The organism is Roseococcus sp. GW821-FHT12F05 (assembly GCF_058806835.1).
The window spans coordinates 223,165-270,302 of sequence record NZ_JBXAQB010000008.1 but is presented as its reverse complement, the minus strand read 5'-3'; the positions used below and the strand labels follow the sequence as shown (position 1 = coordinate 270,302).

Annotated in this window: 50 protein-coding genes (1 of these 50 running past the window's edge); 38 read left to right on the top strand and 12 right to left on the bottom strand. The window is 70.9% G+C overall.

Going from position 1 to position 47,138, the window contains the following annotated elements:
- A partial coding sequence (locus AC1ROY_RS20605; RefSeq protein WP_493150750.1) for a hypothetical protein occupies positions 1-1,249 on the bottom strand: 1,249 nt, incomplete at its 3' end.
- Between the two features lie 88 nt (positions 1,250-1,337).
- On the opposite strand from AC1ROY_RS20605, the gene AC1ROY_RS20600 reads away from it, so the two are divergent.
- The 30 genes from AC1ROY_RS20600 (at position 1,338) to AC1ROY_RS20455 (ending at position 25,817) form a co-directional block, all read left to right on the top strand.
- A complete protein-coding gene (locus AC1ROY_RS20600) occupies positions 1,338-2,873 on the top strand; it encodes an SGNH/GDSL hydrolase family protein (RefSeq protein WP_493150749.1) in 1,536 nt (511 codons plus the stop codon).
- Positions 2,874-2,882: 9 nt separating this feature from the next.
- Positions 2,883-3,785: a hypothetical protein gene (locus AC1ROY_RS20595; protein ID WP_493150748.1), complete on the top strand. Its 903-nt coding sequence runs from the start codon at positions 2,883-2,885 to the stop codon at positions 3,783-3,785.
- Between the two features lie 133 nt (positions 3,786-3,918).
- Positions 3,919-5,247, top strand: coding sequence for a terminase large subunit domain-containing protein (locus AC1ROY_RS20590; protein WP_493150747.1), 1,329 nt, complete (start codon positions 3,919-3,921; stop codon positions 5,245-5,247).
- Positions 5,244-5,468 (top strand): hypothetical protein, encoded by a 225-nt coding sequence (locus AC1ROY_RS20585; RefSeq protein WP_493150746.1) that lies wholly within the window; start codon positions 5,244-5,246, stop codon positions 5,466-5,468. Before AC1ROY_RS20590 ends, AC1ROY_RS20585 begins: the two co-directional genes overlap by 4 nt.
- Positions 5,469-5,489: 21 nt before the next feature.
- The gene (locus AC1ROY_RS20580; protein ID WP_493150745.1) at positions 5,490-5,831 is read left to right on the top strand and encodes a hypothetical protein; all 342 of its coding nucleotides are present in this window, start codon (positions 5,490-5,492) and stop codon (positions 5,829-5,831) included.
- Positions 5,832-5,833: 2 nt separating this feature from the next.
- The gene (locus AC1ROY_RS20575; protein ID WP_493150744.1) at positions 5,834-7,063 is read left to right on the top strand and encodes a phage head spike fiber domain-containing protein; all 1,230 of its coding nucleotides are present in this window, start codon (positions 5,834-5,836) and stop codon (positions 7,061-7,063) included.
- Between the two features lie 10 nt (positions 7,064-7,073).
- Complete coding sequence (locus AC1ROY_RS20570; RefSeq protein WP_493150743.1) at positions 7,074-7,346, top strand: hypothetical protein; 273 nt, start codon at positions 7,074-7,076, stop codon at positions 7,344-7,346.
- A 1-nt stretch (position 7,347) separates the two neighbouring features.
- Positions 7,348-8,871, top strand: coding sequence for a DUF935 domain-containing protein (locus AC1ROY_RS20565; protein WP_493150742.1), 1,524 nt, complete (start codon positions 7,348-7,350; stop codon positions 8,869-8,871).
- Between the two features lie 245 nt (positions 8,872-9,116).
- Positions 9,117-10,388 carry a phage minor head protein gene (locus tag AC1ROY_RS20560; RefSeq protein WP_493150741.1) on the top strand — a complete coding sequence of 424 codons (1,272 nt, stop codon included), beginning with the start codon at positions 9,117-9,119 and terminating at the stop codon, positions 10,386-10,388.
- Positions 10,389-10,474: 86 nt separating this feature from the next.
- Complete coding sequence (locus AC1ROY_RS20555; protein ID WP_493150740.1) at positions 10,475-10,684, top strand: hypothetical protein; 210 nt, start codon at positions 10,475-10,477, stop codon at positions 10,682-10,684.
- A 61-nt stretch (positions 10,685-10,745) separates the two neighbouring features.
- Positions 10,746-11,873, top strand: coding sequence for a hypothetical protein (locus tag AC1ROY_RS20550; RefSeq protein ID WP_493150739.1), 1,128 nt, complete (start codon positions 10,746-10,748; stop codon positions 11,871-11,873).
- Positions 11,870-12,250 carry a hypothetical protein gene (locus AC1ROY_RS20545; protein WP_493150738.1) on the top strand — a complete coding sequence of 127 codons (381 nt, stop codon included), beginning with the start codon at positions 11,870-11,872 and terminating at the stop codon, positions 12,248-12,250. The genes AC1ROY_RS20550 and AC1ROY_RS20545 overlap by 4 nt, the downstream gene beginning before the upstream one ends.
- 3 nt (positions 12,251-12,253) lie before the next feature.
- Positions 12,254-13,210, top strand: a complete 957-nt coding sequence (locus tag AC1ROY_RS20540; RefSeq protein ID WP_493150737.1) for a major capsid protein — start codon at positions 12,254-12,256, stop codon at positions 13,208-13,210.
- Position 13,211: 1 nt separating this feature from the next.
- Positions 13,212-13,634: a DUF7210 family protein gene (locus AC1ROY_RS20535; protein ID WP_493150736.1), complete on the top strand. Its 423-nt coding sequence runs from the start codon at positions 13,212-13,214 to the stop codon at positions 13,632-13,634.
- A gap of 8 nt (positions 13,635-13,642) precedes the next feature.
- A complete protein-coding gene (locus tag AC1ROY_RS20530) occupies positions 13,643-14,080 on the top strand; it encodes a gp436 family protein (protein ID WP_493150735.1) in 438 nt (145 codons plus the stop codon).
- The gene (locus tag AC1ROY_RS20525) at positions 14,077-14,589 is read left to right on the top strand and encodes a phage virion morphogenesis protein (RefSeq protein ID WP_493150734.1); all 513 of its coding nucleotides are present in this window, start codon (positions 14,077-14,079) and stop codon (positions 14,587-14,589) included. The genes AC1ROY_RS20530 and AC1ROY_RS20525 overlap by 4 nt, the downstream gene beginning before the upstream one ends.
- Entirely contained in the window at positions 14,586-15,017 is a 432-nt protein-coding gene (locus tag AC1ROY_RS20520; protein WP_493150733.1) for a phage tail terminator protein, read from the top strand. The genes AC1ROY_RS20525 and AC1ROY_RS20520 overlap by 4 nt, the downstream gene beginning before the upstream one ends.
- A gap of 14 nt (positions 15,018-15,031) precedes the next feature.
- A complete protein-coding gene (locus tag AC1ROY_RS20515; RefSeq protein WP_493150732.1) occupies positions 15,032-15,205 on the top strand; it encodes a hypothetical protein in 174 nt (57 codons plus the stop codon).
- A gap of 3 nt (positions 15,206-15,208) precedes the next feature.
- Positions 15,209-16,132 (top strand): phage tail tube protein, encoded by a 924-nt coding sequence (locus AC1ROY_RS20510; RefSeq protein ID WP_493150731.1) that lies wholly within the window; start codon positions 15,209-15,211, stop codon positions 16,130-16,132.
- On the top strand, positions 16,132-16,470 hold the full coding sequence (locus AC1ROY_RS20505) for a hypothetical protein (RefSeq protein ID WP_493150730.1): 339 nt from the start codon (positions 16,132-16,134) through the stop codon (positions 16,468-16,470). Before AC1ROY_RS20510 ends, AC1ROY_RS20505 begins: the two co-directional genes overlap by 1 nt.
- Before the next feature lie 50 nt (positions 16,471-16,520).
- Positions 16,521-16,841 (top strand): DUF1799 domain-containing protein, encoded by a 321-nt coding sequence (locus AC1ROY_RS20500; protein ID WP_493150729.1) that lies wholly within the window; start codon positions 16,521-16,523, stop codon positions 16,839-16,841.
- On the top strand, positions 16,831-19,821 hold the full coding sequence (locus AC1ROY_RS20495) for a phage tail length tape measure family protein (RefSeq protein ID WP_493150728.1): 2,991 nt from the start codon (positions 16,831-16,833) through the stop codon (positions 19,819-19,821). The genes AC1ROY_RS20500 and AC1ROY_RS20495 overlap by 11 nt, the downstream gene beginning before the upstream one ends.
- Entirely contained in the window at positions 19,818-20,453 is a 636-nt protein-coding gene (locus AC1ROY_RS20490) for a hypothetical protein (RefSeq protein ID WP_493150727.1), read from the top strand. The genes AC1ROY_RS20495 and AC1ROY_RS20490 overlap by 4 nt, the downstream gene beginning before the upstream one ends.
- Positions 20,450-21,055 (top strand): hypothetical protein, encoded by a 606-nt coding sequence (locus AC1ROY_RS20485; protein WP_493150726.1) that lies wholly within the window; start codon positions 20,450-20,452, stop codon positions 21,053-21,055. The genes AC1ROY_RS20490 and AC1ROY_RS20485 overlap by 4 nt, the downstream gene beginning before the upstream one ends.
- Positions 21,052-21,480, top strand: coding sequence for a DUF6950 family protein (locus AC1ROY_RS20480; protein WP_493150725.1), 429 nt, complete (start codon positions 21,052-21,054; stop codon positions 21,478-21,480). The genes AC1ROY_RS20485 and AC1ROY_RS20480 overlap by 4 nt, the downstream gene beginning before the upstream one ends.
- 3 nt (positions 21,481-21,483) lie before the next feature.
- The gene (locus AC1ROY_RS20475; protein WP_493150724.1) at positions 21,484-23,850 is read left to right on the top strand and encodes a phage tail protein; all 2,367 of its coding nucleotides are present in this window, start codon (positions 21,484-21,486) and stop codon (positions 23,848-23,850) included.
- Positions 23,850-24,092: a hypothetical protein gene (locus tag AC1ROY_RS20470; RefSeq protein WP_493150723.1), complete on the top strand. Its 243-nt coding sequence runs from the start codon at positions 23,850-23,852 to the stop codon at positions 24,090-24,092. Before AC1ROY_RS20475 ends, AC1ROY_RS20470 begins: the two co-directional genes overlap by 1 nt.
- 135 nt (positions 24,093-24,227) lie before the next feature.
- Positions 24,228-25,040 (top strand): DNA adenine methylase, encoded by an 813-nt coding sequence (locus AC1ROY_RS20465; protein WP_493150722.1) that lies wholly within the window; start codon positions 24,228-24,230, stop codon positions 25,038-25,040.
- The gene (locus tag AC1ROY_RS20460) at positions 25,009-25,434 is read left to right on the top strand and encodes a type II toxin-antitoxin system RelE family toxin (RefSeq protein ID WP_493150721.1); all 426 of its coding nucleotides are present in this window, start codon (positions 25,009-25,011) and stop codon (positions 25,432-25,434) included. The genes AC1ROY_RS20465 and AC1ROY_RS20460 overlap by 32 nt, the downstream gene beginning before the upstream one ends.
- The gene (locus AC1ROY_RS20455) at positions 25,431-25,817 is read left to right on the top strand and encodes a helix-turn-helix domain-containing protein (RefSeq protein ID WP_493150720.1); all 387 of its coding nucleotides are present in this window, start codon (positions 25,431-25,433) and stop codon (positions 25,815-25,817) included. The genes AC1ROY_RS20460 and AC1ROY_RS20455 overlap by 4 nt, the downstream gene beginning before the upstream one ends.
- A 152-nt stretch (positions 25,818-25,969) precedes the next feature.
- Here AC1ROY_RS20455 and AC1ROY_RS20450 read toward each other — a convergent pair whose 3' ends face one another.
- The 3 genes from AC1ROY_RS20450 to AC1ROY_RS20440 all read right to left on the bottom strand — a co-directional run bounded on the left by AC1ROY_RS20450 (position 25,970) and on the right by AC1ROY_RS20440 (position 29,510).
- Positions 25,970-27,052: a RelA/SpoT domain-containing protein gene (locus AC1ROY_RS20450; protein WP_493150719.1), complete on the bottom strand. Its 1,083-nt coding sequence runs from the start codon at positions 27,050-27,052 to the stop codon at positions 25,970-25,972.
- A gap of 201 nt (positions 27,053-27,253) precedes the next feature.
- On the bottom strand, positions 27,254-28,234 hold the full coding sequence (locus tag AC1ROY_RS20445; protein ID WP_493150718.1) for a Bug family tripartite tricarboxylate transporter substrate binding protein: 981 nt from the start codon (positions 28,232-28,234) through the stop codon (positions 27,254-27,256).
- 121 nt (positions 28,235-28,355) lie between these two features.
- A complete protein-coding gene (locus AC1ROY_RS20440) occupies positions 28,356-29,510 on the bottom strand; it encodes a helix-turn-helix transcriptional regulator (RefSeq protein ID WP_493150717.1) in 1,155 nt (384 codons plus the stop codon).
- Between the two features lie 245 nt (positions 29,511-29,755).
- Here AC1ROY_RS20440 and AC1ROY_RS20435 point away from each other — a divergent pair, with 245 nt between their 5' ends.
- The 7 genes from AC1ROY_RS20435 to AC1ROY_RS20405 all read left to right on the top strand — a co-directional run bounded on the left by AC1ROY_RS20435 (position 29,756) and on the right by AC1ROY_RS20405 (position 37,842).
- Positions 29,756-31,399: an alpha-keto acid decarboxylase family protein gene (locus AC1ROY_RS20435; RefSeq protein WP_493150716.1), complete on the top strand. Its 1,644-nt coding sequence runs from the start codon at positions 29,756-29,758 to the stop codon at positions 31,397-31,399.
- 270 nt (positions 31,400-31,669) lie between these two features.
- Positions 31,670-32,638 carry an ABC transporter ATP-binding protein gene (locus AC1ROY_RS20430; RefSeq protein WP_493150715.1) on the top strand — a complete coding sequence of 323 codons (969 nt, stop codon included), beginning with the start codon at positions 31,670-31,672 and terminating at the stop codon, positions 32,636-32,638.
- 18 nt (positions 32,639-32,656) lie between these two features.
- Entirely contained in the window at positions 32,657-33,946 is a 1,290-nt protein-coding gene (locus AC1ROY_RS20425; RefSeq protein ID WP_493150714.1) for an ABC transporter substrate-binding protein, read from the top strand.
- A 4-nt stretch (positions 33,947-33,950) separates the two neighbouring features.
- A complete protein-coding gene (locus AC1ROY_RS20420; RefSeq protein WP_493150713.1) occupies positions 33,951-34,796 on the top strand; it encodes an ABC transporter permease in 846 nt (281 codons plus the stop codon).
- A gap of 3 nt (positions 34,797-34,799) precedes the next feature.
- The gene (locus tag AC1ROY_RS20415; RefSeq protein ID WP_493150712.1) at positions 34,800-35,603 is read left to right on the top strand and encodes an ABC transporter permease; all 804 of its coding nucleotides are present in this window, start codon (positions 34,800-34,802) and stop codon (positions 35,601-35,603) included.
- Positions 35,603-36,424 carry an MBL fold metallo-hydrolase gene (locus tag AC1ROY_RS20410; RefSeq protein WP_493150711.1) on the top strand — a complete coding sequence of 274 codons (822 nt, stop codon included), beginning with the start codon at positions 35,603-35,605 and terminating at the stop codon, positions 36,422-36,424. The genes AC1ROY_RS20415 and AC1ROY_RS20410 overlap by 1 nt, the downstream gene beginning before the upstream one ends.
- 101 nt (positions 36,425-36,525) lie before the next feature.
- Positions 36,526-37,842, top strand: coding sequence for a DUF2254 domain-containing protein (locus AC1ROY_RS20405; protein WP_493150755.1), 1,317 nt, complete (start codon positions 36,526-36,528; stop codon positions 37,840-37,842).
- Between the two features lie 6 nt (positions 37,843-37,848).
- Here AC1ROY_RS20405 and AC1ROY_RS20400 read toward each other — a convergent pair whose 3' ends face one another.
- The 8 genes from AC1ROY_RS20400 to AC1ROY_RS20365 all read right to left on the bottom strand — a co-directional run bounded on the left by AC1ROY_RS20400 (position 37,849) and on the right by AC1ROY_RS20365 (position 46,331).
- A complete protein-coding gene (locus AC1ROY_RS20400; protein WP_493150710.1) occupies positions 37,849-38,835 on the bottom strand; it encodes a tripartite tricarboxylate transporter substrate binding protein in 987 nt (328 codons plus the stop codon).
- A 40-nt stretch (positions 38,836-38,875) separates the two neighbouring features.
- Positions 38,876-40,117 carry an NAD(P)/FAD-dependent oxidoreductase gene (locus tag AC1ROY_RS20395; RefSeq protein WP_493150709.1) on the bottom strand — a complete coding sequence of 414 codons (1,242 nt, stop codon included), beginning with the start codon at positions 40,115-40,117 and terminating at the stop codon, positions 38,876-38,878.
- A 10-nt stretch (positions 40,118-40,127) separates the two neighbouring features.
- Entirely contained in the window at positions 40,128-40,898 is a 771-nt protein-coding gene (locus tag AC1ROY_RS20390) for an ABC transporter permease (RefSeq protein ID WP_493150708.1), read from the bottom strand.
- Complete coding sequence (locus tag AC1ROY_RS20385) at positions 40,899-41,864, bottom strand: ABC transporter substrate-binding protein (RefSeq protein WP_493150707.1); 966 nt, start codon at positions 41,862-41,864, stop codon at positions 40,899-40,901.
- Between the two features lie 19 nt (positions 41,865-41,883).
- On the bottom strand, positions 41,884-42,672 hold the full coding sequence (locus AC1ROY_RS20380) for an ABC transporter permease (protein WP_493150706.1): 789 nt from the start codon (positions 42,670-42,672) through the stop codon (positions 41,884-41,886).
- Entirely contained in the window at positions 42,669-43,517 is an 849-nt protein-coding gene (locus AC1ROY_RS20375) for an ABC transporter ATP-binding protein (protein ID WP_493150705.1), read from the bottom strand. The genes AC1ROY_RS20380 and AC1ROY_RS20375 overlap by 4 nt, the downstream gene beginning before the upstream one ends.
- A gap of 70 nt (positions 43,518-43,587) precedes the next feature.
- Positions 43,588-44,961, bottom strand: a complete 1,374-nt coding sequence (locus tag AC1ROY_RS20370) for a glutamine synthetase family protein (RefSeq protein WP_493150704.1) — start codon at positions 44,959-44,961, stop codon at positions 43,588-43,590.
- A gap of 47 nt (positions 44,962-45,008) precedes the next feature.
- Entirely contained in the window at positions 45,009-46,331 is a 1,323-nt protein-coding gene (locus tag AC1ROY_RS20365) for a Rieske 2Fe-2S domain-containing protein (RefSeq protein ID WP_493150703.1), read from the bottom strand.
- Positions 46,332-46,418: 87 nt separating this feature from the next.
- Between AC1ROY_RS20365 and AC1ROY_RS20360 the strand changes: the two genes are divergently transcribed.
- Positions 46,419-47,138, top strand: partial view of an IclR family transcriptional regulator domain-containing protein gene (locus AC1ROY_RS20360; protein ID WP_493150702.1) — the 5' portion only. 75 nt of this gene lie beyond the right edge of the window; only the first 720 of its 795 coding nucleotides appear in the window; its start codon is at positions 46,419-46,421; its stop codon lies beyond the right edge, outside the window.

Here is a 47,138-nt window from a genome sequence, read left to right as displayed (position 1 = left end):
GCGCTGGCACGGCAGGCACGGCCGCGACGGCGGCGGGCAGCTCGGCGACGGCAGCCGCGGGCAGCGCCACGGCGGCCGCGGGCTCGGCCACGACGGCGGCGGGCAGCGCGACGGCCGCTGCAGGGTCGGCGACGGCAGCGGCGGGCAGCGCCACCACGGCCGGCACGGCGAAGGACCAGGCGGTCGCCGCGGCAGGCGAGGCCGCGACCTCAGAGACCAATGCCGGCGCCTCGGCGCTGGCGGCCGATGCCTCGGCCGATGCTGCTGCGGCGAGCGCGAGCGCTGCGGGCGGCTCGGCCACGGCCGCGGCCGGCAGCGCGGGCACGGCGGGCACGGCCGCGACGGCGGCGGGCAGCTCGGCAACGGCTGCAGCTGCCTCGGCCAGCACCGCCAGCACGGCGCGGACCGCCGCGGTCACCGCGAGCGAGGAGGCGGCCGGAAGCGCCGCGGACGCCGCGGCCAGCGCGACGACGGCCGGCACGGCGAAGGACCAGGCCGTCGCGGCCTCGGGCACCGCGAGCACGGCCGCGACGGCGGCGGGCACCTCCGCCACGGCGGCCGCGGGCAGCGCGACCAGCGCCGCAGGATCCGCGACCGCTGCCGGCACCTCGGCGACGGCGGCCGCCGGCAGCGCCGCGACCGCGAGCACCCAGGCGGGCCTTGCGGGAACCGCAGCATCGGGCGCCGCCACGGCCGCCGCAGCCGCCGCCACGGCGCGCGACGAGGCCGAGATCAGCCAGGATGCGGCCGCCACCTCGGCCAGCCAGGCCGCAGCCTCGGCGGACACGGCCACGGGCCAGGCGGGCGCCGCGGCGACAGCCGCGACCGCCGCCACCGCGGCCGCCGGCGCGGCCGGCACCGCCGCGGGGTGGGCGGCGGATTCGGCCGCCAGCGCCGAGGAATCGGCCTCCGCGGCCCTGAGCCACGCCGCCTCCGCCGACGCGGCCGCGGGCACGGCAACGACGCAGGCCGGCGCCGCGCTTGATGCGGCGTCCGATGCAGCGGCCTCGGCGACCGCGGCCGGCACGGCGCGCGACGGGGCCGAGATCAGCCAGGACGCCGCGGCGACCTCGGCCGGCCAGGCGGCGGCCTCGGCCAGCACGGCGATAGGCCAGGCTGGGGCGGCGACGAACAGCGCCGCATCCGCAGCGGCCGACGCGGCGCTGGCTGGCACCTCCGCCGAGCTGGCCTCCGCGGCGCGCACCGAGGCCGTCGCCGCCCGCGATGCGGCGAACAGCGCTGCGGTCACCGTCGGCGCCGCTCTCACGGGTGACACCGCGATCGTCGCCTCGCTGGGCGATCTGCCGGCCACGGGCGTCGACCGGCGCCTTTACAGCGTGCTGGATATCGGCCGGAACTACCGCTGGTGGACCGTGCGGCCGCCCGGCTCTCCCGGCGTCGGCACGGCCGGCTACGTCGACGAATCGCCGACCCTCGGCGCCGTCGATCAGCACGTGAACGATCTCGGCGCCAAGAGGAAGGCGCCCTCGAGCCAGCGCGACACGATCTGGGACGTCAAGGACGCGTCCAACCGGCAGGCCGTCCGCATCCGCAGCGACGGCGCGATGCTGGGCGATCATCGCACCCGCGACGGGACGCCCTACTCCTCGGCAGCGGACGTCCAAGAGGTCGTGGATGCCGTGGGCATCAGGACCAAGGCGCCGTCCGGCCAGCGCGACACGATCTGGGATGTCAGGGACGCTTCGGGCCGGCAGGCCGCCCGCATCCGCAGCGACGGCGCGCTGCTGGGCGATCATCGCACCCGGGATGGCACGCCCGTCACGGACGTCGGGCCCATCTACGGCGCCTGGCGGCTCCGCAACGTCACCGCGATCGGCCAGCAGATCCTCTCCCTGCGCGCCGGCGTGCCCAACAACGGCGGCGGCAAGCTGATCTGCGCGGCCCTGAGCAACAGCTGGAACTCGCTCGCCAACGGCTCGCTGGAGCTGCACAAGGCCCTGACGGACGCCTACGGCTCCGCGGGCCTCGGCCTCGTCCGGGCGCAGGTCCGCGCGTCCGCCTACAACTCCGCGGGGGCCAACCAGGAGTGCACGATCCAGACCTCGGCGGGCTGGGTCCAGAACCTCTATGCCTCGGCGTGGATGCTGGGCATCGAGACGTCGACGGCGGGCGAGTGGGCCGATCTGACCTTCCCGGCCGGCGCCACCAATATCCTCGCGTACCTGGGCGGCACCGGCGAGATCCGCAGGCAGTGGAACGGCGGCGCGTGGACGCCGCACACGATCGACGCGGCCCTGCCGACGCCGCTGGACCTGTCAGGGGTCCTCGCGGGAGGCGGGACGCTGCGGATCGAGGTCGTGTCGGGCCGCATCGAGCTGCACGGCTATGACCTGCAGAACACCAGCAGCGGCATCCGCTGGCACAACCTGGGCCAGGCGGGGACCGACACGGGCGACTGGGTCGCCATCCCGGAGGCAGGCTTCATCGCGGGCCTCCAGCACCTCGGCATCAACTACCTGCACATCGCGCACGGGGTGAACGATCAGTTCAACGACGGCGTCGTCGCGGTCAGCCCGAGCCAATACTACACGAAGCAGAACACCCTGATCGACCGGGCGCGCGAGGCCAATCCGGACATCGACATCCTGCTGATCACGCAGCCGGAGGTCCGCGTCGCCAGCAGCTCCTACGCGCCGATGCGGGACTACGCACTCGTCGACCGCACGGTCGCCCGCGAGCGCACCGTGGCGCACCTGGACCTGCAATACGCCTTCGGCGAGCGCTGGGAGGACTACGCCACGGGGACCACGCGGCCGTTCCTGACCCCGGACGGCATCCACCCGCTCGCGCCCCAGGGGCGGTCGCTGATCACGGCGTGGATCCGCCAGGTCTTCATGAACGCGGCCCGATAGGAGGCACCCATGCCCGACATGCTCAGCTACCGGTGCGGCACGATCACCAATCCGGACGTGCCCGTCGTCCTGGACGACCCGTACCTGGAGGACCACAACGGCGGCACGCTGTGCCTCTTCGACCTCTCCTACGACGGGTCGTATGACGGGGCGGTGGGGGGCGTCGCGCCTGTCGCGGGGTCGATCGTCCGCGATCTCTCCGGGCGCGGCAACCACGGCGTCGTGAACCGCATCGGCGCCGTGCCGACGGAAGGCAACGTCAAGCTGCCCGGCTATGCCAATGGCGGCTTCAACTTCTCGGCCCTGACGCAGTGCGGCAGCGAGATCGTCTTCCCGCCCGCGATCGCCGAGCACATCCAGGCCCAGGTCAACAGCTACTACCTCATGCTGCTGTACGCGATCCTGCCGGCGGATGCGGATTGGCCCACCGCCACCATCACCCATCCCCTGTGGACGTTCACCTCCGCCGCCGGCGGCTGGACCGCCGAGGAAGAGCTCGTCATGGTCAACATGACCGCGTCCGGCAGCCTCCGCCGCATCACCGCCCAGGTCGCGAGCGGCAGCTCCTACCAGACGCTCGGCGGGACCAACACCAACGCGAACGAGTACGGCAAGCTCACCCAGATCGCCGTCTATCGCACGGCCTCGGGCGCCACGCTGCGCTGGCGCAACGCGGGCCGCACGGAGATCGCCGGCGTCAACCCGGCCAACCTCAAGCCGGTCGACAACCTCTCCGGCAAGTCGTGGCACGTGGGCGTCGGCAACGCCTTCTGGTCCACCGCCTTCGATACGGCCGCGAAGTTCAAGGTCTGCCGCGGCGCCGTTGAGGACCTGGAGGCGTCGGGCCGCAATCCCGTGACCGTGCTCAATGCCGACTGGGATCGCGTCGTCGCGAGCGGCGTCTTCGCATGAGCAGGCCGCGAGGCTCTGGAACGGCCGTGCAGGCGGCTGGAGCCGGCGCGGCCACCTGTGTGCCCCCGGGAGGCGACAGGCACCTCTTGGCGGGCTCTTACGGCTCTTATCCGGCATCCTCGGCGGGTGGGTCATGACCGTCCTCGCCCCGGCGATCGAGCTCTACGGCTACCAGCGCCGGTGGCTGTCGGACAAGGCGCGATTCAAGATCGGGATGTTCGCGAGGCAGACCGGCAAGACCTTCACCACCACGCTGGAGATCGCCGATCGCGTCATGGAGGCGGAGGTCAGCGGCCGCCGCGAGCGCTGGGTCATCCTGAGCCGTGGCGCGCGCCAGGCGAAGGAGGCCATGGACGAGGGCGTGAAGCTCCACCTGAAGGCGTATCAGATGGGCTTCGAGGCCATCGAAACCGAGGAGCTCTTCGGCGAGACGAAGTACACCCAGATCGAGGTGACCCTCCCGGGCGGCAGCCGCATCACGGCCTTGCCCGCCAACCCGGACACCGCCCGTGGCTTCAGCGCCAATGTCTTTCTCGACGAGTTCGCCTTCCACCAGGACAGCCGAGCCATCTGGAAGGCCCTCTTTCCCGTCATCTCGAATGGGTTCGATCTGCGGATCACGAGCACGCCGAACGGCCTCGGCAACAAGTTCCACGAGCTGATCACCGGAAAGGGTGACGGCTGGAGCCGTCACGAGGTCAACATCGTCCAGGCCGTGGCGGATGGCCTGCCGCGGAACATCGAGGAGATGAAGGCGGCGCTGAACGACGAGGACGCCTGGGAGCAGGAGTTCATGATCCGCTTCCTGGACGAAGCGAGCGCCTGGCTCACCTACGAGCTCATCTCCTCCTGCGAGCACGAGGACGCCAGCCGGCCGGAGCTCTACCAGGGCGGCCCCGTCTATCTCGGCGTCGATATTGGGCGCCGGAAGGATCTCTATGTGCAGATTGCGCTCGAGCTGGTCGGCGATGTCCTCGTCGAACGCGAGCGCGTCGAGCTGAAGGCGGCGAAGTTCGCGGAGCAGGATGCGGCGCTGGCTGAGTTCTTCGAGCGGTACCGCGTGGTCCGATGCTGCATGGATCAAACGGGCATGGGCGAAAAGCCGGTCGAGGACGCGCAACGGCTCTATGGCATGTCGCGTGTCGAGGGCGTGCTGATGACCGCGCCCGCTCAGCTGCGCATGGCCACCCTCGCGAAGGAGACGTTCGAGGACCGCGGTGTGCGGATCCAGCAGGGGCACGCGCTCTACCGCTCCGACCTACACAAGGTGAAGAAGGTCGTCGGTCCCACCGGTATTCCGCGCTTCATGGCGGAGCGTGACGAGGGCGGCCATGCGGACCGGGCCTGGGCCCTGTTCCTCGCGATCGCCGCCGCCGACAAGCCGGCGCTGCCGATTGGCGGCCGCGGCAGCGGCGTGAAGCGGCAGTCCTCGGGCCTGCGCGACTTCCTGGGGGCGGCATGAGCACGGAGCAGGTCGAAAGGGCAGCGCAGCTCGAGGTCGCTTCCAGCGGGATCCTGGCTGCGCTCGAGGCCGCTGGCATCGGCGAGGATCCCGGAGCGATGGCGGCTGCGCTCGGCGTGGTGCTGGGAAGCCTCGCCCAGGCGACTGCGCAGGGCGAGACCTTCATTCAGACCGCGGCGTCCGTCGCACGCGCCGTCATGAACGGCGAAATGGACCGGTAGCAGGACAGGGGAAGAGGCATCATGGACATCAAGGTCACCATCCCTTCGGGCCAGTCGATCAGCGCGGCCGAGCCGCGGCTCAACGGCCTGGTCCCGATCGGGCTTCTCACGCCGCCGGGCTGGGACGCGGCCGCGCTCACCTTCCGCGGCACGATCGACGGCAGCACCTGGTTCGACCTCTACGACGAGTATGGGGGCGAACTGCAGATCGGCGTCATGCCGACGGCGGCGGTCCGGCGCATCGCGCTGCCGTATCGCAGCCTGCTCGGCCTGGCCACCCTGCGGCTGCGTTCCGGCCTTGCGGCGTCGGCGGTGAATCAGACGGCGCAGCGCGACTTCACCTTGCTCCTCTACCAGATCTGACGATGCGGCGGCTCCTGCTCGATGGCGACCAGCGCTTGCGGCACGTCGCGCCGAGGTATCTCGGTCCGCGCGTCGCCTACACGCGCACCGGGCCGGCGACGGGGTGGACGAACGGCGTCCCCAGGTTCGACGTCGCGACGGACGCCGCGAGGTTCGACATCTCGGGCTACCCGATCGGCGAGGGGCAACGGACCAACCTCAACCCAGCCCCTCGCACGCCCGCCGGCGCGGGCTGGACCAGTACCGCCCTCGCCTCTGTGGTGGCCGTCACCGGGCCTGACGGCGTGGCCGGGTCCGCCTTCGCCCTGGTGGAAGACACCGCGAACGCCTCGCACAACGCCATCTTGCCCTCCATCTCTTTCACTTCCGGATTGAGCTACGCGATCTCTGCAGTGTTGAAGGCAGATACCTGCCCCACCGCGCAGCTAGCGTTCCCGTCCAGCGCCTTCGGGGCAACTGCCTTCGCCAACTTCAACCTCAGCACAGGGGCGGTTGGGACACTGGGTGCCGCAATAACGAAGGCCTCCCTCAAGGACATCGGCGGGGGGTACTTCCTGGCGGAAGCTGTGGCTCCTGCTACTGCCACGGCCAGCACCACGGCTGCGGTCGTGATGACGCCATCTGCCAGCGCTACGCGTCTCCAGGCCTATGTCGGAACCGGCCGCCAACTTCTGGTCGGTCCTGTGCAGATGGAGCAGGCGGCCTTCGCCTCCACGCTCGCTCTCCCGGCCATTGGTTCGCCCTCCTCTGTCACCAGAGGCGCTGACACCATCGCGACCCCCCTCCTGCGGCCCGGCGGCCCCGGCACCATCGTCCTCGCGGCTCGCCCAGGGCAGGCGGCGCCGAGCAGCGTTCAACAGACATTCGTTGCTGTGCATGACGGGACGGATGCCAACAATCTTTGGCTGCGCACTTTAGCAGGCAGTAACACCATCCGTCTCACCCGCACCGTAGGCGGTAGCGGCTCCAGCCTCGATCTCGGCACTCAGACGCCAGGGAGCATTGCCGCCCTGGCGCTCACCTGGGACGGCCAAGGCAATGCCTGGGCCAAGATGCGCGGCGGCGTCTGGCAGACCGTAGCCGGTGCGGCAACGGCCCTGACCGGGATGAGGGCGATGAACAACGTCGCTGGAAATGCCTCAATGTTCGGGTCGGCCGCCTACCTGGACGAGTACCCCTTCGCCATGAGCGAGGCTCGCGTGGATGCGGCCCTCGCCACTCTGCCCGTCTGAGGAGGACGTCATGCCCGACTGGATCGAACTTCGCTGGTATGGCCCCGCCGAGCTGGTCGAGGCCGCGCGCCAAGCCCTGCCGCAGGACAGCGCCGTCGTGGGGGTCCTGATCCCGCCGATCGGCGAGCCGCTGCGCGTGCTGGATGGGCTGGCCGCGATCTCGTTCCTCTCCGCCGAGGCGCGCGAGCTGCCGGATGGCCTGCTGGACGATCGGCCGCAGACGATCACGGCCCTGCAGGGCGTGCTGACGGTGGACGCGCCGGAGCCGGAGATGGGCGGGTAGCATGAGCGACACCACACAGCCCCCGCAGCGCCTGGCCGGCCGCATCGGCCGCGTCGCGCTGAAGAGCGAGATCGCCACCCTCGCCAACGACCCGCTGAAGTTTCTCTTCGGCAAGCGGATCGCCAGCTCGGACGTCGTCATCGCCAGCCGCGGCCGCGGCCGCGGGCTCGACCTCTACGACGACCTCGAGCGCGACGACCAGGTCGGCACCGTGCTCGACAAGCGCAAGGCCGCCGTGGTGGGGCGGGAGTGGACGCTCGAGGCGGCCGACGAAAGCCCGGAGGCGCAGCAGGCGCTCGCCATCGTGCAGCAGGCGCTGGACGGCATCGCCTTCAACCAGGCCGTGCACGACCTGCTCGACGCGGTCATGAAGGGCTACTCCGTCCTCGAGGTCATCTGGAAGGTCGAGGGCAACCTGCTGCTGCCGGCCGCGCTGAACGCGAAGAACCCGAAGCGCTTCACCTTCCACGACGCGCCGGGCGCGCCGCAGCTGCGGCTGCTGACCAAGGCGGCCCCGATCGACGGCGAGGAGCTGCCGGACCGGAAGTTCGTCCTCCACCGCCACGGCGGCAAGTACGGCGACCCCTACGGCGCCGGCCTCGGCCAGCGGCTGTTCTGGCCCGTCTTCTTCAAGCGGCAGGGTGTGGCCTTCTGGCTCTCGGCGCTGGAGAAGTTCGGCCAGCCAACCGTGCTCGGGAAGTACCCGCAGGGGTCGTCGGACAAGCAGATCGACGACCTGCTGGACGTGCTCCGCGCCATCGCCTCGGAATCGGCCGTCGCAATTCCCGAAGGCATGGCGGCCGAGCTGCTGGAGGCGAAGCGCGCCGGCAGCTTCGACTCCTACGAGAAGCTGGCCCGCTACATGGACGAGGCCATCTCGAAGGTGGTTCTGGGCGAGACGCTGAGCACCGATTCCGGGGACAACGGCAGCCGCGCCCTGGGCGAGGTGCACAACGATGTCCGCCTCGAGCTCTCGCAGGGCGACGGAGACAAGCTCTCGGACACGCTGAACGAGGGCCTGATCAGCTGGATCACCGTCTTCAACGGCCTGCCGGAGAAGGCCGCGCCGCGCCTCTGGTGGGACATGACGCCGCCCGAGGATCTGACGAAGCGCGCGGAGCGCGACGGGAAGATCTTCGCCCTGGGGTACAAGCCGACGCCTGAGTACATCACCGCCACCTATGGCGAGGGGTGGGAGGCGAAGCCGGAGCCGGTGCAGCCGCCGTCAGGCCGGCCGCCGGCGGCCACACCCGAGGAGCTCGCCGCCTTCGCCGAGGCGGAGGACACGGACGCGCCCTCGCGCCTGGCCGCGCAGCTGGACCGCGCCGCCGGCGCCGCGCAGGACCGGAAGATCGAGATGCTGCGCGCCGAGCTCGGCGCCGCGAAGGATCTCCCCGATCTCGCGGACCGCCTGGCCCAACTCTACCCGCGCATGCATGACGTGGCCTTCGCCGAGCTGATGCAGCAGGCGCTCGGCCTCGCCTCGCTCGAGGGGCGCAACGCGATGCTTGATCTGGGGTCCTGAGGAGGTCATGTGTGGATAACCTTTCCATAAGGACGCATGAGCCCCCGACCCGCGCCCCAATCCGTGCTGGAGCTGCTGAGGGGCGGGCCACGGCGCCTGTCCGAGCTGCAGGCCTCGACACGTCGGGCGCTGGCCGAGCTGGCCGCGGCGGATTGCCCTCTTGTCGAAAGAGAGGGTGACTGGGTGTTCCTCTCCGGCGCCGGACTGGAAATATTCGCCCGCCGGCACGCCGCCGGACGCGGATCATGAGCGGAACGGCGCCCTCCGCGCTGGCTCTGCCCTTCGCGCCCGCGATCGACTTCTTCCGCCGCAAGCTCGACCTGCAGACCCCGGCCTGGGACGCGATCATGCGCGGCCAGCACGCGGTGGCCTTCACCATCGCCGGTGCGATGAACTCCGACCTGCTGTCCGACTTCCGCAAGGCGGTGGGCCAGGCCATCGCCGAGGGCCGCACGCTCGCCGACTTCCGGGGAGATTTCGACGCCATCGTGAAGCGGCACGGCTGGAGCTACCGCGGCTCCCCCGGCTGGCGATCGCGCGTCATCTTCGAGACCAACCTGCGCACCGCCTATGCCGCCGGCGCCTGGGAGCAGCTGCAGCGCACGAAGGCGACGCGGCCGTACCTGCGCTACTCGGCCGTCATGGATGGGCGCACGCGGCCGCTGCACCGCGCCTGGCACGGCACCATCCTGCCGATCGACCACGCCTGGTGGAAGACGCATTACCCGCCCAACGACTGGGGCTGCCGCTGCACCGTCATCACCGTCTCGGAGCGGGATCTCGCCCGGCGAGGCTGGAAGGTGACGGACCCCGCGCCCTCCTCGGGCACGGCGCCGCGGCGCGTCGAGCGCAGCGACGGCACCTCGGCGATCGTCGAGCTCCCGCCCGGCATCGGCTACGGCTGGGACTATAACGTGGGCCTGGCCGCCTATGGGCAGCAGCTCGACCGGCAGGCGATGGACGAGGCGGCGCGACAAGGTGCCCGCCCCTGGAAGAGCCTCACGCCCGGCGACTGGCAGTCGGCCGGCCGGCCGGAGCAGCTGCCGGCGCGCGAGGCGCAGGCGGCGATCGGGCCGGGCGTGGCGGATCTCGCCGGCATGGTGGCGGCGGTGGCGCGCGCGATCGGCGGCGACACGGCGGCGCTGCCCACGCCGATCGGGCACACGGTCCACGTCTCGGCCGAGGCGCTGGCGGCGCACCTGGCGCTCGACCGCGCGCCCTTCGTGCCGCTGCTGCCGGAGGTCATCTTCGATCCCGAGGAGGTGTGGCTGCAATTCGAGCAGCACGAGCGCACCGGCAAGGTGGTGCTGCGGCAGCGCTTCGTGACGCGGCTCGCGACGGGGCCGGCCCGTGGGTACCTGGCCGTCGTGCAGGCCATGAACGGGAGGCTGGAGGCGTGGACGTTCTTCCCGCTGAGGCGGCCGGGCGAGCTGAACCGCGTGCGGGTCGGCCAGCTCGTCTATGTCAGGGAGGAGGGCGTCAGTCCGCCGCCGGAAGCGCCACCGGGCGAGGGTTAACGGGGGCGGCCCCGACCTCTCGCCGTCGTGAGGTCGAACGTAGGGAGAGCTTCCCGTCGAAGCAAGCGTCGCGCTAGGGTCGACACATGGCCGAGTTCCATGACCGCGAGCTTTTCCTAGTGAAGAAGGCGCTGGCCATCGCCGTGCTCGTCATCGAGGGCAACGACACTCCCTTCCAGTCCTTTTCCGACATGACCGAGATGAAGGACATGCTCGACCGGCTGGTTGTCGGCGACGACGAGCTGGCGCATCTGCTGTTCGCGGCTCGCATCCAGATCACCGGCCGCGCCGATTGATCGCCGGCCCGGAAGCGCTTCCGGGCCGATGACGCGCTTCTGACCCGGCATAGGTGCGGCCATGGCCGCATCGCTACCCCCCTTCGAGGTCTTCCGCGCCGGCACCCATCTCGACATGGGTGGCCGCGAGCTGACCTTCTCCGCCGCGGACATCGCGGCGATGGCAAGTGCCTTCAATCCCGCACGGCGCGCCGCGCCGCTGGTCGTGGGCCACCCCAAGCATGACGCGCCGGCCTATGGCTGGGTCGAGCGGCTCGAGGCCCGCGACGGCTCGCTCTGGGCCCATCCGGTCGATGCCGAGCCCGCCTTCGCCGAGCTCGTGCGGACCAAGCGCTTCCCGAACCGCTCCGTCATGCTGCTGCCGCCGGGTGCGTCCGGGAACCCCAGCGCAGACGCCTACTACCTGAAGCACGTCGGCTTCCTCGGCGCCCAGCCGCCGGCGCTGCAGGGGCTGAAGACCATCGCCTTCAGCGCCGACGAAGAGGCCGTTCAGATCGCCTTCATGGAGCCCGGCGCCGCCTGGCGCTTCTCCTCCATCGGCCGCCTCTTCCGCGCCCTGCGCGAGCGGCTGATCGCGGACCGGGACCTGGAGACCGCGGACCAGGTGCTCCCCTCCTACGCGATCGAGGATCTCGAGGCCGCCGGCCGCGAGGCCGATGCCGCCGCGCTTCCCGCCTACTCCGAACCCAGCAAGGAACCCGACGTGACGGACACCACCGCGGAGCGCGCGGCCGCGCTCGATGCCAAGGAGCGCGAGCTCACGGCAAAGGAGCAGCAGCTCCAGGCCAAGGAGCACGGCTTCGCCGAGCGCGAGGCGCAGGACCGCCGGGCCGAGGACGTGGCCCTCGTGGACCGGCTCGTCGGCGAGGGGCGGCTGATCCCCGCCATGAAGCCCGACACGCTGGCCTTCATGGCCGGCCTGCAGCCCGACGAGGCGACGATCGCCTTCGCCGAAGGGGGCGCGAAGCACACGCCGCGCGCGGCCTTCCACGCGCTGCTCGGCCGCCTGCCGAAGATCGTGCCGCTGGGCGAGCTCGCGCCGGGCGAGGGCGAGGCGCGCGTCGACGCGAGCGACCCCGTCGCGATCAACCGCGAGGCCCTCGCCTACCAGGAGCGCGAGCGCGCCCAGGGCCGGGAGGTCACCATCATCGACGCCGTGGACCATGTCATGAAGGGGAAAGTCGCATGATCGGCTCCGGCACCATTCTCAACTACCGGGCGGGCGGCGCGATCGGCGCCAACCGCGTGGTCAAGGCGGGCGGCACCGCCGGCCAGGTCGTGCAGGGCACGGCCGGCACCTGGTTCGGCGTCTGCCGGCAGCCCGGCGGCGCCGCTTCCGGCGATCGCGTGGACGTCCAGCACGACGGCATCGCGCCCATCGTGGCCGGCGGCACGATCAGCGCCCCGGGGCCGGTCGCGGCGGACGCCAACGGCGCCGTTGTCGCAGCCGCGCCGGCCGCCGGCGTCAACCTGCTGGTGGTGGGCTTCATGCTCACGCCCTCGGCCGCCGCCGGCGACATCATCGACGTGCAGCTCGCGCCGCACACCATGCAGGGAGCCGCCTGAGCCATGCCCGACACCCCTTTCGTCGTCCAGCCGCGCCTGACCGCCATCTCGCTGGGCTACCGCAATGAGGAGCTGATCCAGGATCAGGCCCTGCCGCGCGTGCCCACCGGCGGTACTCAGACCTACCTCTGGCTCAAGTACACGCTGGCGGACGGTCTCACCATTCCGGACACCCGCGTCGGCCGCACCGGCCAGCCGCGGCAGTACGAGCCCTCGTCCACCGAGGAGACCAGCAAGACGGAGGACTATGGCATCGACATCCCGGTGCCGAATGCCGACGTGAGGAACAACCAGGGCCAGGCGGACGCGAACGCGCGCCGCGTGGCCGATCCGGAGGGCCGGGCCGCCCTCGTCTCCCGCGACATCGTCGCGCTGGACCGCGAGGTCCGCGTGGCGGGGAAGATCTTCGGCGCCGGCACCTATGGCGCGTCGAACAAGGTCACGCTGTCCGGCACGTCGCAATGGTCCGACTTCACCAACTCTGATCCGGTCGCCGCGATCCTGGCGGCGATGGACGGGCTGATCATGCGGCCCAACGTCATGGTGCTGGGGCAGTCGGTGTGGACCAAGCTGCGTCAGCATCCGAAGGTCGTCTCCGCCGTGCTCGGCAATGCCGGCACGCAGGGCATCGCCTCGCGCGAGGCGGTGCGCCAGCTGCTGGAGCTCAACCAGCTGCTGATCGGCCGGAGCTTCCTCAACACGGCGCGGCCGGGCCAGGCGGCCACCCTCTCGCGCGTCTGGGGCAAGCACGCGGCGATGTACTACCTCGATCCCGCCGGCGGGCCGAAGGACAAGATGAGCTTCGGCTGGACCGCGGTCTGGGACGAGGCCACCACCGGAACCATCGCGGATCCCAACATGGGCGTGCGCGGCGGCACGAAGGTGCGCTGCTACGAGAGCGTGGACGAGCAGGTCGCCGCGCCCGACCTCGGCTACCTCTTCACCAACGCGGTGGCCTGACGTGGCGAAGGCGCCGAAGGCGGCCGCGGCCGCCGGCACGCCGGCGCCCCAGCAGGCGCCGGCCGAATTCCAAGGGGCGGGCGACGCCGGCGGCGGGAGCGATCCGGCCGCCGGCGCCGAGGCCGGCAGCAATGCCGTCCAGACACCCACAACCCCAGCGACGGGGGAAGGCACGCCCAGCGTGCCGGAACCCGTCCCCCCCGCCGCCTCGGATGCGGCGGGGACCGATGCCCGCGATGACGCCTCCCAGGCGCCGCCCGCGGATGAGACGCCTGCGGCCGAGCCGCGCATGATCACCGTGAAGATCCTCTCGCCCGTCGAGCACGACGGCGAGGAGATCGCGATCGGCAAGGAGCTCACCCTGCCGGAGAAGCAGGCCGCGGCGCTCGTGCTCGCGGGCGCGGCCGGCCAGCCGGACGAATAGCGCGCGCCATGCCCTACGCCACCCAGGCGGATCTGACCCGGCGCTTTGGCGACGAGGAGCTGATCCAGCTCACCGACCGCCTGCAGGTCGGCCAGATCGCCGAGGTGGTGGTGGCGGCCGCGCTGGCCGACGCCGGCGGAATCATCGACAGCTACCTGGGCCCCCGATACGCGGTGCCCGTCTCGCCCGTGCCGGAGCTGCTGCTCCGCCTGGCCTGCGACATTGCGCGCTTCCTGCTGCGCGGAGAGACGGCCAGCGAGGCCGTCCGCAAGGCCTATGAGGACGCCATGAAGACGCTGCGCGACCTGTCCGAGGGGCGGGCCGTGCTCGTGGGCGCGGCGCCGGCGCCACCGGGGGGGACGCCGGCGATCGGGAGCGGCACGGCGCGCGTCTCGGCGCCGTGCCGCCGGCTCGATCGGCCCTCGCTCTCGGACTACCTGGGATGAGCGGCGCCCGCATCGAGATCTCGGCCAACGTCGCCGAGGCGCAGGCGACCTTCGCGCAGATCCTTGAGCTCGGTGGTGATCTCACCCCCGTCATGGAGGATATCGGCGGCGCTCTGGTGGCCAGCACGAAGCTGCGCTTCGAGACGGGCAGAGGGCCGGACGGCATCCCCTGGAAGAAGAGCCGCCGCGCCGAGGAGGAAGGCGGCAAGACGCTGGTGGACCGCGGCCTGCTGCGGGACAGCATCCATTTCGAGGTCTCGGCCAACCAGGTGCTGGTGGGCACCAACGACCGGCGCGCGCCGGCGCATCAGTTCGGCGCGATCATCCGCCCGAAAACGAAGAAGGCCCTGCGCTTCAAGACGGCGGGCGGCTGGGCCACCGTGCAGCGCGTCGTTCTGCCCCGGCGCGCCTTCCTCGGCCTGGATGCCGAGGACCGGGACGAGATCCGCGACATCGCGATCGACCACCTGCGCGCCGCCAGCACGCCGCCCGGGGGCAGCCCCGCATGATCCAGCTCGTCCGCGACCGCCTGCGCGCGCTGCTGGTGCCCGACACGCTCAAGATGGTGGAAGGCGCCGCCGAATGGGCCGCGCTCACCTCGCCGCCGCCCTCGGCGCGCCGCCCCTGCGCCTACGTTTTCCCGATGGTGCTCGATCCGGGCCCGAACCTGCTGGCCGCCGGCGGATTCCGCCAGCGCATCACGCAGACGATCGGCGTCGCGATCTGCACCGCCAACCTGCGCGATGCGCGCGGCGAGGCGGCGATGGGCGACATCGACGTGCTGCTGCCCGCCGTTTGCGGCGCGCTCTTCGGCTGGAAGCCCGAGGGGCAGGAAAGCCCCCTGCTGCTCGGCCCCGGCAAGCTGCTGGACGCCTCGGACGGCCTGGTCGTCTGGCAGCAGCTGTTCCGCTCCGACGCCCTCATCACCAAGCTCTAAGCGAGGCCTCAACGATGGCTAAGAAGCCCCTGACCACCCCTGAGCAGCCCGTGCCGACGGGCGAGATGCCCGCCCGCGGCGGCCTCTACGAGCGGCGGCCGGACGGCTCGCTCGCGCTGGTGGAGGCGACGGATGCGCCCGCGGATCCGGCGCCGCCGCCCGCGGCGCCGGCCGAGGGGGAGGGCTGAGCCATGGCGCAGTATGACCGCGTCGTCGTGCTGGCTCGCCAGGAGGCGAGCTACGGCGTCGATCCCATCCCGGCGGCCGCCACGCATGCGATCCTGATGCAGGACGTGACCTGGACCGTCGACGCCGAGGAGGCGGCGCGCCCCATGGTGCTGCCGCATCACGGCAACGACCCGTTCTCGCTGGTCGCGCACCGCTGCGGGCTCGCCGGTTCCATCGACCTCGCCGGCAGCGGCACGGCCGGCCTGGCGCCAGGCTGGAGCCCCTTCGCGCGGTCCTGCGGCCTCGCGGCGGTCGTGGTCGCATCGACCAGCGTGACCTACTCGCCCGTCTCGAGCGGCTTCGAGAGCGAGGCCTTCTACCACTTCCTCGACGGCTCCGTGCACAAGGGCCTCGGCGTGCGCGGGGACTTCTCGCTGGAGCTCCCGAACAAGGGTCATCCGCGGCTCACCTTCAACATGATGGGCCTCTATGTCGCGCCCACTGGCCTGGCCATGCCGGTGCCCACCCTCACCGCGTTCAAGGATCCGGTGCCGGTCGACTTCACCAACACGACCAAGCTCTCGATCGGCGCCACGGAGCTGCCCTTCACCAGCTTCCGCTACACCCACGGCAACCAGGTGACGCGGCGGGAGCTGCCGGGCGCCAGGAGCGTGATCATCAGCGGCCGCACGCCCTCGCTCGAGTTCACCGTCGAGGCGCCGGACGCGGTGAACCCCGATCTCTTCGCGCTGCGCGGCACCGTCCAGAACCTCGCCGTCCAGCACGGGCAGGTCGCGGGCAACATCATCCAGCTCGCGGTGCGCGCGCGCATCCAGGGCAACCCGCGCTACAGCCGCGGCGACGAGGGCCAGACCTATCTGACCTTCAGCGCGCGGCCGGAGCCCACGCTCGCCGGCAACGACGAATTCTCGATGGTGGTGCGCTGATGTTCAAGCTGGAGACCGAGGCGAAATGGACCTGGCCCGTCGTCGTGCGGGTGCCCAGCGAGGCCGGCTTCGAGGAGCGGCAGTTCCGCGCGCATTTCCGCCTCCTCCCGGAGGAGCGCCGGCGCGAGCTCGACGCCTCGCCGGACGGGGCCGACCAGCTGCTGCGCGAGTGCGTGGTGAAGGTGCTGGACATCACGGACGAGGCCGGCGAGCTGCAGCCGCATTCCGCCGAGCTCTTCGAGGCGATGATCGCCGTGCCGTGGATCCGCATCGGCCTGCTGAACAGCTACATGCGGGCCCTCACAGGCGCGCCGCCCGAGGCCGCGGCGGGAAACTGAGGGAGGCCGCGGCCGCCTGGGCCCGCGGCAGAGCCTCTTCCCCCGCCCAGGTGAATTCCCTCGCCGAGCAGGCACGCGGCCTCGGGCTGCCCCCGGACATGCTGGCCGCCATGGAGCGGACGGCCGCCCGCGGCGCGCCGGAGCATGTCGGGATCTGGAAGGAGAACTGGGGGGCGGTGCGGGTGTTTCTGGCCATGGGGACGCAGTGGCGGCGGGCGGGCATGAGCGGGGTGCCGGTCGGCCTCGACTACGCCGCCCTGCCGGCGATCGCCGGCGCGCTCGGCGTGCCGGCCGACGCCGACCTGCTGGCGCGCCTGCGCGTGATGGAGGCCGAGGCGGGGCAGCTGCTGCGGGCACGCCATGTCCGGTAGCATCCTCAACCTCGCGCTCCGCATCACGGGCGATGCCGGCCAGATGCGGGCGGAGGTGGCCGGCGCGAAGGCCGACATCGGCTCGCTCGGCGCGGCGGCGCAGCAGGCTGGTGGCGTCGCGACGCCGGCCTTCGCCGGCATTGAGGCGGGGGCCCGCCGCGCAGCCGCCGGCGCGCGGGACTTCGCCGCGGGCGCGGACCAGGTCACCCGCTCCACCGCCCTGACCTCCAACCAGATGCGGCAGCTGGCGCCGCAGATCAACGACGTCCTGACGCAGCTGGCCCTCGGCCAGTCGCCGCTCATGATCCTCGCGGCGCAGGGCGGCCAGATCACGCAGATCTTCGGCGGCGTGCGCGCCACGCTGGGCGCGGTGGCCGGCCTGCTGGGCGGGCCCGTGGGCATCGCGGCGCTCGGCGCGGCCGCGGGCCTCGGCGCGATCGCGCTGCAGGCCGAGCGGCAGGAGCGCGCGCTGATCGCCAATTCCGTGCAGCTGCGCCGCACGCGGGACGACTATGTGTCGCTCGCGTCGTCGGTGGAGCAGGCGGCGCGGCGGATCTCCGGCAGCACCTCGCTCTCCACCGGAGACGCGCGCGACGCCGGGCTGATCATCGCGGGCCAGCGCCGTTTCTCCGGCGATTCCGCCGAGATCGAGCGGCTGACGCGGCTCTCGGCGGACCTCGCTCGGGTCATGGGCGTGGACGTGCCCACGGCGGCCGAGAAATTCGTCGCGAAGGCGATCGCCGACCCGGCCCGGGCGGCACGCGAGGCGGCGGATGGCGGCCTGCGCGGCTTCGACGAGGCGCTGGTCCGCCAGGTGCAGCGCCTGCAGGCGAGCGGTGACGCCGGCCGCGCCACCACCACGGTGCTCGAGGCCTTCGGCCGTGCCGCCGGCGGGGCCGCGGGCGAGCTGACCCAGGTCCAGTCCGCCTGGACGACGCTGATGAACAGCATCACGTCCGGGCTGGAGGCGGTCGGGGAGGCGGTGGCCTCTGTGATCCTGCGCGCTGGCCGGGTGGCGCAGAGCCCCGAGGGTCAGTCCTATGCGGATCAGCAGCGGACCGGCGACCAGGATCCAGAGATCGTGCGCTCCGGCAGCCGGTCGCTCCTCACGTGGGAGGGCATGCGCGGCGCGCTCGGCCTGGACGGCCGCACGGGGCGGTATCGGGGCGGCCTGGGCGCGGCGCGCAGCGGCTCGGTTGCTGAATCGGAGGCGCTCTACAACAGCGTTCCGGGCCGCGATCCCGTGGGGTCGACCTTTCGCCGGCCGGAGCTCGGCCCAGAGATGGTGCCGGACGGAAATGGTGGCACGCGGCGTAATCTCTGGCGGGAAGTCGACCGGATGGGCCCGCCTTTGGCGGCCCCCAATGGCCGCCTATGGGTACCCCCCGGAGATCGGGGCGATGAGTTCCTGCCGCCCGAGGGCAGCACCGCCCGGGAGCGCCGGCTCCGCGTTCAGGGGGCGAGAAGCACCCGGTCTGACGATGCGCAGCTGCTACGCGGCCAGATCGACGTGCTGCAAGGCGATCTGGATAGCCGAACTCTCGATCCGGAGCAGACCCGCCGCACCGTCGAGCAGCTCCAGGAGCTCCGCCGCCAGTATGTGGCGCTGGAGAACCCGCTGGAGGACGTCAACCGCAGCCTGCGGGACCAGGCGCGGATCTCCGGCATCGCCGGCGAGGGCGCGCGGGCCCTGGCCCAGGCCGAGCTCACGGCCCGCGAGGCGGCACGGCGCGCCGGTGGCGATGCTGGGCAGCAGGACGCCGCGGCCACCGAGGCTCGCGCGGCTGCGCAGCAGCAGCTCAATGGCCAGCTCGACGAGGCTGTCCGCGGCTACGAGCGCCAGCGGCAGAGCATCCTCGCCGGCGTCGCCGTCCAGCGCGACGGCACCGCCGCGGCGCGCGAGGACCAGATCGCGACGCAGGCGCGCACCGAGGCGCTGAAGTACGGCGAGGAGGGCAGCGCGGCCTACCAGCGGGCGCTGGAGCGCCTGACCAGCGCGCTCCGTGGCGTGAAGGAGGCGCAGGACCAGGCGGCGCTCGGCCCGCTGCTCTCGGCGCAGCAGCGCGGCGCTGGCGAGGTGGAGCGCCAGCGCGGGCTGATCGGCGCCGGCTCCGTCCAGCGCGCCCTGTCCGACGCGGATGCGGCTGCGCGCGAGCGCCTGCGCGGCGCTGGCATCAGCGCCACCGGCTCCGTCGGTGAGGCCTATAGAGCCGAGGAGAGGCGGCGGGCGGAGAGCGTGCTCAGCCTCCAGCGGGAGCAGGCCGCCTACAACGAGTTCGGCCGGGAGGTCGACCAGATCTGGGACCGCATCGGCGAGGGCGCGACGCGCGCGGCCATGGACGGCAAGAACGCCATGGAGATCCTGCGAAACACGGGCACCGCCGTCGCATCGGAGCTTTACCAGTGGTTCCTCAAGCTTGCGCTGCTCAACCCGCTCAAGAATCTGCTGCTGGGCCAGAACAACGCGACGCTGCTGGATGTCGGCGCCCGGCTGTTCGGCACGGGGCTGGGGGGGCTGTTCGGGGGCTCTTCCGGCACGTCGACGATCTCGGGGGCGAGCTCGCTCGATAACATGAACTTCGCCATGGGGTACCAGCTTCACGGTGGCGGCAGAGCCAGCAGGGGCACGCCGCGCGCCGTCGATCCCACATGGTTTCTCGACGCTCCGCGCTTCCACGACGGGCGCGTTCCCGGTCTCGCCGCCGGCGAGATCCCGGCGGTTCTCCGCGACGACGAGTTCGTCTTCACGCCGGAGCAGATGGGTGCCCTCGGCGGCCGCGGCGACGCGAATTTCTACATCGACTTCTCCGGCGATGCCGGCTCGGAGCGCGATCGCGCGCGCCTGATCGAGGGGCTGCGCGGCGTCGTCCGCCAGGAGATCGGCGCCGCGGCGCCGGGCATCGTCAACACGGCCACCGGCCAGGTCGCGGATCTCGCGCGGCGCGGCGGCTCCTACAGCCGCGATGTGGGGCGCAGATGACCATCATCCCCTGGCCCACGGGCATCCTGCCCAGCGACTTCAACCTCGAGCTCGCCGGCAACACGCAGAGCGGCGGCAAGAGCCCCTTCGACGGCACCGAGCAGACGCTCGAGCTGCCGGGCAGCCCCTGGACGGCCGAGCTTGCCTTCGAGGGCCTGCCGGAGGAGGAGCATCGGCCGCTGCTCGCCTTCCTCAGCCGGCTCAACGGGCGCTCCGGCCGCTTCTCCTGGGCGCCGCCGCTGCCGCGCCGCGCGGCGGCCACGGGCACCGTGACGATCCTCGGCGCGGGCCAGACGGGCAAGGTGCTGGCCACCGCGGGCTGGCCGGCCACCGTGGTCTGCGCCCGCATCGGCGACTTCCTCTCCTGGGACGACGGCACCGGCCGCATGGCCCTGCACCAGGTCGTGGCCGACCCCGCGGGCAACGCGCTCGACGTCGCCTCCAACGGTGCGGGGCAATGCGCCTTCACCGTCTCGCCGGCGCTGCGGCGCAGCCCGCCCCATGGCGGCGCCGTGAACTATGCCGCGCCCTACGCGATCTGGCGGCTGTCCCAGGACCGCGGCAACGGCCTGCGGATCCGGCGCGGCCTGATCGCCGGCGGCACCCTGCAGATCGAGGAGGCCATCTGGTGAGGACCATGACAGCCGCCGTGCTGGCGGCCGTGCAGGCCGAGGTCGTGGTGCGGACCGCGGCCGTCGAGCTCGACTTCCCCGGCGGCGTGGTGCGGCTCAACGGCAGCCCGGCCGACATCGTCATCGCCGGCGAGACCTATCTGGGCATCGGCGGCCTGGGGGCGATCAGCGCCAGCGAGGAAAGCGCCGAGCTGCGCTCCTACGGGCTGACGCTGCAGCTCTCCGGCATCCCGCGCGATGCCGTGGCGCTGGCGCTGGCCGAGACCTATCAGGGCCGCCGCGCCACCGTCTGGGAGGTGCTCTTCCACCGGGACGCCTACACGGTCCTGGCCGATCCCGTGGTGGTCTTCCGGGGGCGGATGGACACCATGAAGGTGACGCTGGGCGCCACCGCCACCGTCGTCGTCGGCTGCGAGAACCGTCTCTCCGACTGGGAGCGGCCGCGCCTGCGCCGCTACACGGACGAGGACCAGCAGGACCAGCACCCCGGCGATCGCGGCTTCAGCTTCGTGAGCGCGACGGCCGACAAGGAGATCGTCTGGTCGCCGCGATCGGGCGGCGGATCGGGCCCCTCCTCGGGCGGCGGCTGGACGCAGACATGAGCCTGCGCGAGAGGCCCCTGAGAGCCCGCCTGCAGGACTGGCCGGAGCGCCTCGCCGAGCTGGTGGAGGCGCGCCGCGATGCCCCCTTCGCCTGGGGCAACAACGACTGCTGCCTCTTCGCGGCCGACGCCGTGCTGGCGATGACGGGGGCGGACCCCGCGGCCGCCTTCCGGGGCTATGCGAGCGAGGACCAGGCGGCCGTGCTGATTCGCGACGGCCTCGAGGAGCTGGTGGCCACCGCCCTGGCGGAGTTCGGCGCCGGCGCCTGCCACCCGGCCTTCGTGCAGCGCGGGGACCTGGCGCTCGTGCTCATGGGCAACCAGCCGACCGTCACCGTGGTGCTGGGCGACATCGTGGCCGGCCCCGGGCCGGCCGGCCTGGCCTTCCTGCCGGCGAGCGCGATCGTGCGCGCCTGGAGCATCTGAGCCGTGCCGCAGCTCATCCCGGTCATCATCGGCGCGGCAGCGACACTCGCCGCCGGCGCCTGGCTCCCGGCCACGGTGACCATCCTCGGTGTGTCGCTGTCGTCGTCGCTTGTCGCCGGGCTCATCGGCACGGTCGTCGCCACCGTGGCGTCCGTGGCGATGTCGAGCATCCTGAGCCCCAAGGCGGCCAAGACGCCGTCGCCCTCGGCCGAGAGCCAGCAGCGCCGCCAGTCCATCCGCGGCGGGATCGAGCCGCGCCAGGTGGTCTACGGCTGGGCGAGGGTCGGCGGCGTCATCGTCTATGCGGCCTCCTCGGGCAGCGACCAGAGCGTGCTGCACCTGGTCGTCGTGCTCGCCGGCCACCGCTGCCAGGCCGTCGAGACCATCATCCTCAACGACGTCTCGATCGACGTCGCGACGCAGATGACCGGCTCTGCCGTCACGGGCGGCAATTTCGCCGGCCTCGCGGACATCCGCATCTATCTCGGCGACCAGTCGGCCGCCGACGCCACGCTGATCTCCGAGAGCCCGGACGGCTGGTCGGCCGACCACAAGCTGCTGGGCTGCACCTATCTCGCGCTCCGCCTGGTCAACGACCAGGACAAGTTCCCCTCCGGCCTGCAGAACGTCTCGGCGATCGTGCGCGGCAAGAGCGACGTCTTCGATCCCCGCACCTCCACCTCCGGCTACACGGCGAATTGGGCCCTTTGCGTGCTGGATTACCTGCGCGGCGATCACGGCCTGGCCTGCAGCCCGGACGAGATCGACATGGCCAGCATGATCGTCGCGGCCAACCTCTCCGACGAGGCGGTGCAGCTCAACGAGGCGGCCACGGAGTTCCAGGCCCGCTACGGCATCGACGGGGCCTTCAGCCTGGACGCCGCCCCGCTGGACGTCATGGAGGGCCTGCTCGCCGCCGGCGCCGGCACCCTGGTCTACGTGCAGGGCCAGTACCGGCTCTATGGCGGCGCCTACAGCACGCCGACCGTCACGCTCACGCCCAGCGACTTTGCCGGCGACATCGAGCTGGAGACGCGGCCGCCGCGCCGATCGCTCTTCAACGCCGTGCGGGGCACCTACATCGACCCGGGCAGCGCCTGGCAGGCCCGCGAGTTCCCGCCCTTCCGGGTGCCGGAATTCGAGGCGCAGGACGGCGAGGAGATCTGGAGCGACCTCGCGCTCCGCTTCACGATCGACGGCACCCGGGCGCAGCGCCTGGCCAAGATCGCGCTCTTCACCTCGCGCGACAGCCTGCGGCTCAAGGCGCCCATGCGCTATGCCGGTCTGCGCCTGGCCGTCTGGCAGATGGTGGCGCTGAGCGTCGCCGACTTCGGCTGGTCGGCGAAGCCCTTCCGCGTGGAGAGCTGGCGCTTCGAGCCCGCCACCGGGCAGCTCTGGGTCACCTTCCGCGAGGAGAACGCGGCGAACTACGCCTGGTGGTGGGACGCCGGCGCCTTCATCCCCCCGGTGCCCGACACGACCCTGGTGAACCCGCTGGTCATCCCGCCGATCTCGGGCCTCACGGTCACACCGGGCACCGTCCTGCAGCCGGATGGCGGGATACTGCCCGTGCTCGACGTCAGCTGGGTGGCGGCCGCGCATCCCTTCGTGACCGGCCATGAGGTCCAGTGGCGCGTGCCCTTCGGCGATTGGGTTGGCCAGGAGGTCCGCATGCCGACGACGCTCCTCACCGTCCGCTCCGTCCTGGCCGGCCAGGACTATGAGGTCCGCGTGCGGCCGGTCGCGGGCCTGGTCCGCGGCCCCTGGGTCACCTCGAGCCTCGCCACCGGAGCTCCCGACACGACGCCGCCGGGGGTGCCGACCGGCCTCGCGGCGCAGGGCGTGGTGAACGGCATCGCGCTGCGCTGGACGAATCCGACCGCGGCCGACTTCGACCGGATCGAGGTCGAGGAGAGCGCGACGGGCGGAGGCGCCGGCTTCGCCAAGGTGGGCGAGAGCAAGAGCAACTTCTTCGTGCGGGACAACCTGGCGGCCGGGGTCACCGCCTGGTACCGCATCCGCGCGCTCGACCGGTCCGGCAACGCCTCCGGCTACACCGGCGAGGTCAGCGCGACGGCCAGCCATGTGGTGACGGGCGATATCGCGGCGGGGGCGATCACGCACGCCGTGTCGGATTCCGACTACCTCGGCCCGGTGATCGTCAACAAGCCCGGCTCAGGCACCTATGCCTCCTACGACCTGCTTTCGATCGCCCTGACGGTGCCGGCCGGTGAGGGTGGAACCGTGATCGTCTTCGTCGACCCCAACCAGCGCGGCGGGCTGAACGCGCTGACGCTCTACGCGGGGCCGGATGGGACCGGCGGCGGCGCGGGAAGCAGCGGCGAGTACGGCGGAGGAGGGTCGGGCTGATGGCGATACCGACAGACCTCTTCGAGCAGTCCGTGGGCCTGGCGCTCATGCGCTACGACGCGAGCATCAGCGAGTGGTTCTTCGTCGGGTGGGTGGTTGGCAAGGCGACCTTCCTCGAGAACCTCGGCGCCACCACCCACACGTTCAAGCTGATGCTGGTGATCGGCGGCGACCAGACGGCCGCGGAATCGGTCGGGCACGACGCCTATGCCGGCTTGGCAGCCATGCGGACGCGGCGGTGAAGGAGGTCCCATGATCGACGCCTCCTGAGAGACGGGGGCCCAGGGCGTTGCAGCGCCCAAGGCCGCGCGGCTCGCACCGCGCACGGAAAACCGCCCCGCCATCCTCGGCCGAGGACGGGGCATCGGAGCATGACCGTGCGTCTAGAGTCCCAGACTGATTTCACCTCCGCCGAGCCGGCGGAGCCCATCGCCCCTTGGCTGGGCGGCAAGCGCCGCCTCGCTGCCCGCGTCATCGCCCGCATCCGCCGGGAGCCCCATGTCACCTATGTGGAGCCCTTCGTCGGCATGGGCGGCGTGTTCCTCCGTCGTCCCTTTCGGGCAAGGGCGGAGGTCATCAACGACATCAGCGGGGACGTCACCAATCTCTTCCGGATCCTGCAGCGGCACTACGTGCCGTTCATGGATGAGCTGAAGTGGCGCCTCACCAGCCGGGCTGAGTTTGAGCGGCTGAAGGCCTCGCCGCCGGCCACCCTGTCCGACCTGGAGCGGGCGGCCCGGTTCCTCTACCTCCAGCGCACGGCCTTCGGTGGGAAGGTGGCCGGCCAGAACTTCGGCGTCTCCGTGACGGCCCCTGCGCGCTTCGACATCACCAAGCTTACGGCCCTCTTAGAGGGCGTACATGAGCGTCTTAGCGGCGTCTCGATCGAGTGCCTGCCCTGGCCGCAGCTGCTCGACCGCTACGATCGCGAGGGCACCTTCTTCTACCTGGACCCGCCCTACTGGGGGAACGAGACGGACTATGGGGAGGGGCTCTTCGGCCGGATGGACTTCGAGCACCTGGCGGACCGCCTGGCAGGGCTGAAGGGGCGGTGGCTTCTCAGCCTCAACGACGTCGCCGGCGTGCGGCGGACCTTCGCGCGGTTCCGGATAGAGGCAGTGCCGACCCACTATTCCATCTCGGGAGGGCGGGGGAAGCATGTGGGGGAGGTGCTCATCTCGCCCAGGTGACACGGGCCAAAGTGGCTCCGGATTCAATTGGCGAACACTCCGAAAGCAATTGGCGCGCTACAGTGGGGGATGCGGAGGGGAGAGGGCATCCGGTCAGGATAGGAAATTAATCAAGAACAAATCAAGAAGATTCAGGGGAAGAGCGGGGCGTCGCCCCGCACCCCGCCGGGGAGCCACGGGCTCCCCGGACCCCTGCGGACACTTTGTTCGCTATGGGCTGGAGGGCATCGCCACTGATCCGGGCGCCAGCCAAGGTGCCTCGGTGAAGCCTCTCAAGGGCGCGCCGAAGGGTCGCCTCCGCGTGCGCCATGGCGACGACCGGGCGATCTACATTATCGGTCCGGATGGCATCATCATCTTGGCGTTCGGTCACCGCAGGGAGATTTACGAATGAGCCTCATCAAGCCTCTGAAGGTGACGAAGACCAGCGTCACCCTGTCCCGAGCTGATTTCGAGGCGCTCGTCGAGGCCGCCGAGGACCGTATCGATCTGGCCGCGTCCGAGGCCTTCGATCGTGACGTGGCCGAGCGCGGCATGGGTGCCGTGCTGGCCGATACGCTGCCGGCTGCTGCCGTCCGGCGCCTCATCGCAGGCGATCATCCGGTTGCCGTCTGGCGCGAGCACCGCGGCATGACCACGGCAGCCCTTGCGGAGGCGGCCAGCCTCTCAGCCAGCTATATCAACGAGATCGAGAAGAGGAAGAAGGCCGGGTCCGTCGCGGCCCTGAAGAAGATCGCCGAGGCGCTGCGCGTCGGCGTGGATGTGTTGATCTCGTGAGGCTGTTGCCCTCAACGCCGGTTAGGCTGCGCGCCTTCGTTGTTGGGCCAAGCCCGACGGCAGCTTCGGTGCTGGAAGCGCCTAGAAGCCGCTGGCGAACTAAACCCCACAGAGATGGGCAAGCTACGATAGAACGCGCGATAGAGGGGTTGCTAAGCTGCATCAGCATCGGTTTGAGCTGCACGGAGAGCGGGAAAATCCCCCTTAAGCACCTTGTCCACTAGACGGGAGAACAGGGCTGTATCTAAGAAGTAATTTGGATATGCTCGTTTCAGTGCATTTATATCCGCGACTGACACGAGAACAACTTGACGGCGGGAATCGTCCGGGATTTGGCTTTCAAGTTCGGTGTACTGCCGGTTGGCCTCTGCCGATTCCTTGGCTTTAAACCGCCGAAGGGTTACTTGATTTGCATCGGGGTCAAGCTCAACAATGAAGTACTTGGCGTCTTTCGCAGCACCTAAGGTGTGTAAGGTCGTATTGTAGGCCTTGAGCATGTCCCGCGCGCTGAGTGATTTCGCCAGAGCCTGCAACTCTGTAAGAAGCTCACCTTTAGTCATGGGCGTGTTGGGGACGCAGGGCGTCCCTTCAATCGCAGAGATTGCCGTTCCCATTAACGCGAAGAAGCGGAGCCAGCCTGCATCGCCTTGGTTTGACTTCAGCGCCTGCCGGGTGAAGATACCAACCGCCTCTACCGCAGTCGCCCACGCGTGCTGAACTTGCGTGCGAACTTGAATTTCGATTCTTAGGCCGGTGTAGGGTGCTCCCGGTCCAGATCCAACGTACTCGTAAACCAAGTGGTAAGACCGGTAGCCGTCTGGCTTCGGGTTTTGGATATAGTCCTTTTCCCCGCGAAACTTGTGTTCGAATTGGCGATTCTTGTATAGCTCAACTAGCTTGTAAACGTCGGTTAGCTTGCTGAACACCGCGCGGCAGCCCGCGATGTCCTGCATCTGAGTCATGCGCATTGACGTCTTCGCGACCAGCTTGCGGTGAATTGAGTCCAGCCGCTTCTCGCGTTGAGCGATAATCACGTTATGTTCGATCCTGCGAGCGCGATTTCGTAACGTGATCTGGAAGGTGTTCAGCGGATAGGCATGGGATGATCGCCAGTTGTTTATGACAGCCAGGGCATCGTGACCTTCCGTCGTGGTGACCGGAAACGCCGTCTTCCCAAGAGCCTTGCCAGCCGCATTCACCTCTTGGGGTGTGTATTGGGGTACCGCCCACGCCATATCGCTCTCCGTCGCGATGCTTATATCACGAGTCGGCGCGATAACGGGCGCGCTAAGCATAATAACGCCTAAACTTTAACGACAAGCCATCGACCAGATGATCGAGGTCGGTCTTAGGCCGTCGCCAAGTGTCCGCAGGGGTCTGGGGAGCCCGTGGCTCCCAGCAGAGGGTCCGGGAGGTAAGCGCCTCCCGGTTCCACCTCAATCGGCTTTGGCGCCGGACACCCGCACCACCTCCGTCCACCGCTCCATATCCTCGCGCATGAACGTCCCAAACTCCGCCCGCGAGGTGGGTGCCGGCTCCGCCCCGCCCTCCCGGATCCTCTGCGCCACCCCCGGCTCGTTCAGCGCCGCGACCACCAGCCGGTTCATCGCCTCCAGCACCGGCGCCGGCGTCCGCGCCGGTGCCACCACCCCGAACCACGCCCGGACGTCGAAGCCGGGCGCCACCGTCTCGGCCAGGGTCGGCACGGCCGGCTCGCTCGGCCAGCGCTGCGGCGTCGTCACGGCGAGCAGCCGCAGCCGGCCCTCGCGGACATGGGGCATGTAGACGGGGATGTTGTCGATCACGGACTGCACCTGCCCGCCCAGGAAATCCGGCAGCAGGGGGCCGCTGCCGCGGTAGGGGACGTGCACCATGTCGGTGCCGGTGCGCAGCTTGAAGTACTCCTGCGTGACATGGCCCGAGGTGCCGTTGCCGGGCGAGGCGCAGGTGATGCGGCCGGGCTGCGCCTTGGCCAGCGCGACGAACTCCTCGATGGTCCGCGCCGGCACGCTCGGATGCACCAGCACGCCATTGGCCACGACGGAGATCAGCGAGACGGGCGCGATGTCGCGCAGCACGTCGTAGTTGATCTGGCCGGCGCGCAGCGCGGCGCCCGCGGTCATGGAGATGGAGGTGGACATGAAGGTGTGTCCGTCCTCCGTGCGGGCGAGCAGCTCGTTGGCCAGCGTGCCGCCGCCGCCTGGCCGGTTCTCGACCACCACCGCCTGGCCGAGCATGGCGCCGAGGCGCTCCGAGAGGAGGCGGGCGTAGACGTCGGGAAGGCCGGCCGGGGGGAAGCCCACGAGCATCCGCACCGGGCGGCTGGGCCAGCCCGGCAGGCCGGAGCCCTGCGCCATCGCGCGTGTGCCGAGCATGGGCAGCGTGGCCGCCGTGCCCAGAAGGGTTCGCCTCTGCATCCTGTCGTCCCCGCCATTCATGACAGGCAGTCCAGCATGGCGGGGGGCGGACGGCGAGCGGTCCTTATGAGGAAAAGCGCTGCCCTTGCCCGTCCGCGGCGCGATTTTGGGCAGCCGGCGCTCAGTTCTGCCGGATGGCGGCCAGGGACGCCGCGATGCGCTCCAGGTCGCGCAGGTTCTGCGCCTCGGTCTTGCGCAGCACGGTCTGGATCTGCCGCCTGACGGTGTTGAGCGAGACGCCGCGCGTCTCGGCGACATGCTCCGCCGTCGCGCCGCCGAGGATGGCGATGGCGACCGCGGCCTCCCCCGCGCTGAGCTGGAAGAGGTCCGAGAGGATCTGCGGCGGCGGCGCCAGGGGACGGGCGAGGTTCTGGGCCACCACCATCGCCAGCCCGCGCGCGACGCCCTCCGGCGCCGCGGCCGGGCTGTCGGACGTCAGGGAGGCCGGCGCCGGCGAGACGAGGACCGTCAGGATCGGCGCGCGCCCGTCCACCGTATCGGGGGAGCGCAGCCGGACGCCGCCGCCGGGACCGCCTGCGGCCGTCGCAGCGACGAGCTTGCGCAGCGGCGCGGTGTCGGCGGAATGGGTGGGCACGAGGACGCTGCCGCCTTCGGGACCGGCGCGGCGGATGCGCAGGCCCGACTGGAAATCCGCCGCCATCCGCTCGGCGGCGGCATTGGCGAAGGCGACGCGCATCGCGCCGTCCACGAGCAGGGTCGCGTGCGGCAGGGCGTCGAGCGCGGCGAGGCCGGCACCGGGCTGTTTCTTGCCGGGGGCGTCGAGCAGCTGGCGGAGCTGCAGCGCGCGCTGGAGATGCGGCAGCAGGAACTCGACCTGTCCGATCTCGGCGTCGTCGAAGGGCTTCGAGCTGCGGAAGATGCCGAGCAGCCGCTGCCCCCGCCCGTCGATCTGGCCGCCGAGGGAATGCGGCGTGCGGCGGCGGCGGGCATAGTCGGCCACATAGGCGCTGCGCCGGAATTCGGGGGCGGACACGATGTCGCTGCCGCGGCGGACGCGCGGCGCGTCGGGCGGCGTCTTCGCCGCGAGGGTGCGGAAGGGGTCGATCCGGTGGAAGACCTGGGCATAGGCGTCGTCCAGCGGGTCGCCGGCATGGAGCAGGTTGGGCAGCGTGCCGTCCGCCCGGGGGAGGCCGAGATAGGCGCGCTCGGCCTGCAGCATGTGGCAGAGGTCGGCGCCGAAGCGGCTCCAGGCGAGGGTGCCGCCGGCGGCGTCGTAGACGGCGCCCACAAGCTCGGTCAGATCGGGTGATCGCACAGCCAACTCCGCACCGGAGATCGATCCTCCTTCCATCCCCCCATTGTTGCAGCGCGGCAAGATGAATCTTCGTCGCATCTGTCGCGTGACCAGTTCTGGGGATTTCGGGACACGGATCGCCGGGCCATCAGGACGGCGACGGCCGCGATCCAGGCCGCCGGAGTGATCATGATCGGAATCTTCCCCGCCGCGCTCTGCCATGCGCCGCGGCCATCGGCGCATGGCCGCGGCGCGGGCCACGCCGGATGAACGTCGTCAGCGGGCGGAGCGCGGGCACGGCGCCGCGGCCGGGGCGGAGCGTCATCCGCCATGTCCTCGCGCGGCTGCGGGAGATCGGCGTCACGGACGTCTTCGGCGTGCCGGGGGAGTTCTCCTTCCCCCTCTGCGACGCCATCTGCGGCGATCCGGGGATGCGCTGGATCGGCTGCTCCAGCGCGCTGAACGCGGCCTATGCGGCCGACGGCTATGCGCGCATCCGCGGCGCCGCGGCGCTCTGCACCACCCATGGCGCGGGGGAGCTCGGCGCGCTGCCCGGCATCGCCGGCGCCCATGCCGAGCACCTGCCGCTCTTCCACCTGGTCGGCGTGCCGCCCGGCGACGGCGCCTCCGAGCCGTTCCGCCGCATGGCGGAGTCCTTCGTCTGCGCCCAGGCCGCGATGACGCCGGAGAACGTGGCCGAGGAGACCGAGCGGCTGATCGCCGCGGCGCTGCGCCACCGCCGCCCCGTGCGCATGGGCTTCGCCGCGGATCTGGCGAAGCGGCCGGCGCTGGGCGAGGCGCAGCCCAGGCCCTTGCCGCGCAGCGACCCCGCGGCGCTGGAGGCCGCGGCGGCCGCGATCCTGGAGGCGCTGGCCGGGGCGCGGACGGCCTGCGCGCTGCCCGGCATTCTCGTGGCGCGGGCCGGTCTGCAGCCGGCGATGCAGGCCTTTCTCACCGTCTCCGGCCTGCCCTTCGCGACCATGTTCATGGACAAGTCGGTGCTGGACGAGCAGCAGCCGGCCTATGTCGGCATGTACGACGCGCGGCTGATGAGCGAGGAGGTGCGCGACTTCGTGGAGGGCGCCGACCGCGTGCTGGCGGTTGGCACGCTGACGGCCGAGGGCGGCAGGGGCGCCTTCACGGCGCGGCTCGACCCGGCGCGGACCATCCGAATCATGCCGCATGGCGCGGAGCTCGACGGCCGGGTCTTCGAAGGGGTGGAGATGGGCGACCTGCTGGCCACGCTCGCCGCCCGCGGGGCCTGGCGGAGCTGGAAGCGGATCGTGGCCGGCCCGCTCGGCCCCGTCACCGGGACGGGGGCGAGCCCCATCACGGCGGCCGCGCTCTACACGCGCTGGGCGGAGTTCCTGCGGCCGGGCGACATCGTGGTCGCGGAGACGGGGACCGTGTCGATGGGGCTCGGCGTCGCGCGCCTGCCGGCCGCCGCGGGCTTCCACAACCAGACGCTCTGGGGCGCGGCCGGCTGGGCGACCCCGGCCGCCTTCGGCGCGGCCGTCGCGGCGCCGGGCGCGCGCGTCGTGCTGCTGACCGGCGACGGGGCGCACCAGGCCACGGCGCAGGAGGTCGGGCAGTTCGGGCGCTATGGGCTGAAGCCGGTGGTCTTCGTGCTGAACAACGACGGCTACCTGCTGGAGCGGCTGCTCTGCCGGGACCCGGGCCTCGCCTACAACGACATCGCCGCGTGGCGCTATGCGGAGCTGCCGCGCGCGCTGGGCTGCGAGGGCTGGTACGCGGCGCGCGTTGCCACCTGCGGCGAGCTCGACCTGGCGCTGGAGCGGGCGGGGCGCGCGGCCGGGGGCGCCTATGTGGAGGTGGTGACGGGGGCCTATGCGGCCGCGCCGCTCGCGATGCGGCTGCATGACGCGGTGAAGTCGGCGCAGGGCCGCTGAGCGGCAACGGCCGGGGCGAAGGGTGAGCGGGCCTCCCCGGTGCTGGGTCAGGGAGGCTGTTGCTTTCGTGGCGGCGGTGCCTTTCGTCCGCCGCATGCGCGCTTCGTGGCGGTGTTCCGCCGGAATTTCTGAATGCGCATAAATTGGGCGCGCCGCGCCCTTGTGCGGCATGTGGCGCGCCAGCCGGCTCTTTCTGAACGAAATCCTCCATTGTCGTCAGCGCCTTGGCGCCGATAGCCTGGGTCTGAACCGCCCGGGAGGCCAAACCGCGTGAACGATGTCGAGCTGGTCGCCGTGACCAAGCGCTATGGCGCGGCGATCGCGGTGGATGCGGTCGACCTCGCGATACCAGAGGGCTCCTACACCTGCCTGCTCGGGCCGTCGGGCTGCGGCAAGACCAGCACGCTGCGGATGATCGCGGGGCATGAGACGGTGAGCGCGGGCGACGTGCTGCTCGCCGGCCGCAACGTGACCCTGCTGCCGCCGGCCGAGCGCGGCACGGCCATGATGTTTCAATCCTACGCGCTGTTTCCGCATCTCTCGGCGCGCGACAACGTGGCCTTCGGGCTGCGCATGCGCGGGGTCGCGAAGGTGGAGCGGCTGGCGCGCGCGGACAAGTTTCTCGACCTGGTGCAGCTCAGCCACCTCGCGGACCGGCTGCCGGCGCAGCTCTCGGGCGGGCAGCAGCAGCGCGTGGCGCTGGCCCGTGCGCTGATCACCGAGCCGCGCGTGCTGCTGCTGGACGAGCCGCTCTCGGCCCTCGATCCCTTCCTGCGCGCTAAGATGCGCGAGGAGCTGAAGCGGCTGCAGCGGGAACTGGGCATCAGCTTCATCCACGTCACCCACAGCCAGGAGGAGGCCATGGCGCTCTCCGACCTCGCCGTGGTGATGGACCAGGGCCGCATCGTGCAGGCCGCCCCGCCGCGCGAGATCTTTCTGCGCCCGGCCTCGGCCTTCGTGGCGCGCTTCATCGGCGGCCACAACGTGCTCACGCGCGAGGGCCGGCCGATCTCGGTGCGCACGGACCGATGCTATCTGGATGCCTCCACGCAGGGGCCGCGGCATGAGGGAAAAATCCGCGCGCTGGAATATCTGGGCAATGCCGTCCGCATCGTGGTCGTCTCCCCCGACGGCACCGAGGCCGAGGCCCTGCTGCCCGAGACGGCCGCCGCGCCCGAGCTCGGCGCGCCCGCCACCCTGGCCTGGAACCCGGCCGACGAGCACGCGCTCGCGGCCTGATCGTCAAAGGAGAGAAACATGACCGACCACACGAAGAAGAACGGCACCGCCTCCATCACGCGGCGCGGCGCGCTCGCGCTGACCGGCGCCGCCGCGGGGTCCGGCGCCATCACGGGCTTTCCGACGATCTGGGCGCAGAACATCCGCAATGTCACGCTGCGCCAGGCGGGCACGGGCGTCTCCGGCCTCAACGCCATCGCCGAGCAGTGCAAGAAGGATACGGGCATCACGCTGCAGCTCACGGTGATGGACACCGATGCGCTGGCCCAGCGCGCGGCGACGCAGCCGCGCAGCTTCGACATCGCCGACATCGAGTACATGACGATCAAGAAGGTCTATCCCGTCGGCACGATGCAGGCGATCGATCGCAAGCGGATCACCAATGCCGACAAGATCGTGCCCATCTTCATCAACGGCCGGCTGACGCCGACCAGCACCATCGCGCAGGGCACGGCGCCTCATACGGTGGGCTTCGTGGCAAACCGGACCGCGACCGCCTTCGAGACCTCGCCGACGGACTGGATGACGCTGATCCCGACCATCTACAACGCCGACACGCTCGGCATCCGGCCGGACCTCATCAGCCGTCCCATCCGCAACTGGAAGGACCTCGTGGACCCCGCCTTCCGCGGCAAGGCCTCGATCCTGAACATCCCGGGCATCGGCATCATGGATGCGGCGATGGTGATGGAATCGCTGGGGCAGGTCCGCTACGCCGACAAGGGCAACATGACGCGGGCGGAGATCGACCGCACGACCGCCTTCCTCATCGATCTCAAGCGGCAGGGGCATTTCCGCGCCTTCTGGAAGACCTTCGACGAGAGCGTGAACCTGATGGCCTCGGGCGAGGTGGTGATCCAGTCCATGTGGTCGCCGGCGGTGGCGGCGGTGCGCTCGCGCGGGATCGCCTGCACCTACCAGCCGCTGGAGGAGGGCTATCGCGCCTGGGGCGGCGGCCTCGGCATCGCGCGGCACGTCTCGGGGCTGCAGCTGGATGCGGCCTATGAGTACCTGAACTGGTACCTCTCGGGCTGGACGGGCGCCTACCTGAACCGGCAGGGCTACTACTCGGCGGTGCTGGAGACGGCGCGCGCCCATATGTCGCCGGCCGAATGGGACTTCTGGATGGAGGGCAAGCCCGCCGCGGCCGACATCCTCGCGCCGGACGGCCGCCTGATGGAGAAGGCCGGCACGGTGCGCGACGGCGGCTCGTTCGTGGAGCGCATGGGCAAGGTGTCCTGCTGGAACTCCGTGATGACCGAGGACCGCTACATGGTCCAGAAGTGGAACGAGTTCATCGCGGCTTAGGATCGTGCGCGGCGTCGTCTCCTGGCTCCTGGCGGCGCCGCTCGCGCTGATCCTGGCGGTCTTCCTGGTGCTGCCGCTCGGCGTGCTCGTGGTCGTGAGCTTCTACGACTACGACAGCGTGCGGATCATCCCGGATTTCGTGACCACCAACTACGTGGAGGTCTTCGGATCTCCCGTGACCTTGCGCACCTACGCCAAGACCTTCTGGTTCGCGGGGATCACCTGGGCGATCACGCTGCTCGTCGGCTTCTGGATCGCCTACTACCTGGCCTTCGTCATCGAGGGGACGGGGACGCGCACGCTGCTCTTCCTGCTCTGCACGATTCCCTTCTGGACCTCGAACCTGATCCGCATGATCGCCTGGGTGCCGTTCCTCGGGCGCAACGGGCTGCTGAACCGGGCGCTGATCGGCACGGGGGTGATCGACCAGCCGCTGGAGTTCCTGCTGTTCTCGGACTTCGCGGTCATCCTGGCCTTCGTGCACCTCTACACGCTCTTCATGGTGGTGCCGATCTTCAACACGATGATGCGCATCGACCGGCGGCTGATCGAGGCGGCAGTGGATGCCGGCGCGGGCTTCTGGCGCGTGGTCTGGCACGTGATCCTGCCGCTGACCAAGCCGGGCATCGCCATCGGCAGCATTTTTGTCGTTGTGCTGGTCATGGGGGACTTCGCAACGGTGCGGCTGATGAGCGGCGGGCAGAGCGCCTCGGTCGGGCTGATGATCAGCAACCAGATTTCCTTGCTGCAGTATCCGGCGGCTGCGGCCAATGCGGTCGTGCTGCTGATCGTCGTGCTGATGATGGTCGCGGCCATCCTGCGCGCCGTCGATATCAGGAAGGAACTGTAGGCCATGCCGGGCAAGCTGGGCCGCGGGCTGCTGACGGCGCTGTTCCTCGCCTTCGTGCTCTTCCTCTACGGGCCGACGCTGACCATCACCGTCCTCTCCTTCCAGGGGCCGGACGGCGGCTTGACCTTCCCGATGAACGGCGTCTCGCTGCACTGGTTCGGGCGGCTCTTCGAGCAGCAGGCGGTGGGCGATTTCGGCGCCTCCATCACGCGATCGCTGGTCCTGGCGGCGATGGTGACGATCGCAACCGTCGTGGTGTCGCTCTCCGCCGGGATGGCCTTCCGGCGGCGCTTTCCGGGCTCGGCGGGGCTGTTCTACGTGACGATCGCCAGCCTGATCCTGCCCTCCATCCTGGTCGGCCTCGGCATAGGGCTGCTGTTCAACCGCGCGGAGATCGACCCGATGTGGTGGAGCTCGGGCTTCGGGGCGCAGCTCACCTGGACGCTGCCCTTCGGGCTGCTGATCATGCTCGCGGTGTTCAACCGCTTCGACAAGGCCTGGGAGGAGGCGGCGCGCGACCTCGGCGCCACCGCCTGGCAGAGCTTCTGGCACGTCGTGCTGCCGATCGTGGCGCCAAGTGTCATTGGCATTGCACTCTTCGGCTTCACCTTGTCCTTCGACGAATTCGCCCGCACCCTGCTGACGGCGGGAACGGACAACACTTTGCCCCTCGAGATCCTCGGCATGACGACGACGGTCACGACGCCGGTGCTCTATGCGCTCGGCACGGCGAGCACGGCGCTGTCCTTCCTGGTGATCGGCGTGGCGCTGCTGGGGCTGCTCCGCGCGAAGAAGAGGCGGGGCTGATGGCGAACTTTCTGTGCATGACCTGCGGGACGCAGCACGCCGAGACGGAGGCGCCGCCGGAGCGCTGCCTGATCTGCGCCGACGAGCGGCAATACGTGCCCGCCGCCGGCCAGCGCTGGACCACGCTGGAGGCGATGCGGAAGACCGTCATGGCGACCTTCCGCCACGATGCCGGTGTGCTCGGCATCGGCACGGCGCCGTCCTTCGGCATCGGCCAGCGCGCGCTGCTGGTGCGCACGCCCTACGGCAACGTGCTGTGGGACTGCATCTCGCTCATCGACGATGCGATGGTCGAGCTCATCAAGGGGCTCGGCGGCATCCAGGCGATCGCGATCTCGCACCCGCACTACTACACGAGCCTAGTGGAATGGAGCCGGCGCTTCGGCGATGCGCCGGTCTACCTCCATGCCGCCGATCGCCAATGGGTGATGCGGCCGGACGAATGCGTGCAGTTCTGGGAGGGCGAGACGAAGGAGATCCTGCCGGGCCTGACGCTCATCCGCGCCGGCGGGCATTATCCGGGCGGCACGGTGCTCCACTGGGACCGCGGCGGGCCGGAAGCCCGCGGTGCGCTGCTGACGGGCGACATCCTCCAGGTCACGGCGGATTCGAAGTATCTGGGCTTCATGCGCTCCTACCCGAACTTCATCCCGCTCGGGGCGGCGGCGGTGCAGCGCGTGGCGGACAGCGTGTCGGCCTTCGCCTTCGACGCGATCTACGGCGCCTTCTGGGACCGCGTGATCCCGCGCGGCGGGCGGGCGGCGCTCAACGCCTCGGTGACGCGGCACATCCATTGGCTGGGGCGCGGCGCGCTGGAGTAGCCGGGCGGGAAAGCTGCCAGGGCGTCAACCCGGGGGCGGCGCGGCCGTTTGCCCTCGGAGGAGACGCCCCCATGAACCCGACGCCCCGATGACCGCCTGGGATCGCCGATGATCGGCGTGGCGCGGATCCGCCAGGGCTGGGCCGACCTGCTGGCCTCCTTCTGGCTGCGGCCTTCGATCCTGGTGCTGGGGCCGTCCTGCTCGGCCACGTGCTGGTCGGCCTGGAGGGCGACGCCGCCATGCCCGGCTGGACCGCCGGCTGGGTCTATGCGGGGAGCGCCACGGGGGCGCGGGACGTGCTGGGCGTGGTCGCGGGCTCCACGATCGGCGTGGCCGGCACGGTCTTCTCGATCACCGTGGCGGCGCTGACGCTCGCGTCCAACCAGATGGGGCCGCGGCTGCTCCGCAACTTCACCCGGGATGCGGGCAACCAGTACGCGCTGGGCACCTTCCTCGCGACCTTCGCCTACACGCTCGTCGTGCTTCGCTCGGTCCGCGGCGCCGAGGAGGGCGCGGCCTTCGTGCCGCAGATCGCGGTGACGGTGGGGCTGGCCCTGGCCTTCGTCTGCGTCGGAATCCTGGTGTGGTTCCTGCACCACGTGGCGGCGTCCATCAACGTCGTGCAGGTCACGGCCCTGGTGGCGGACGATCTCTCGGCCGTGATGCGATCGCTGCCCCGGCGCGAGGAGCCGGAGAAGGCCGCGCCGGCGGCCGCGGACCGGAATTGGGACGAGGCCGCGCCGCTGCGGGCGCCCGGCGCGGGGTACCTGCGCGTTCTGGACGACGATGCGGCGGCGGACTGGGCCGCCGAGCACGACGCGGCGCTGCAACTGCGCGTCCGGCCGGGGGACTTCGTCTTCCCGGGCAGCAGGATCGGCCGCTGCCTTCCCGCGGACAAGGCCGGCGCGGCCGAGGAGATGCTGCGCGGCGCCATGGCCTTCGGGCGCGCCCGGAGCGCCGAGCAGGATCTGGAATACGTGGTGCGGCAGCTGGTGGAGGTGGCGCTGCGGGCGCTCTCGCCCAGCATCAACGATCCCTTCACCGCCATCGCGGTGCTCGACCATCTGGGCGCCGCGCTGTGCCGCCTGGTGGGGCGGGCGCTGCCGGACGGCGTCACCCGCCGGGACGGGCGCATCCGCCTCGAACGGGCGGCGACCGACTATGGTGGCCTGCTCGACGCCATGTTCCACATGTTCCGCCAGGCCGCGGCGAGCCAGCCTTCGGTCATGATCCGCCTGCTGGAGGTGCTGGCCGAGGTCGAGGCCGTGGAGCCCGATCCCGGGCGCCGCCAGGCGCTGCGCCGCCATGCCCAGATGGCGGCCGAGGCGGCCGCGGCCGCCACCCGGGACCCCTCGGCGCTGGAGGCCATCCAGCTGCGCCAGACCCAGGCGACCGCGCGGCGCGAGGCGGAGTCCTGAGGCGTCCTATCCCAGGGAGACATTGCCAGCGCGGACGACGGCGCCCCAGCGCGCCGTCTCCGACGCCACGAAGGCCGCGAAATCCGCGGGTGTCGTGGCCTCCACCAGGAAGCCCTGCTGGGCGAAGCTGTCCTTGATCTCCGGCGCCTGCATGGCGCGCGCGACCTCGGCGTAGAGCCGGTCCAGGATCGGCGCCGGCAGGCCAGCCGGTGCGAAGAGGCCCTGCCAGGAGAAGGCCTCGAAGCCCGGCAGGCCGGATTCCGCCATGGTCGGCACCGCCGGCAGAAGCGGGTGGCGCGTCAGCGAGGAGACCGCGAGCGGCCGCACGGCGCCGGCACGGATCTGCGGCAGCATCACCAGCACGTCGCCGAAGCTGGAGAGGACCTGGCCCGCGATGAGGTCCGTCGTCGCCTGGGCCGAGCCGCGATAGGGGACGTGGACCAGCTGCACGCCGGCCTGCTGGCCGAACATCTCGCCCGTCAGGTGCATCGAGGTGCCGTTGCCGGGCGTGGCGTGGGTGATGGTGTTGGGCGCGGCCTTGGCCGCGGCGATGTAGCCGGCCATGTCGGTGACGGGCATGGAGTTCGTCACCACCAGCACCAGCGGCGCGGAGACCACGCGCGAGACCGGCGAGAAGGAGCGCACGGTGTCGTAGGGCAGGTTGGGATAGAGGCTCTGCGCGATGGCGTTGCTGCCGGTCACGCCCATCAGCAGCGTGGTGCCGTCGGGCGGCGACTTCGCGACGTAGTCCGCGCCGGTGGTGCCGCCGGCGCCGGGGCGGTTCTCCACCAGCACGGTCTGGCCGAAGGCGGGCGAGAGGCGTTCGGCGAGGCGGCGCGCCAGGACGTCGGTGCTGCCGCCGGGCGGGAAGGGGACGACGATGCGGACCGGGCGGGTGGGCCAGGCCTGCGCAAAGGCTGATGGGGCAAAGGCAGGCGCGGTAAGGGCGGTCAGGCCGGCCGCGAGCGTGCGGCGCGTGAGGGCGAAGGTCATCCCGGTCTCCGAGGAAATTCGTCGTTGTTCCCTGCAATCATCATGCCGCGAAGCGTGTCGGCGAGAACGCGGAAAGATCGATCTGCGGCGTGCGGCCCGCGACGAGCGCGGCGATCTCGCGCCCGGTGCTGGCCGCGCCGCACATGCCGACATGGCCGTGGCCGAAGGCGAACCAGGCATTGTCCACCTTCGGCGCGCGGCCGATCACCGGGAGGCTGTCGGGCAGGCAGGGGCGGTGGCCCATCCATTGCGTGGTGCGCGAGGTGTCGAGGTGGGGGAACATGTCCTTGGCGCGGGTGAGAAGCACATCGGCGCGGCGGTAGTCGGGCGCGGCCTTCAGGCCGGCGAACTCCACGGAGCCGGCGATGCGCAGGCCCATCCGCATCGGGTTCACCATGATGTTGTGCTCGACAGCCATCACCGTGTGGCGCAGCGCGAGGTTCGTGCTCTCGACGGTGACGTGGTAGCCGCGCTGCGTCTCCAGGGGGATGGAGGTGCCGAGCTGCGAGGTCAGCCGCGCCGACCAGGCGCCGCCGGCCAGGACGACGCCTTCGCAATCGAGCGTCTCGCCGTCCTCCGTCGTCACGCCGGTCACGGAGCCGCCGGCCTGGCGGAAGCCGGTGACGCGCTTGCGGACGATCTGCGCGCCGTCGCGCTCGCATTGCGCGAAGAGCGCGCGGGTGAAGGCCGCGGGATCGACCGTGGAGCCGTTCTCCGGCGCCAGGATGCCGAAGCGGAAGCGGCCCTTCAGGTCGGGCTCCAGCGAGACCAGCTCCTCCTCGCCGACGTCGCGCATGACCACGCCGAGCTTGCGCCGCAGGCCCATGCCCCAGGCCCATTGCTTCGCCGCCTCCTCGCCGGAATAGACGTAGAGGCAGCCGCTGCGCGTCATCAGCCCCATGGCGCCGGCGCGCTGCAGCAGCGGCTCGTAGCATTCGAAGATCGGCGCCAGCAGGCCGCGGAGCGCGGTGGCGATCCGCACCACCTCCTCGCGTGAGGAATGGCGCAGGAACTGCATCAGCCAGGGTGCCGCCACCGGCGCGTACCACCAGCGCACCGTCAGCGGACCGAGCGGATCGAGCAGCCATTTCGGCACCTTCTTCCACATCCCCGGCATGCCCACCGGCAGGCAGGCGGAGGGCGAGAGGGAGCCGGCATTGCCGAAGGAGGTCGCCTCGGCGGGGCCGAGCGGGTCGACGAAGGTGACCTTGTGCCCCTCGTGCTGCAGCCAGGCCGCGGCACAGGTGCCGACGATGCCATTTCCGATCACCGCGATGTGCATGCGCGACCTTTCAATCGGCCAGCCGGCCGAGGGCGAAGTACCAGTGGATGGCGCGGCGCTCGAAGGCGAGAAACCCCCGGTTGAGTGCGTAGCCGAGCAGGGCGAGCAGGATGACGGTCGCGTACATCTCCGGCGCGCGGCCGGCGAACTGCATGAGGACGAGGTAGTGGCCCACGCCCTGCTCGCCCGCGATCATCTCGGCAACGACGGTGACGACCAGCGCCAGCGCCAGCGCCACCCGGAAGCCCGCGAAGATGTAGGGCAGGCAGGCCGGCAGGATGATGTGGACCGCGCGGCGGAAAAAACCGATGCCGAAGGTGCGGCCCATGGCGACGGCATCCGCCTCCACGGCGCGCACGCCCTGCATGGTGTTGGTGAGCACGGGGAAGAAGGCGGTCAGCGCGACGACGGTGACCTTCATCGTGTTGTCCAGGCCGAGGAAGAGGACCAGGGGCGGGATCACGGCCGGGATGGGGATGGGCCGGATCAGCTCGACCGTCAGGCTGAAGAGCCGCGCGGTGAGGGGCAGCGTCGCGAAGAGCAGACCGACCACCACGCCCGCCGCGCCGCCCGCCAGCAATCCGGAAAACATCCGCCAGAGGGTGCCGCCGACCAGCACCGGCAGCTCGCCGCTGAACATGTCCTGCGCCAGCGCGGCGAGGACGGTGCTGAGCGGCGGCCAGTTCGGCGTGTGCATCCAGTCGAGCCGCGCCGAGACCTCCCACAGCAGCAGGAGGCCCAGGATCAGCAGGGCGCCGGAAGAGAGCCGGACGGCGCGCACCTAGGCGTTGGCGGTGCGGAAGATCAGCGAGGCCGGGGCGGGGAAGCGGCCGCCCATGCCGTAGCGCGACATGGTGGTGATGACCTCCTGCACCTCGGCCGATGTCACCGCCTTGGGATAGGCCGGCAGCGCCACCTGGCGCAGCCGCTCGACCGGCACGCGGCTGAAGGCGGAGATGAGGTCGAGCAGGGCAGGGTCGGTGCGGCGCGCGGTCACCCAGTCCACGCCCTTGAACAGCGCGCGGGCGAAGCGGTCGAAGACCTCGCCGTTGCGGTCCAGGTCCTCCTTCATCGCGACGTATTGCGCGACGGTGGAGCCGGGCGCGGTCTCGAAGATCGGCCAGCCGATGCGCTCCAGGCGATCGCCGTGGGAGGCCAGCGCGCCGGCGACGAAGGGCTCGCTGAAGATGGCGGCGTCGATCTGCCCGCCGGCCAGGGCGTCGGCCATCTGCGGGAAGGGGACTTCCACGGTGGTGACCTTGCGCCAGTCGCCGCCGGTTTTTTCCACCCAGGCCATGCCGCGCAGCCAGACGATGTTGTTGCGCGTGTTGGAGGCGATGCGCTTGCCCTCGAGATCCTTGCCCGTGGCGATGCCCGTGCCCTTGCGGGTGAGGATGGCGAAGATGTCGGGCGGGCTGGCGGTGCCGGCGGAGGCGCCGGCGACGAAGCGGAAGTCCAGCCCCTCGCGGATGCCGAGCAGGATGGAGACCGTGTTGGAGAAGACGAGGCGGAACTGGCCGGCGACCATGCCCGGCAGGCCGGTGGCGCCGCCGGCGGTGGTGGAGGTGTCGATCTCCAGGCCCTCGGCGGCGAAGTAGCCCTCGCGGATGGCGGCGTGCAGCGGCGCCACGTCCAGCACGGGGATGACGCTGACGCGCAGCCTGGTGAGCGTCTGGCCGATCAGCGGCGGCGCGGCAAGCGGCAGCGCGGCGAGCGCGAGGGCGGTGCGGCGGGTGATCTGGCTCATTCGTGGAGTCTCCGTTCGTTCAGGATCGATTGGCCGGCTGCCAGTGCAGCGCGCGGCGTTCGGCAACGAGAAAAAGCCCGTTCAGCGCGAGGCCGAGCACGGCGAGGATGATCAGCCAGGCGTACATCTGCCGGATGAGGAAGCTGCGCTGCATGTCGAGGATGAGGAAGCCCAGCCCGCCCTGGCCGGACAGCATCTCCGCCAGCACGGCGAGCACCAGCGCGAGGCCGAGGCTGATGCGCATCCCCGCCAGGATGAAGGGCAGCGCCGAGGGCAGCACCAGGTGCCAGAGCGTATGCGCCGTGCTCCAGCCATGGGTGCGCGCGGCGTCGAGCATCACGCGGTCGGTGCCGCGCACGCCCTGCAGCGTGTTCACCAGCACGGGGAAGAGCACGGCGAGCGAGACGGAGGTCACCTTCATCGTCGTGCCGATGCCGAGAAAGAGCATCAGCGGCGGCACGAGCGCGGCCTTGGGGATGGGCCGCATGAGCTCGACCAGCGGCTCCAGCAGGCGGAAGGCGGCGGGGAACCAGCCCATGGCGAGGCCGGCGGCAATGCCGAGGACGCTGCCGATGGCGAAGCCGGAGAAGACCAGCTTCAGCGTGGCGAGCAGGGGCTCGACGAACTCGCCGGATACCAGCAGGTCCCAGAGGGCGAGGCCGATCACGGTCGGCGGCGGCATCAGCGCGCGGCGGATCCAGCCGGCATTCACGGCCACTTCCAGGCCCACGACGATCAGCCCGAGCACGACCAGCCCGGGCAGCCAGGAGAGAACGCGCCTGGACAGGTTTCCGGCTGACGCAGTCATCCGGAAACCTGTCCAGCTTGATGGACGGGCGCATGTTCCGGGTCGCCAGGCCTCGCCGGACCTGAAGATGCCGGGGCAGCCTGGCGGTTCAGCAGCTTGCCCAGGAGGTGGTGGCGCAGCTCCAGGAAGCGCGGCAGCTCGCGCGTGGTGATGGGGTCGCGCGGGCGCGGCAGGCCGACCTCGACCATCTCGGCGAGGGTGGTGGGGCGGTTGGTCAGCATGGCGATGCGGTCGGCCAGGTAGATCGCCTCCTCCACGTCATGGGTGACGAGCATCACGGTGAGCTTCCGCTGCGTCCAGATGTCGAGGATGAGCGCCTGGAGGTCGAGCCGGGTCAGCGCGTCCACGGCGCTGAAGGGCTCGTCCATGAGCAGCATGGCGGGCTCGGCGGCGAGCGCGCGGGCGATGGCGACGCGCTGCTGCATGCCGCCCGAGAGCTGCCAGGGGAAGTGGTCGCCGAAGCCGGCGAGGCCGACCTGCCCGAGCTGGACTTCCGCGGCGTCCCGCGCGCGGCGGCGGCCGACGCGGTGCTCGACGGCGAAGGCGACGTTGTCGCGCACGTTGCGCCAGGGCAGCAACGAGCGCGTGTACTGCTGGAAGACATAGACCGCCTCGGGCGGCGGTCCCGTGACCTTGCGGCCGGCGATGCGCGCCTCGCCGGAGGTGGGCGCCAGCAGGCCGGCGGCCATCTGCAGCAGGGTGGACTTGCCGCAGCCGGAGGGGCCGAGCACGGCCATGAACTCGCCCTCGCGGACCGAGAAGGAGACGCGGTCCATCACCCGGGCGGGTGGGCCCGAGCGGGACGGGAACTCCTTGGTGACGGCCTCAAGCTCGAGGAAATCCATGAACCCACCCTGTTGCGGCCGTGTGATGCGCGCTCGCTGCGTTCCGGGTCTTGTGCCCGATTCCGCAGCCTCAGAAGAGTTCAAAATACTCCCGGTGTTCCCATTCCGTCACCTCGGCCTCGAAGCGGGCGATCTCGGCGCGCTTGAGGCGGAGGATGTAGTCGACGAAGGCGTCGCCGAAGCTGATACGGGCGACCTCGGAGGTGTCGAGCGCCGCCAGCGCCTCGCCAAGGCTGCGCGGGAGCATGGGCGCCTGGGTCTCGTAGGGCGTGTCGGCGGAGGGGCCGGGATCGCGCTTCTCCGCGATTCCATCCAGGCCGAAGGCGAGCTGCGAGGCCATGTAGAGATAGGGATTGGCCGCGGGCTCGCCGACGCGGTTCTCCAGCCGGGTCGCGGCATCGCCGGGCGTGCCCAGCGCGCGCACCATGACGCCGCGGTTGTCCACGGCCCAGATGGCGCGGTCGGGCGCCAGGGAATAGGGCCGGTAGCGGCGGTAGCCGTTGATGGTCGGCGTGGAGAAGACCGAGGCCGCGCGCGCGTGGTGCAGCAGCCCCCCGAGGAAGTGCAGCGCGGTCTGCGAGAGCAGGGCGCCATCCTGGCCGATGAAGACGTTTCGCCTGGTGTCGCGATCCACCAGCGACTGGTGCAGGTGCCAGCCGCTCGACATCACGTTGGGGATGCGCGGGCGGCACATGAAGGTGGCGTGGTAGCCGTGCCGCCGCGCCACCTGCTTCACCGCCGAGCGGAACAGGATCATCAGGTCGGCCGAGGCCAGGGCCGGCAGCGCCTGGAAGGTGAACTCCACCTGGCTCGGCCCGTACTCCACCTCCATGGAGCGCAGCGGCAGGCCGAGCGCCTGGATCTCGCGCCGCAGGATCTCCAGCGCGGGGTCGAGCTGGTCGTAGCGGAGCTCGGTCAGGTAGTTGTAGCCCTGGGTGAGCAGCGCGACCTCGGGCGGCGCGCCGGGCTGGCCGGAATCCTCGGGCGCCAGCTTCGGGTCGAGCAGCTTGAACAGGTGGAACTCGACCTCGATGCCCGTGACGTAGTCGAAGCCCAGCGCCTCCGCCTCGGCGAGCTGCTTCCTCAGCGCGCCGCGCGAGGAATAGGGGGCCACGCGGCCGTCGGCGAAATGCGCCTCGCAGAGGATCCAGCCGGTGTGCGGCGCCCAGGGCAGCACCTTGAAGGTGGCGGGATCGGGGATGATGAGGAAGTCGGCCGCGCCCTGGAAGGCGAGGTCGTTCATGCCCGCGCCGGCCGTGAAGACCGGGAAGGCCGTGCGGTGCGAGGTGTCCTTCAGCAGCAGCGTCGTGGTCAGCGCCACGCCGTCGCGCATCGCCTTCGCGGCCTCGGCGGCGACGATGGTCTTGCCGCGGAGGATTCCGTGCTGGTCGGGGAAGGCGAGGCGGATGACGCCGATCTGATCGGCCTCGATGCGGCGCAGCACCTCGGCGCGGGCCTCCTCCGTGTGGAGGCCGTGTCGCTCTACAAAAGTCACTCTGCGGCGAGCGCCGGCGGGGCCCAGGGGGCGGCGGAGCGCCGGCGCGTCACCGCGTCCTTCCAGTGCTGCTCCCAGTTGGCGGTGGGCGCCATGCCGTCGATGGTGCTGGGGCCGGTGAGGGCGGCGGCGCGAGAGTCCTGCATGAGGGGCGGGCGATTGCCTTCCTCGACGGCGGCCATGGCGCGCAGCATCAGGCGGCGGTTGGCGGCGATGGCCTTGTCCGTGCTGGCGAGGTGCTCGCGCGTGCGGTCCTGGATCGCGCCCTGCGATTCCACGGCCCATTGGTCGTGCGTGTTGATGTCGTCGCCCATGCCCGTGTAGGTCGAGCTCTCCTGCTCGTGCGGATCGTAGCCGTAGTCGTTGGCGCGGCCGCGGATCGGGATGTAGTCGGGCATGGTGTAGGAGCCGAGGCGCTGGTTGCGCATCTGCTCGCGATCCACCGGGCCGGCGAAGCTCGTGAAGATGGCGATCCAATAGCAATGCGTGTCGTCCACGGGCATGTGCCACTGGGTGATGGTCATCTCCGAGCTCATGGGGATGACGAAGGCCTGCGGGAAGTAGAGATTCGTCACGCGGACATGCGTGGTGGCCTCGTTGATCTCGCGCAGGGCGTAGAGGCGCAGGCCGTAATCCGTGTTCTCGACCTCGATGCGCGGGCGGGAGAATTCGCGCAGCACATAGGTCATCGGCAGGTCGGAGCCGTCGGAGGTGGCGCGGAACTGCTTGCCGTAGGCGTCGGCGGCGTCGCCGTCCTCGAAGAAGCGGTGCAGATAGGAGGCGTGGGCGGGATCGATGCCGACCTCCAGCGCCTGCAGCCAGTTGCACTCGATCAGGCCCTTGAAGGCGAAGGTGTGCGTCTCCGGCGCGGCGAAGCAGTCGAAGGCGGGGAAGGGGGGCGCCTCACCCTCGCCCAGATAGGCGAAGACGATGCCGCTGCGCTCGACCACGGGATAGGCGCGCTGGCGGATGCGCGAGCAGAGAGTGCTGCCTTCCGGCTCGGCCGGCGTCTCCAGGCACTTTCCCTCGACGTCGAAGAGCCAGCCGTGGAAGGAGCAGCGGATACCGCCATGCTCCAGCCGCCCGAAGGCAAGGTCGGCATTGCGGTGCGGGCAGTCGCGGTCGAGCAGGCCGAGGCGGCCCTTCTCGTCGCGGAACAGCACGAAATCCTGGCCCAGCGCACGCACGGGGCGGACGGGGCGCTTGCCCTCCAGCTCGTCCAGCAGCGCGATCGGCTGCCAGTAGTGCCGCAGCATCTTCCCGCCGGGCGTGCCGGGGCCGACGCGGGTGAGGCGCTCGTTCTGTTCGGCGGAGATCATGGCGCTAGGCTCCGAGGGCTGTTCGATCACCGAACACTTGTGCGATGATAGCAAGCGTCGCTTTGATGACGCAACAAGGATGCTGTCATGGCGCGATTGCGCGCACAGGATGCGGAACGCCGGCAGTCGACCAGCCCGGACTTCCTGGAGGCGCTGGCGCGCGGCCTCGCCGTGCTCCAGGCCTTCGGGCCGGAGCGCCGGCAGATGACGCTGGCCGAGGTGGCGCGCGAGGTGGACCTGCCGCGCGCCACGGTGCGCCGCGCGCTGATCACGCTGACGGAGCTCGGCCATGTGGAGACGGATGGCCGCCTCTTCCGCCTGACGCCGGGGGTGCTGCGGCTGGCGGCCGCCTATCTCGGCTCCAACGGCGCCTCGACCATCCTCCAGCCGCGCTGCGAGCGGCTGAGCCTGGCGCTGGGCGGGCCCTGCTCGGCGGCGGTGCTGGACGGCGAGGAGATCGTCTTCGTGGCCTATGGCCAGCCGACGCGGATGGTCTCCGTGACGACGATGGTGGGCTGGCGGCTGCCGGCCTTCTGCACGGCGCTCGGCCGCGTGCTGCTGGCGGGGCTGGGGGATGCGGAGCTGGAGGCCTTTTTCACGAATGTGCGCCCGCAGGCGCTGACGCCGCAGACGGAACTGAATCCCAGGATGCTCCGCGCCCGCGTCCTGGAGGCCCGTGCCGAAGGCTTCGCGCTGGTGGACCAGGAGGCGGAGATCGGATTTCGTTCGCTCGCCGTCCCGCTGCGGCGCTACGACGGGCGTGTCATCGCCGCGCTGAATCTCGGCATGCAGACCGAGCGCGGCACC

Bases quoted from the DNA above. Each gene is read 5' to 3' on its own strand.
- AC1ROY_RS20410 (WP_493150711.1), top strand. From the start codon at position 35,603: ATGGCGAACTTTCTGTGCATGACCTGCGGGACGCAGCACGCCGAGACG.
- AC1ROY_RS20375 (WP_493150705.1), bottom strand. From the start codon at position 43,517: ATGGATTTCCTCGAGCTTGAGGCCGTCACCAAGGAGTTCCCGTCCCGC.
- AC1ROY_RS20495 (WP_493150728.1), top strand. From the start codon at position 16,831: ATGTCCGGTAGCATCCTCAACCTCGCGCTCCGCATCACGGGCGATGCC.
- AC1ROY_RS20460 (WP_493150721.1), top strand. From the start codon at position 25,009: ATGTGGGGGAGGTGCTCATCTCGCCCAGGTGACACGGGCCAAAGTGGC.
- AC1ROY_RS20580 (WP_493150745.1), top strand. From the start codon at position 5,490: ATGGACATCAAGGTCACCATCCCTTCGGGCCAGTCGATCAGCGCGGCC.
- AC1ROY_RS20435 (WP_493150716.1), top strand. From the start codon at position 29,756: ATGAACGTCGTCAGCGGGCGGAGCGCGGGCACGGCGCCGCGGCCGGGG.
- AC1ROY_RS20400 (WP_493150710.1), bottom strand. From the start codon at position 38,835: ATGACCTTCGCCCTCACGCGCCGCACGCTCGCGGCCGGCCTGACCGCC.
- AC1ROY_RS20380 (WP_493150706.1), bottom strand. From the start codon at position 42,672: ATGACTGCGTCAGCCGGAAACCTGTCCAGGCGCGTTCTCTCCTGGCTG.
- AC1ROY_RS20560 (WP_493150741.1), top strand. From the start codon at position 9,117: ATGAGCGGAACGGCGCCCTCCGCGCTGGCTCTGCCCTTCGCGCCCGCG.
- AC1ROY_RS20510 (WP_493150731.1), top strand. From the start codon at position 15,209: ATGGCGCAGTATGACCGCGTCGTCGTGCTGGCTCGCCAGGAGGCGAGC.
- AC1ROY_RS20415 (WP_493150712.1), top strand. From the start codon at position 34,800: ATGCCGGGCAAGCTGGGCCGCGGGCTGCTGACGGCGCTGTTCCTCGCC.
- AC1ROY_RS20455 (WP_493150720.1), top strand. From the start codon at position 25,431: ATGAGCCTCATCAAGCCTCTGAAGGTGACGAAGACCAGCGTCACCCTG.
- AC1ROY_RS20365 (WP_493150703.1), bottom strand. From the start codon at position 46,331: ATGATCTCCGCCGAACAGAACGAGCGCCTCACCCGCGTCGGCCCCGGC.
- AC1ROY_RS20590 (WP_493150747.1), top strand. From the start codon at position 3,919: ATGACCGTCCTCGCCCCGGCGATCGAGCTCTACGGCTACCAGCGCCGG.
- AC1ROY_RS20545 (WP_493150738.1), top strand. From the start codon at position 11,870: ATGATCGGCTCCGGCACCATTCTCAACTACCGGGCGGGCGGCGCGATC.
- AC1ROY_RS20395 (WP_493150709.1), bottom strand. From the start codon at position 40,117: ATGCACATCGCGGTGATCGGAAATGGCATCGTCGGCACCTGTGCCGCG.
- AC1ROY_RS20450 (WP_493150719.1), bottom strand. From the start codon at position 27,052: ATGGCGTGGGCGGTACCCCAATACACACCCCAAGAGGTGAATGCGGCT.
- AC1ROY_RS20520 (WP_493150733.1), top strand. From the start codon at position 14,586: ATGATCCAGCTCGTCCGCGACCGCCTGCGCGCGCTGCTGGTGCCCGAC.
- AC1ROY_RS20385 (WP_493150707.1), bottom strand. From the start codon at position 41,864: ATGAGCCAGATCACCCGCCGCACCGCCCTCGCGCTCGCCGCGCTGCCG.
- AC1ROY_RS20585 (WP_493150746.1), top strand. From the start codon at position 5,244: ATGAGCACGGAGCAGGTCGAAAGGGCAGCGCAGCTCGAGGTCGCTTCC.
- AC1ROY_RS20445 (WP_493150718.1), bottom strand. From the start codon at position 28,234: ATGCAGAGGCGAACCCTTCTGGGCACGGCGGCCACGCTGCCCATGCTC.
- AC1ROY_RS20425 (WP_493150714.1), top strand. From the start codon at position 32,657: ATGACCGACCACACGAAGAAGAACGGCACCGCCTCCATCACGCGGCGC.
- AC1ROY_RS20480 (WP_493150725.1), top strand. From the start codon at position 21,052: ATGAGCCTGCGCGAGAGGCCCCTGAGAGCCCGCCTGCAGGACTGGCCG.
- AC1ROY_RS20525 (WP_493150734.1), top strand. From the start codon at position 14,077: ATGAGCGGCGCCCGCATCGAGATCTCGGCCAACGTCGCCGAGGCGCAG.
- AC1ROY_RS20555 (WP_493150740.1), top strand. From the start codon at position 10,475: ATGGCCGAGTTCCATGACCGCGAGCTTTTCCTAGTGAAGAAGGCGCTG.
- AC1ROY_RS20540 (WP_493150737.1), top strand. From the start codon at position 12,254: ATGCCCGACACCCCTTTCGTCGTCCAGCCGCGCCTGACCGCCATCTCG.
- AC1ROY_RS20570 (WP_493150743.1), top strand. From the start codon at position 7,074: ATGCCCGACTGGATCGAACTTCGCTGGTATGGCCCCGCCGAGCTGGTC.
- AC1ROY_RS20470 (WP_493150723.1), top strand. From the start codon at position 23,850: ATGGCGATACCGACAGACCTCTTCGAGCAGTCCGTGGGCCTGGCGCTC.
- AC1ROY_RS20595 (WP_493150748.1), top strand. From the start codon at position 2,883: ATGCCCGACATGCTCAGCTACCGGTGCGGCACGATCACCAATCCGGAC.
- AC1ROY_RS20530 (WP_493150735.1), top strand. From the start codon at position 13,643: ATGCCCTACGCCACCCAGGCGGATCTGACCCGGCGCTTTGGCGACGAG.
- AC1ROY_RS20565 (WP_493150742.1), top strand. From the start codon at position 7,348: ATGAGCGACACCACACAGCCCCCGCAGCGCCTGGCCGGCCGCATCGGC.
- AC1ROY_RS20490 (WP_493150727.1), top strand. From the start codon at position 19,818: ATGACCATCATCCCCTGGCCCACGGGCATCCTGCCCAGCGACTTCAAC.
- AC1ROY_RS20575 (WP_493150744.1), top strand. From the start codon at position 5,834: ATGCGGCGGCTCCTGCTCGATGGCGACCAGCGCTTGCGGCACGTCGCG.
- AC1ROY_RS20515 (WP_493150732.1), top strand. From the start codon at position 15,032: ATGGCTAAGAAGCCCCTGACCACCCCTGAGCAGCCCGTGCCGACGGGC.
- AC1ROY_RS20505 (WP_493150730.1), top strand. From the start codon at position 16,132: ATGTTCAAGCTGGAGACCGAGGCGAAATGGACCTGGCCCGTCGTCGTG.
- AC1ROY_RS20550 (WP_493150739.1), top strand. From the start codon at position 10,746: ATGGCCGCATCGCTACCCCCCTTCGAGGTCTTCCGCGCCGGCACCCAT.